This window comes from Paraburkholderia sp. J63 (genome assembly GCF_905220245.1).
Lineage (GTDB): Bacteria > Pseudomonadota > Gammaproteobacteria > Burkholderiales > Burkholderiaceae > Paraburkholderia.
Genome location: NZ_CAJMZF010000022.1, coordinates 56,115 through 112,693, shown reverse-complemented (window position 1 = coordinate 112,693; position 56,579 = coordinate 56,115). Strand labels below are relative to the sequence as shown.

Genomic DNA, 56,579 nt, shown 5'->3' with positions numbered 1-56,579 from the left:
CGATGAGGGTGGCAACGCAGACACCGCGAACGCCACGCTCACGTTCGGCGAGTTGCTCAAGCGCTGCCGCGTGCTCGAAACCCGCTTTCGCGACGCGGGCCTGAAACCCGGTGACGTGGTGTCGGTCATGATGGGCAACGGCATCCAGACGGCCACGCTGCTGCTCGGCGCGATGTATAGCGGCTTGATCGCGCATCCGCTGAACCTGCTGTGCCAGCCATCCCAGCTCGCCTATATCGTCGAGCACTCGGATTCGCGGATGATCTTCGCGAGCGCGCAGACGAGCGGCGCGCTTTCGGCGGCGATCGCCGCCCTGCGCGAGCAGGGCATGACGCGCGATATCGCGCTCGTGGGCACGGAGCCGGACGCCATCGCGCTGCCCCAGTTGCCTTCGTTGCCCGGGTCGCCGGTACTGCCCGCGCTGGAAGCGGTGGCGGCGGCTGCGGGCGTCGCGTCTGCATGGTCTGGCGCGGGCCAGGACGCCGAGGAAGCACCCGCGCGGGCCGAAGTGACCGCCGAAGTCACCGCAGCAGTCACCGACATCGCGCTGCTGATGTACACGTCCGGCACGACCGGCGCGCCCAAGGGCGTACTGCTGAGCCACGGGAACCTCTACGCGAACGCGCGCAACATCAGCGCCGAGCATCGCCTGGGCGCCGAGGACCGCGTGCTCGCTTCGTTGCCGCTCTATCACATCAACGGCCTCGTGGTGACCTTGCTCGCGCCGCTCTTTCATGCGGGCTCGGTCGTGCTGACGCCGCGCTTCTCGGCCAGCACGTTCTGGCGCGACGCAGCACGGTACGGCTGCACGTGGATCAACGTAGTGCCGACGATCGTCGCCTATCTGCTCAACGGCGACGAGCCGAACGGGCTCGATCTCTCCGCGCTCAAGTTCTGCCGCAGCGCATCGGCCGCGCTGCCCGCCGACCACCACCGCGCGTTCGAGGCGCGCTTCGGGATCGGCGTGATCGAGACCATGGGGATGACCGAGACCGCCGCGCCAGTATTCAGTAATCCCTACGATATGTCGCGGCGCAGGGTCGGCAGCATCGGCTTGCCTTCGGGCAGCGAGGCGCGCGTGATCGACCGTGACGGGCGCGAGTGCGCGCCGAACCAGTGCGGCGAGATCGTGCTGCGCGGCAGCCAGATCATGCGCGGCTACTACAAGCGCCACGACGACACCGCGAAAGCGTTCACCGCCGATGGCTGGCTGCGCACGGGCGACCTCGGCTATTGCGACGACGAGGGCTATTTCTACATCAACGGCCGCTCGAAGGAACTGATCATCAAGGGCGGCGAGAACATCGCGCCGCGCGAGATCGACGAGGCGCTGCTGCGCCATCCGGGCGTGCTCGACGCGGCGGCCGTTGGCGTACCCGACCCCGCCTACGGCCAGGAGATCGTCGCGTTCGTGGTGCCGCGCGAGGACCACTGGCCAGGTGAGCCCGATGCGGCCGAGCTGCGCGCGCATTGCCTGCGCGAGCTGGGCCGCTACAAGACGCCGAGGGAATTCCGCTTCGTGAGCGAGCTGCCGCGCGGTCCCTCGGGCAAGGTTCAGCGGCTCAAGCTCGTGGCGCCCGCGAGCGGATGAGGGGCGTCGTCGTTCCGTGGTGGCAGCTTGCCCCGGCAAAGCCGCCGGGGTTGTGAAATGGGTTGTGAAGCGAGTTGCAAAGCACACAAAAGACATTGGATGGAGACAACATGAAACAGCACGCACAGCGCGTGAAGACGCGCCATATCATTCTGGCGGTCATGTGTCTGATGTATTTCATCTCGTACATCGATCGCGTGAACATCGCCGTCGCCGGGCCGCTGATCCGCCACGAAATGGGCCTCACCACGGTGCAGCTCGGCCTCGTGTTTTCGGCGTTCGCGTATCCGTACGCGGCCATGCAGATCATCGGCGGCTGGCTCTCGGACAAGTACGGTCCCAAGCTCGTGCTCACCGTGCTCTCGCTGATCTGGGGCGCGGCGACGCTCGCGACGGGCTTTGCGGGCGGCGTCGGCATGCTGGTGCTGCTGCGCTTCGCGCTGGGCGTGGGCGAGGGCGGGGCGTTCCCCACCGCGACGCGCGCCTTCACCTACTGGATGCCCGTGGGCGAGCGCGGCTTCGCGCAGGGCATCACGCACAGCTTCGCGCGTCTGGGCGGCGCCGTTACGCCGCCGCTCGTGCTTGCCGTGGTGGTCGCGGGCGGCTGGCGCGACGCGTTCATCCTGCTCGGCATCGCGAGCCTCGCGTGGACGGTGCTCTATCTGTGCATATTCACTAATTCGCCCGAGCAGAACCGGCGCGTCACGCCCGAGGAGACCGCCGAGATCGGCTACCGGCGCGGCGACTGCGAACGCGCGAAGCGCATGCCCACGCCGTGGCGCAAGCTCGTGCGGCGCATGTGGCTCGTCACCTTCGTCGACTTCTGCTATGGCTGGCTGCTGTGGGTCTATCTGACCTGGCTGCCTTCGTATCTCAAGGAGTCGCGCGGCTTCGACCTCAAGCACCTCGCGCTGTTCACGGCGCTGCCGCTGCTCGCGGGCGTGGTGGGCGACACGCTGGGCGGCGTGGTCTCGGACCGGCTCTTCAAGTGGACGGGCCGCCTGCGCTTTGCGCGCTGCTCGGTGCTCGTGACGGGCATGGGCGGCTCGCTCGCGTTCCTGCTGCCGATGGTGTCCGCCACCAACCCGATCAACGCGGTGATCTTTCTCTCCGCCTCGTTCTTCTTCCTCGAGATCACGAATCCGGTGCTCTGGACGCTGCCGCTCGACATCGCAGGCAAGTACGCGGGCACGGCGGGCGGCATGATGAACACGGGCTTCGGCATCGCGGGCATGGTCTCGCCTGTCGTGTTCGGCTACCTGATCGAGCGCACCGGCAGCTATAACGTGCCGTTCACGATCTCGGCGGGGCTGCTCGCGCTCGGTATCGTCGCGGCGCTCTTCATCGATACGAGCCGCACGGTCGAAGCCGACGAGGAGCGCGAGCGGCGCATGGGCACGGCCGATGCCGGCGCCTTCGCGTTCCTCGATTCGATGCCCACGGTGCGGCTCGAGCGGCATACCTTGCGGCGGCCGCTGCGGTGGTGGCGCTGAGGGTTATGAACCGCCGTCGAGCTTGCGCAGGCGCCAGATCAGGCTCGACGTATCGAAGCGGCTGCCGCCGAGGCGCTGCACGTCGCCATAGAACTGGTCGATGAGCGCCGTGACCGGCAGCGCCGCGCCGTTGCGCTTCGCCTCGTCCAGACAGAAGCCGAGGTCCTTGCGCATCCAGTCCACGGCGAAACCGTAGTCGAACTTGCCGGCCATCATCGTCTGGCCGCGGTTGTCCATCTGCCAGCTCGCCGCGGCGCCCTTGCCGATCACGTCGAGCACGACCGCCATGTCGAGGCCCGCGCGCTCGCCGAAGTTGATCGCCTCGGCCAAGCCCTGAACCACGCCGGCGACGGCGATCTGGTTGACCATCTTCGCGAGCTGGCCCGCGCCCGCCGCGCCGATCAGCGTGACGGCCGCCGCGTAGTGGGCGAGCGTGGCCTCGGCGCGCGCAAAGCTCGCGGCGTCGCCGCCGCACATGATCGTGAGCTTGCCGTTCTGGGCGCCCGACTGGCCGCCCGAGACCGGCGCGTCGATGAAGTGCAGGCCGAGCGGCGCGGCGCTTGCCGAGAGCTCGCGTGCGACGTTGGCCGAGGCGGTCGTGTGGTCGACGAACACCGTGTCGCGCGCCATGCCCGCGAAGGCGCCGTCCGGGCCGAGCGCGATGCTGCGCAGGTCGTCGTCGTTGCCGACGCACGCGAGCACCAGCTCGGCGCCCTGGGCCGCTTCGCGCGGCGTCGGCGCCGAGCGTCCACCGTATTCGGCGACCCATTGCGCGGCCTTGGCGGCGGTGCGGTTGTAGACGGTCACGTCGAGCCCGGCCTTCGCGAGATGGCCGGCCATCGGATAGCCCATCACGCCGAGACCCAGAAACGCGACGCGGCGTACCGGATTGGGTGTGGACGAGGTTGCGGATTGGCTCACAGTGGCTCCTTGGGGTGGGGAGGGGTGGGCTTCATTATGTCAGCTATCGCCCGGGAAGCTGTGCAGGGGCCGAATCGCCAATCGGGAAGTGGGAATTGGACTCAACGAATGTGCGCATCTGGTACTAACCCCGTGTGCTTTTGTCCGCCGATACTCGATTCGACCAATAAGACGATCGCGGTGCGTGGCTGGCGTACGAGGCCCCGCCGCCGGCAGTCAATCGAAAACATCGGCTTTGCATGGGACAGGAGACAGCGATGCTCAAATATCTGATCGGAATCGGCCTGCCTTATCTGGGCGTCGTCGGCATGCTGCCCTGGGTGGCCGCGCAGAACAGCTATGTCTTCGGCGTGCCCTTCATCTACGCGTGGATCTTCGCGTGGTTCCTGCTGACCTCCGCTTGCCTCTTCGTCTGCTGGCACTGCTTCGACCGGCACCGCTACGCGAACGAGGCTTGACCAGCCGGCTTTAGCCCGAACCCGCGCCGAACCGCGCGGTGGCGCAGCCGCTCGCGTACCGCCGCCTGTCCTCGTCGTCTGCATTGTGGAGCGCCGCGAATGTCCACTCTCGTCTTCTCGCTGCTGATCGCGCTTTCGCTGTACCTGGCCATCCGCTCCCGGCGCGGCCACGGCAAGCAGAGCATGCACGACTTCTTCGTGGCCTCGCGCCAGTTCGGCGTCGCGCTCGTGTTCTTCCTCACGGCGGGGGAGATCTACAGCATCGGCACGATGGTCGGCTTTCCGGGCGCGATCTATGCGAAAGGGCCCACGTATGGCGTGTGGTTTCTCGGCTATATCCTGCTGGCCTATCCCATCGGCTATTTCATCGGCCCGCGCATCTGGGAAGCGGGCAAGCAGCATAACGCGATCACGCAGGCGGACCTGTTCAAGGGCCACTACCACAGCCGCGCGCTCGAGCTGATCGTTGCGGGCTCAGCCATCCTGTTCCTGATCCCTTGGGGCGAACTGCAGTTCACGGGACTCGCCGCGGCGCTCAAGGGCCTCGGCTGGCACGTCGATCCGGTCTGGCTGATCGTCGTGTGCGCGGCGCTCGCCTTCACCTATATCGCCATTTCGGGCGTGCGCGCTTCGGCCTGGATCGCCGTGCTCAAGGACATCCTGATGCTGCTCGCCATCGTCATCACCGGTGTGGCGGCCGCGTGGAAGGCGGGCGGTGCGCACGAGGTGTTTCAGGCCGCGAGCCATCACGTGAGCAACGCCATGACGTCCTCGCAACTGCGTTTCTCCATGAGCACGATCGTGTTCCAGTCGCTCGGCTTCCATATGATGCCGTTCGCCGCGCAGGGCTTCTTCACCGCGCGTGGGCCGAACACGATCCGCCGCACGCAGATCGCGATGCCGCTCTATATGCTGATGTACCCGTTTCTCGTGGTGGCCGCGTACTACGCGATCAGCGCGAACCTGAAGCTCGCCTCGCCCAACGACGCGTTCTTCGCGGCGGCCGTTCATTTGCTGCCCGACTGGCTGCTCGGTCTCGTCGCCGCGGGCGCCGCGCTCTCGGGGCTGCTCGTGCTCGCGGGCATCTGCCTCGCAATCGGGCCGATCGTCACGCGCAACCTCATGCCGAACCTGCCCGAGTCGCGCCAGAAGCGTACCGCCAAGTTCGTGATCGTCGCGTATCTGCTGGTGTCGATCCTCACCACGCTGCTCACGCCGAACTTGATGCTCTCGCTCATCAACACGACGCTCTACGGCGTCACGCAGTTCCTGCCCGGCATGCTGATCCTGCTCGCGCGGCGCCGCGTGCGCGGGGGCGTGGTGGCGGCCGGCATCGTCTGCGGACAGGGGCTCGCGATCGCGTGCTATGCCCAGCATATCGATTTCGGCGGCATCAATCTGGGGCTCGTGTGCCTCGGCGTCAACGTGCTCGTGGTATTCGCGGGGCACATCCTGATGCGGCCTTCGGGGCGGCGCTATGTCATGTCCTGACCGCTATCTGCCGTTCCAGGGCGGGGCGAGCCGGCCGCCCGCGCAAACCGGCGGTGACCGGCGCGGCGGCCCGGCCGCTTGCCATCATCGCGTCGCCCATTTCATCGTCGCCCTTGCGGAGAGCCGCGCATGTCCACTCTCGTCTTCTCGCTGCTGATCGCGTTTTCGCTGTACCTGGCCATCCGTTCGCGGCGCGGCCACGGCAAGCAGAGCGTGCACGACTTCTTCGTGGCCTCGCGCCAGTTCGGCGTCGCGCTCGTGTTCTTCCTCACGGCCGGGGAGATCTACAGCATCGGCACGATGGTCGGCTTTCCGGGCGGCATCTATGCGAAGGGGCCGACCTACGGGGTCTGGTTCCTCGGCTATATCCTGCTTGCCTATCCGCTGGGCTATTTCATCGGCCCGCGCATCTGGGAAGCGGGCAAGCTGCATAACGCCATCACGCAGGCGGATCTCTTCAAGGGCCACTACCGCAGCCGCGCGCTCGAACTGATCGTTGCGGGCTCATCGATCCTGTTCCTGATTCCCTGGGGCGAGCTGCAGTTCACGGGCCTCGCCGCCGCGCTCAAGGGCCTCGGCTGGCATGTTCAGCCCGTCTGGCTGATCCTCGTGTGCGCGGCGCTCGCCTTCACCTATATCGCCATTTCGGGCGTGCGCGCCTCGGCGTGGATCGCCGTGCTCAAGGACATCCTGATGCTGCTCGCGATCGTCATCACCGGTGTGGCGGCCGCGTGGATGGCGGGCGGCGCGAACGAGGTGTTCCAGACTGCGAGTCATCACGTGAGCAACGCCATGACGGCCCCGCAACTGCGCTTCTCCATGAGCACGATGCTGTTCCAGTCGCTAGGCTTCTACATGATGCCGTTCGCCGCGCAAGGCTTCTTCACCGCGCGCGGGCCTAACACGATCCGCCGCACGCAGATCGCGATGCCGCTTTATATGCTGATGTATCCGTTTCTCGTGGTGGCCTCGTACTATGCGATCAGCGCGAACCTGAAGCTCGCCTCGCCCAACGACGCGTTCTTCGCGGCGGCCGTTCATTTGCTGCCCGACTGGCTGCTCGGTCTCGTGGCCGCCGGCGCCGCGCTCTCGGGGCTGCTCGTGCTCGCGGGCATCTGCCTCGCGATCGGGCCGATCGTCACGCGCAACCTCTTGCCGAACCTGCCCGAGTCGCGCCAGAAGCGCACCGCCAAGTTCGTGATCGTCGCGTACCTCATGGTGTCGATCGTCACCACGCTGCTCACGCCCAATCTCATGCTCTCGCTCATCAACACGACGTACTATGGCGTCACGCAGTTCCTGCCCGGCATGCTGATCCTGCTCGCGCGGCGCCGCGTGCGTGGGGGCGTGGTGGCGGCCGGCATCGTCTGCGGCCAGGGCCTCGCGATCGTATGCTATGCGCTGCATATCGGCTTTGGCGGCATCAATCTGGGGCTCGTGTGTCTCGGCGTCAACGTGCTCGTGGTGTTCATGGGGCACATCCTGACGCGCCCGTCCGGGCGGCGCTACGGCATGCACGACCCCGTTCACCATTCGTAAGGAGTTGAGCCTCTCAATGAATCCGCACGCACCGTCCTCGTCATCTTCCGCGTCGTCATCGTCGATTCCGTCTGGCCAGCCCGGAGGCAGCGCTGGTCCAGTCACGGTTTTCGCGGCGCGCCGCATCCTCACGATGAACCCGAGCCAGCCGCACGCGACGCACGTGGCCATGCGCGACGGCCGCATTCTCGCAGTGGGCACGGACGAGGACGCCGCGCAGTGGAAGGCGCAACTCGGTGCATATGCACTGGACGAGACGCTGCGCGACAAGGTGCTGATGCCGGGGCTCGTGGAAGCGCACTGCCACCTGATGGAAGGCGCCGTCTGGGACGCGGCTTACGTGGGCTACTACGACCGGCGCGGCCCGGACGGCACGCTATGGCCCGGCCTGCGCACGCTCGGCGCGGTGCTGGCACGCCTCGCCGAAGCCGAACGCGCGATGACCGACGACGGCCCGCTGCTCGCCTGGGGCTTCGACCCGATCTACTTCGGCGCGTCGCGCCTTACGACGCGCGAGCTCGACACGGTCTCGGCGAGCCGCCCCATCGCGATCCTGCATGCGAGCGTGCACTTGATGAACGTGAACAGCGCGATGCTCGCACTGGCCGGCATCGACGAGGACACCGACATCGACGGCATCGCGCGCGACGCGCAAGGCCAGCCGACGGGCGAGCTTCAGGAGTTCGCGGCGATGTTCCCGATTTATCAGGTGATCGGCGGCAAGCTCGCGATTGCCGCGAGCGAGAAGCCGCACGCGGTCTGGAATTTCGGCCGCGTCGCGCAGCTCGCGGGCGTGACGACGGCCACCGATCTCGTGAACGACCTCTCGCCCGCAGGCAACCAGACCTTGCACAGCGTGACCGCCGACCCCGACTATCCGGTGCGCATCGTCCCCGCGTTCGCGCCGCAGCGCAATCCCGCGCAGCGCGCACAAGGCGTGCTGGAGGCGATGGCGGGCAACACCGACAAGCTGCGCTTTGGCCCGGTGAAATTCATCGTCGACGGATCGATCCAGGGCTTCACGGCGCGCGTGCGCTGGCCCGGCTACGCGGGCGGCCAACCCAACGGCCTGTGGCTGATCCCGCCGGGGCAACTGGTCGAGGTGTTCGAGCCGTACCATTGCGCGGGGCTCCAACTGCATATCCACACCAATGGCGACGAAGCGACCGAAGTCGTACTCGATGCGCTCGCAACGATCCTCGCGCGGCATCCGCGCCCCGATCACCGGCATACGCTGCAGCACTGCCAGATGGCGGACGCGGCGCAGTTGCGGCGCATTCGCGCGCTAGGCCTGTGCGTGAACTTCTTCGCGAATCACATTTACTACTGGGGCGATGCGCATTATGGCCAGACCATGGGCCCGGATCGCGCGAACCGCATGGACCCGGCCGGCTCGGCGCAGCGCCTCGGCATTCCCTACGCGCTGCATTCGGATGCGCCCATCACGGCGCTGAGCCCGCTCTTCACGGCATGGTGCGCGGTGCGGCGCGAGACGGCCTCTGGGCGCGTGCTCGGCGAAGCCGAGCGGCTCAGCGTGGACGAGGCGCTTTATGCGATCACGCTGGGCGCGGCGTATACGCTGCGACTCGATCATCTGATCGGCAGCATCGAGGTAGGCAAGTTCGCCGATTTCGCGGTGCTCGACGAAGACCCGAGCACCTGTGCGCCCGAGCGCCTGAAGGACGTGCCCGTATGGGGCACGGTGCTCGGCGGACGCGTGCTGCGCGCGCCGCGATGAAAGCCGCCGCCGCGCCATCGCCGAATCGCGCGCCTATCGACCTCGCCGTGGTCGGCGGCTATCTCGGCGCGGGCAAGACCACGGTGGTCAACCGCCTGCTGGAAGCGCCGCACGGCAAGCGCATTGCGGTGCTCGTCAACGACTTCGGCGCCGTGAACGTCGACGCGCGGCTCGTGCGCGCGCGCAGCGACGACGTGATCGAGCTCGACAACGGCTGCATCTGCTGCACCATTGGCGGCGCGCTCGTCGATGCGCTCTCGCGCGTCGCCTCGCGCGAGGAGCGGCCGGACCTGCTGCTGATCGAGGCGAGCGGCGTCTCGGACCCGGCGAAGATCGCGCAGGTGGGCTTGCTCAACGGCGCGTTCCGCCTGACCGCGGTGCTCGTGATCGCCGACGCGCTCGAACTCGTGCATACGCTCGCCGATCCGCTCGTGGGCGCGATGGCGCAGCAGCAGATCGACAGCGCGAGCGCGGTGATCGTCACCAAGCTCGACCTGATCGAAGCCGACGCGCGCGAGCGGGCCGTCGCGGACGTGCGCGCGCTCGCGCCCACCGACATCGTCGTGGCCGCCGATCACGGACGCGTGCCGCTCGCGCTGCTGTTCGACGCCAGCGTGCCGGAGCAGCGCGCGCTCGCCGATGCGGGGCGCTGGCAGCGCCGGCCCCTGGGGCTGACGATGCCGGCATTTCCCGCGTTCGCGAGCGTGGCGATTGCGGTGCCCGAAGTGCTGGACAAGGCGCGCTTGCGCGCGTGGCTGAAGGCGCTGCCGCGCACGGTTTTGCGCGCGAAGGGGTTCGTGCGGGTTGCCGACGCCGAGGGCTGGGTTAGCACGCGTGTGTGTCAGGTGGCGGCGCGGAGGTTGCGCATGACGGCGGTGACGAGCGGCGAGCACGGGGACGAGATGCACGATGGCGTGCTCGTATTCGTCGGATTTATCGATATGGAGACCGAAGTGAAATTGAGGGAGGGGCTACAGGGGTGCCTTTTGGTTGCGCAGGATTGAGCGCGCCTGTGCAACCGCGAGCTTTGAATCCGCGCTGGCGCACGGATTGATCACTCACAAGAATCGACGTTTAATCATCTGATAATATCGGCCCGGTTTGCATCTCCCGAACAACCGTATGAGGATGATGATGGCTTGTGGCGACTTTGCTAAGGCATTTACTGACAATATGAGTGCGCTCGGACTTCCTGCACCGAACAGCCTCTTCGGCAGCGTCCAAGCCGCGCTGGGTAATCTTGCAACGATGCTCAACGCATTGAAGGCAGTCGGTGCGAGAGCCACCGTTGTGGAGATGATGGGTGCTACGACCGGGCTGGAGCAGTTGGGAATCGTCGGCGCGCTGTCGGCTTCGTTTTACGTCGGAGCAGTGATCGGAAGTTTGATAGTTGCGGCTGATGCCGCAATGATCTGCACGGACGAAGATAAATCGCCCGCAAAACTGAGCTCTTCAAAAGTTCGGACTTGGGCGGCACGTCGACACATCGATATTCCCCCGCAAATGTATGTCTTCCTGGATCTTCACCCCGAAGTGGTGGTGGATCTCCCGCGCCGTCGGGGCTATGCTGCGTTGGCCGCCCAGAGGATGGCGGCATGAGCACGGTTCTCGACAAAGCCTCGTTGCTGCTCGCAGCGATCGCTTGTGCGGCAGCGGCCTGGGCCGTTCTGCATTACTCGGGCGAATGGTTTTTCCCCGCGGTGACGCTCATCGCACTGATTTCCCTCTACCTCGACAACAGGCGGCTACGTTCCATCCTGAAGGAACACGGCATTTCCCCGAGCAAGAAGTGAGAAAGCACCGCATATGCGGTGCTTTTGCGCGAGTCACGCCATATTTGCCGGCACCTCTGCCGGTACCTGTTATCGCACCCCACCCATCGCCACACGCCGCGCGCCCTGCTTGCGCCCCACCCACGCCGCCGAAAGCGCGCTGATGAGACCCGCGCACAGTGTATAGACACAGATGAGCCACGGATCGCCGCCGTTGCGCTGCAAAAGCCAGGTGGCCATGATCGGGCTGATGCCGCTCGCGAAGATCCCCGAGAACTGATACACGAACGAAATCCCCGAATAGCGCACATTGGCGTCGAACAGCTCCGCGAAGAGCGCCGCCTCGGGCCCATACACCGACGCATAGACGATACCGAGCGGAATGATCACCGCGATCCAGACGAGCAGCGGTTCGCCGCCGCTATGCTTCATGAGCCAGAAGCCGAAGAACGACGAGAAGCCCGTGAGCAGCGATCCCCAGAAGTAAATGCGCGCGCGGCCGATGCGATCCGAGAGCCGGCCAAAAAACGGAATCGCGAAGATCATCACGAAAGCGGCGGCCATGACCGCGAGCAGCGCGTCGGTACGCGGGATCTTGAGCGTCTGCGTGAGGTAGGCGATCGTGAAGACCGCGAACACGTTGAAGAACACGCCGTCGATGAAGCGCGCGCCCATGCCCGCGAGCACGTTGCCGGGATAGCGGGTGAGCACCTCGGCAATCGGCACGCGGATCTCGGCGCCGGCCTGCTTCACGCGCTCGAACTCGGGCGTCTCCATCACGCGCAGGCGAATGTACATGCCGATGGCCACGAGCGCGAACGAGAGGAAGAACGCGACGCGCCAGCCCCAGGCGAGAAACTGCGCATTGCTGAGCGTGGAGGAGAGCCCGGCGACCACGCCCGACGCGAGGCACAGCCCGATCGCGAGGCCGATCTGCGGAATGCTCGCAAAGAATCCGCGCTTGCCCTCGGGCGCGTACTCGAACGCCATGAGCACGGCGCCGCCCCATTCGCCGCCGAGGCCGAGGCCCTGCGCGATGCGCAGGACGAGCAGCAGCGTGGGCGCCCACAGGCCGATCTGCGCATAGGTGGGCACGGCGCCGATCAGCACGGTGGCGACGCCCATGATCGAGAGCGTCATCACCAGCATGCTCTTGCGGCCGAGCCGGTCGCCGAAGTGGCCGAAGATCATCCCGCCGAGCGGGCGGCTCAGAAAGCCCACGGCGAAGGTGCCGTAGGCGAGCATCGTCGAGATGAGCGGATCGCCGCTCGGGAAATAGAGCTTGTTGAATACGATGCCGGCGACCACGCCGTAGAGAAAGAAGTCATACCACTCGATGGTCGCGCCGATCAGGCTCGCAACGACCACGCGTCTCATCTGCCGGGCGTCGGCCCGTGGCAATGCGTTCATGGCTGTCTCCAGAATTCCGGAATAATAGTTAGATATCCTTCATGTGATGCAGGGCCGTGCGTGTCAAACGGATCAAACGTGTGCTTCCGCGTACTCTTTTTGCTGCGTGGCGAGGGCCGGACGGTCCTCGAGAATCATGTCGGCTGCTTTCTCGGCGATCATGATGACGGGCGCGTTGGTGTTGCCCGAAACCAGCTCCGGCATGATCGATGCATCCACCACGCGCAGGCCGCCGAGGCCGTGCACGCGCAGCCGTTCGTCGACGACGGCCAGCGCGTCGCCGCCCATCTTGCAGGTGCCCGCGGGATGGTAGATCGACTGGCTGTAGCGGCGCGCGGCCTCCAGCAGCTCGGCGTCGGTCTGGTACTGCGCGCCCGGCATGAACTCGGAGACGATGTGCGGCGCCAGCGAGGGCGCCTGGGCGATGCGGCGCGCCACCCGGATGCCGCCGATCACGACCGGATGGTCGCGCGCATCGGACAGGTAGTTCGCCTGGATGGCCGGATAGGCGAGCGGGTCGGTCGAGCGGATCTCGACGCTGCCACGGCTGTACGGCCGCAACTGGCAGACCGACGCCGTAAAGGCCGAGAACGGATGCGCGCCTTTGCCGGGCTTGTCGGCGCTCAGCGGCTGCATGTGGAACTGGATGTCCGGGCGCTCGACGTCGGGCCGTGAGCGCGTGAAGATCGCCACCTGGCTCGCGGCCAGCGTGAGCGGCCCGGTGCGCCAGAGCGCGTATTGGAGCCCGATCCACGCCTTGCGCAGCGGGTGATTGACTTCGTCGTTGAGGGTGCGCTCGCGCGTGCGGAAGACGAGCCGCACCTGCAGATGGTCCTGGAGGTTCTGGCCGACGCCGGGCAGATCGTGCAGCACGTTCACGCCGGCGTTGCGCAATACCTGCGCGGGGCCCACGCCCGAATGCTGAAGAATCTGCGGCGAGCCGATCGCGCCCGAAGCGAGTATCACCTCGATGCGTGCGCGCGCCCGCTTGCGCTCGCCGTCCTGCATGTACTCGACGCCCACGGCGCGGCGCCCTTCGAAGAGCACGCGGCAGGCCTGCGCGCGCGTTGCCACGGTCAGGTTGCTGCGATGGCGCGCGGGCTTGAGAAAGCCCTTCGCGGTGCTCCAGCGAAAGCCCTTATACGCCGTCTGCTGAAAATAGCCGACGCCTTCCTGGGTCGCGCCGTTGTAGTCGGGATTGAGCGGAATGCCGATGTCCTGCGCGGCCGCGATGAAGTGATCGGCGATAGGGCGGCGCAGCCGCAGGTCCGAGACTTTCAGCGGGCCGCCCACGCCGTGCCACTCGCTCGCGCCGCGCTCCTGGTCTTCGGACTTCCTGAAGTAGGGGAGCACGTCGGCGTAGCTCCAGCCGCGGTTGCCGAGCGCGGCCCATCTGTCGTAGTCCTCACGTTGTCCGCGTACATAGAGCAGGCCGTTGAGCGAGCTCGATCCGCCCAGCACCTTGCCGCGCGGCCAGTCGATCTGGCGGCCGGCCACGCCTTCATCGGGCTCGGTGCGATAGCACCAGTCGAGCGCGGGGTCGTGCATGGTCTTGAAGTAGCCAACCGGGACGTGGATCCACGGGTTGGAGTCTTCGCCGCCCGCTTCGAGCAGCAGTACGGTGTTGTGCGCATCGGCGCTCAGGCGGTTGGCGAGTACGCAGCCCGCCGACCCGGCGCCGACGATCAGGTAATCGACTTCGTGTTCCATGAATCCCGTCTCCTCGAAATCCTGGCGCGGCGCGGCGTGCCTTGCCGGTACGCCTTGTGCCGCGTTTTTTGAATCAATGTCGTGGATGGGGCGGGCGACGGCAAGCGCGAATCGTGCGCGCAGGCCGAAAGTGAAACGGAAACTGCGCAAACGGAATCAGAAGTCCGTGGCGCGGCGCGCGTGCTGCGCTGCCGAATGGGTTGAGGACGGGTTGAAGACGCGTGGAAAGTTGGGGAAAAACGTGGAAGAAAGCGTGGAGAAAAAGCGCCGGCGCTCGTTTCGCTCTACGAGAGTCCCTGAAGCAGCGGCGCGAGCCGGCTCGCCGTTTCCCGCATGCGGCCCACGGCCTCCAGCAGCTCGTTGAGCGTGGTGCGCGCCGTGGGCGCATGCACGGCGAGCGCGGCGAGCACGCGCTTGCTGGCGGGGTCCATCACCGGCACGGCGATCGCCACCATGCCGCGCACGAACTCCTCGTTGTCGATGCCGATGCCGCGCACCGCGAGCCGCTCCAGCTCGGTGGCGAGCACGTGAGGATCGGTGAGGGTGCGATAGGTCATCTTCGTGAGCACGAGGCGTTCGAGCAGCGCGTTGCGCTCGAGCGCCGTCATCTGCGAAAGAAACAGCTTGCCGCTCGCGGTGCAGTGCAGCGGTACGTGCATGCCCGGACGCATTTCCATGCGCAGCGGCTCCGTGGTCTCGACGCGCTCGATGTAGAGCACGCGGTCGCCGTCGAGCGCCGTGAGGTTGCAGGTTTCTCCGAGCGTTTCCACGAGCGCGCGCAGCAGCACGCGGCACGAGCGCGTGAAGGTGTTGTTGGCGAGCGTGGCCAGCGCGAGCTGTGTCGCGCGCGGGCCCAGCGCGATGCTGCGGTCGTAGCCGCGGGAATCGGGCATGTGGATCACGTAGCCGCGCGCTTCGAGCGAGTCGATGAGCCTCAGCAGCGTCGCCTTGGGAATGTGCAGCCGCGCGGACAACTGGGACAGCGTGTACGGCTGGCCTGCCGCGGCCAGGTGCTCCAGCACGACGAGCGCGCGCAGCACGCGTGCATCGTCCGTCGACGCTTCGTCGCGCGGCGCTGGGGCGGTGTCTCGCATGGGGTCTCCTCCGGAATGGGTCGGGGTTTTCCCCGGGTTTTCCTTAAGTCCGCTTTATTCGCCGCCAAAAGAGAATGTGCAGCGAGAATATGCAGCGCGCGGAAAATGGAACAAATTGTTCGAGTTTTCTAGCACATTTTGGAAATGACGCAAAGATTTTCAAGTTACGTAGCGGATTACCCTGATACGCGGCCCGCTGTACCAGGCGATAGCAGGCCACTGGTCCTACCTGCGCGGGTTGGGTCTGCCTAGAATTTTTTCAACGGAACGCAAAAGCCACGCGAGACGTGCAGGGCCGAATCGAAGAAAAAGCAGTTTTGTATCGGCGCCTTCATCGGATCAGAGACAAGCATCGGATGGGAGACAGGCATGACGAAAAAGCAGTCGGCAGCAATCGCGCTTCGAGTACGGGTATCCATAAGGCCGACGGAGCATTGATCATGGGATACAGCACCATTGAACCGAACGCCACGGGCTTTATCGGCGGCAATCCCGGCAACGGCTCCACGAAGTACGACCCCACCTACGACCCGCTCGTGTCCCCCGGTCCCGGGATCGGCAAGGACTACGCGCCCACTTACTGGGTCGCGACGGCGGGCACGCCGCCGGCTGACGACGGCCCCGTCACGAAGGACATCGATGTCGACGTCGCGATCATCGGCGGCGGCTATACGGGCCTTGCCACGGCGCTGTGCCTCGCACGCGAGCACGGCATCAAGGCCGTGGTGCTCGAAGCGAACCGCACGAGCTGGGGCTGCAGCAGCCGCAACGGCGGGCAGGGGCAGAACGCCTCGGGGCGCCTCTCGCGCTCGCAATGGATCGAGCGCTGGGGCAAGGACGTCGCGCTGAAGATGCACGACGAAATCCAGCAAGGCTTCAACCACTTCAAGGAATTCGTGGCCGAGATCGATTGCGATCCGCAGCCGGGCGGCCACTTCCTGATCGCGCATCGTCCGCGCATCATGGCCAGGCTCGCCGCCGAAGCGAAGGTCTGGAAGGACGTGTTCGGCTATCCGTCCGAGCTGATCGACGCGAAGACGTTCCGCCGCGAATTCCTCGACGATCACGAGGCCTGCGGCGCGCTGCACGAGCCCGAGGGCATCGGCGTCCATGCGCTGAAGCTCGCGTTCGGCTATCTGCGCCTCGCGCGCGAGGCCGGTGCGAAGGTGCATACGGCGAGCCCGGTGATGGGCTGGGAAACCATCAACGGCGTTCATCATTTGCGCACGCCGGGCGGGATCGTGCGCGCGCGCGCCGTGGGCATCGCGACCGGCGCGTACACGGCGCAGACGCTGCATCCGTCGCTGCGCAGCAAGATCATGCCGATCCTCTCGAACTCGATGGTCACGCGCCCGCTCACCGACGCCGAGATCGCCGCGTGCAACTTCCGCACGACCCAGGTGCTCACGGATACGCGCACGCTGCGCTTCTACTATCGCTTCCTGCCCGACCGTCGCCTGCAGATCGGCAGCCGCAGCGCGATCACGGGCCAGGACGCGCCGAACCCGCGCCACCTCGATCTGCTCAAGGAAGGCATGGCGCGCAAGTTCCCGGCGCTGCGCGGCGTGCAGATCGACTACTCGTGGTGGGGCTGGGTGGACGTGAGCCACGACATGATGCCGCGCGTGTGCCAGCCCGATCCGCGCCAGTCGGTCTATTACGCGCTCGGCTACGGCGGCAATGGCGTTTCGTATTCGCAGCAGGCCGGCCGGCGCCTGGCCGAGCGCATCGCCGGCAAGGGCGCGCAGCAGACGCTGCCGATCTTCACTTCGCCGCTGCCCGGCCATCCGTTCGCGCCGTTCCGGCGCATCGGGCAGCGCATGCTCTATCTGCAGTACTTCAGGCAGGACGAAAAGCCCTGACGATGTTTCGTGCCGCCGGCCCATGGTTTTGCGATCGGGCCGGCGGCATGGATACGCGCTGCAACACGTTCGAACAACGAATCAAATAACCACGAATAGCACCCATCCGGGCGACGCGAGTGCGCCTGTGTACTGGCTTACCCGTCGCGGATGGCGCGCGTGCGGGACGCGCTTGGCGAAGTACCGCGAACGCGTCCGCACAGAGACAACCCGGATAGGAATCTGGAGGAGATGAGATGCAACCATCGATGGACAACAGTCAGTTGAAGTGCGGGCTCAAGCAGCGCCACATGACGATGATCGCGCTAGGCGGCGTGATCGGCGCCGGTCTTTTCGTCGGCAGTGGCGTCGTGATCCAGCAGACAGGACCGGCCGCGGTGCTGTCGTTTCTCATCACCGGCGGGCTCGTGGTGCTCGTGATGCGCATGCTCGGCGAAATGGCCTGCGCGATGCCGGCAGTCGGTTCGTTTTACGAATATGCGCGGCTCGCGTTCGCGAGCTGGCGCGGACCTGGCAGGCTCGCGGGCTTCATGACGGGCTGGATGTACTGGTACTTCTGGGTGATTGTGGTGGCCGTGGAAGCGGTGGCGGGCGCCAAGCTCGTGCAGTTCTGGCTACCCGACGCGCCCGCGTGGGCAATCAGTCTCGTGCTGCTCGTGCTCCTGAGCGCCACGAACCTGATCTCGGTCGGCAGCTATGGCGAGTTCGAGTTCTGGTTCTCGTCGATCAAGGTGGCGGCCATCATGGTGTTCCTGTTCCTCGGCGGCCTCTACGTGTTGGGGCTGTGGCCTTCGTCGCTGCACACGACTTCGGTGCTGCCGACGCTGCTCGGTCACGGCGGGCTCATGCCGAAGGGGATCGGGCCTGTGCTCAGCGGTGCGGTGGCTGCTACGGGTTTCTACTTCGGCGCGGAGATCGTTACGATCGCGGCGGCCGAGGCGCGCGAACCTGCGAAGGCCGTTGCGAAGGCAACCAACTCGGTGATTACGCGCGTGCTGGTGTTCTACGTGGGTTCGGTGCTGCTCGTGGTCGCGCTCGTGCCGTGGAATTCGCCGCAGATGGCGACGCCCTATGTGAGTGCGCTCGAAGTGATGGGTCTGCCTGCCGCCGCCAACATCATGAACGCGATCGTGCTGACTGCGGTGCTCTCGGCGCTGAATTCGGGGCTTTATGCGGCCTCGCGTATGCTGTTCGCGCTGACGCGCCATGGTGATGCGCCCAAGGCGCTCGCGAAGGTGAGCCGCCGCGGTGTGCCGGTTCGTGCGATTCTGTTGGGTACCGTGTTCGGGTATGTATCGGTTGTGATGTCGTATGTTTCGCCTGATACCGTGTTTGCGTTTCTCGTTAATTCTTATGGCACGGTCGCGATCTTTGTTTATCTGCTGATTGCCCTTTCGCAATTGCGTTTGCGTAAGCGGCTCGATGCTACCGCCGTTAGCGAGTTGCGGGTGAAGATGTGGGGCTTTCCTTATCTTACCTGGCTCTCGATTGGTGGGATGGTCAGTATTCTTGTGGCGATGGCGTTTATTCCTGAGCAGCGTAAACCGCTTTGGCTTGGTGTTGTGAGTCTCGCTGTGTTGCTGGTTGCTTATGCCTGGGTGCATCGTCGTAGCCGGGCGCGTGGGGAAGAGCAGACGTTTGTTAGCTGGCCTAATGGGTCTATGGATCAGTATGCCGCCGATACCGGGGCGGGGCAGTTTCATGGGCATCTTGGGGAGTGATGTTTTAGGTGGTTGGTGATGGGTGGTATCGAGGGGCTCCTGGTGTTTTTGCGCGTTTTCTTGTGGTCGCGGTGGTTTGCCAGGGTTGCCCCTGTGCGGGGCGGCACCTACTTTTCTTTGCAGCGGCAAAGAAAAGTAGGCAAAAGAAAGCCGCTCACACCGCTAGTGTGACGAAGTCCGCAAACTGCCGTTTAGGGGGAAAGGTATAGGAGCATCCGTCACTTCGCACCACAAAACAAAGTGACAAGGCGCTCGCACATCCGGCGGCGCTACGCGCGCCGTGGGGCATAACCCCAAACCAGTGGGGTGCATGCGCCTTCGCTGGTTTGTGCAGCACGTCTGGTTTCCCATGCAGACCCGACCGCTGCGCGCGTAGCGAGCAGCGGGATGAATGAGCCCTTTGTCACTGAGTGGTATGGTGCGAGATGGCAGACGCGCCTATACCATTCCCCTTAAACGGCTGTTTGTGGACTTCGTCACACTAGCGGTTTGAGCCGCTTTCTTTTGCCTACTTTTCTTTGCGGCTGCAAAGAAAAGTAGGTGCCGCCCCGCACAGGGGCAACGCTAGCAAACCGACACGAAAACAAGGAAACGCGAAAAAAACCCCAAAAAAAAGAACCACAATCCCGATTCAACCCGCACGGGAAAATACCGGAAAAATGAAAGACCCAACGATGGACCAGCTAGCGCCCACCAGCAACGACCACGAGGAGCCCGCCGTGACCTCTGATACCACGATGGAAAAACCCGATCTCATGGTCCCGGTGCGCGAGCATTTCGGCATCGACTCGAACCTGATGGTGCCGGCATTCAGCGCACGCGAAGCGCACGTCCCCGACATAGACGAGGCCTACCGCTTCAACCCGGAAGTCACGCTCGCGATCCTCGCAGGCTTCACGCGCAACCGGCGCGTGATGGTCCAGGGGCTGCACGGCACGGGCAAATCCACCCATATCGAGCAGGTGGCCGCGCGCCTGAACTGGCCCTGCGTACGTGTGAATCTCGACGGTCATATCAGCCGGCTCGATCTCGTCGGCAAGGACGCCATCGTGGTGCGCGATGGCCGCCAGGTCACCGAGTTCCAGGAGGGCATCGTGCCGTGGGCGCTCCAGCGTCCGGTGGCGCTGATCTTCGACGAATACGATGCGGGCCGCCCCGACGTGATGTTCGTGATCCAGCGCATTCTCGAACGCGACGGCAGCTTCACGCTGCTCGACCAGAACCGCGTGATCCGTCCGCACGCGTATTTCCGCCTGTTCGCGACCACCAACACGATCGGGCTCGGCAATCTCAACGGCCTCTATCACGGCACGCAGATGCTCAACCACGCGCAGATGGATCGCTGGAACGTGGTCGCGACGCTCAACTATCTGCCGCGCGAGGAGGAGGCCGGGATCGTGCTCGCGCGCGTGCCCGAGATGGGCGATGCCGCGGGCCGTGCGCTCGTCGACTCGATGGTCAGCATGGCCGCGCTTACGCGCAAGGGGTTTGCGAGCGGCGATCTGTCGACGCTGATGTCGCCGCGCACCGTCATCAACTGGGCCGAGAACTGCGAGATCTTCCGCGATCCCGCGCTGGCCTTCCGGCTCACGTTCCTGAACAAATGCGACGAGGCCGAGCGGCCCATCGTCGCCGAGTATTATCAGCGCTGCTTCGGTGTCGATCTCGATGCCGCGTCGGCCGGTGGCGATGGTGACGCACCGTCTGGGGCTGAGCCGGAGCCGCGCGCATGACGTCTGCATCGCCCACGTTATCCACGTCGGCCACGCCGCCCACGCGCGAAGCCGTGCGCGCCGCGCTGCGCCGCGAGGCGCTGTGCGCGGCGGCCGTGCGCGCGCTCACGGGCGATCCTGCGCTGCACTATCGCGGCGGACGCCTGTGCCGGCAATTGCGGCCGTTGCCGCTGTACGCACCGCATCTGCGCAGCAACGCTTATGAAGACGATTTCGCTTCGCTGCGCGGCGCCGCCGACGGGGCCGCGCAGCGCCTCCTGCATTCCGATGCGGCGCTGCATCGGCGGCTATGCCCCGAGGCGCCCGTCGAGCGTCTGCTGTTCGAGCTCTTCGAGCAGGTGCGCTGCGAGGCGCTGACGCCGTCCGGCATGCCGGGACTCGCGCGCAACTTGCGCCATCGCTTCGATGCCTGGTCGCGCGCGTATTGCCGCGCGGGCTTGAGCGAAGGCCATCTCGGCATCCTGCTCTATACGGTGGCGCAGATCGTGTGGTCGCGCGTGACGGGCTGGCCCGTGCTCGACGAGACCGAAGACCTGATCGAGGCGACGCGCGCCGGCATCGTGCCCGCGATCGGCATGCAACTCGCCGGCCTGCGCCGGCATCGCTTCGATCAGCGCGCCTACGCGCAGCACGCGCTCGAACTCGCGCGCAGCGTTGCGGCAATGCTCGACGACGCGCGCGCCGCGAGCCGTGCCCAGGACGACGCCGACGACGCGCGCGAGCCCGACGACGCGCTCACCTCGTTCTCGCTCTGGGTGGACTTCGACGAGTCGGACGCCGACCTGCCCGCGCTCGCGCTGACCGGCGAGAGCCGCGTGCTGGGCGCGGCGCCCGAGGGCTATCGCGCGTACACGACGCAGTACGACCGCGAGATCCGCCCGGCCACGCTCGTGCGCGAAGCGCTGCTGCGCGAGTATCGCGAGCGCCTCGACGAGCGCATTGCCGCGCGCGGCATCAACGTGGCGCGGCTCGCGCGTGTGCTGCAGGCGGCGCTCGCGGTGCCGCAGCGCGACGGCTGGCTGTTCGGCGAGGAGGAGGGCTGCATCGACGGCCGGCGGCTCGCCCAGGTCGTGAGCTCGCCCGCCGAGCGCCGCGTATTCACGCGCGAACGGCAGCAGCCGCGCGGCGATTGCGTGGTGGGTTTCCTGATCGATTGCTCGGGCTCGATGAAGGCGCATATCGAGCCGGTGGCGATGATGGTCGATCTGCTCGCGCGCGCGTGCGAGCAGGCGGGACTCGCGAGCGAGGTGCTCGGCTTCACGACGCTCGCCTGGAACGGCGGCCGCGCGCGCGCCGAATGGCTCGCACGCGGACGGCCCGCGCATCCGGGGCGGCTGAACGAGACCTGCCACATGGTGTTCAAATCGGCCGACGATAGCTGGCGGCGCGCGCGGCCGGCCATCGCCGCGCTGCTCAAGCCCGACCTGTTTCGCGAGGGCGTGGACGGCGAGGCCGTCGAATGGGCGTGCGCGCGGCTTTCGGCGCGTGCCGAGGCGCGCCGCATTCTCGTCGTGATCTCGGACGGCAGCCCGATGGACGCCGCGACTGCGCAGGCGAACGACGCGTTCTATCTCGACAACCACTTGAAGGACGTGGTGGCGCGCCATGAAGCGATGCGCGACGTCGACGTGATCGGGCTGGGCGTGGGGCTCGATCTGAGCCCGTATTACCGGCACTGCGTCGCGGTCGATCTGGACGAGCCGCTCGATATGACGCGGCTCGCGGGGCTCGCGCGGTGGATTGGGGGGAGGCGGTAGCAGAGGGGCGAAGCGGCGGCGGCTGAGTCGTTGATCGTTGCGGTCGTGCTTCGCCCGACCCAAGTCTCCTCAACGCAACCCGCTCCTCACATACCTGAATGTCCTGCACCCGCGCTCAACGCCCTGATCGCGCACAGCACGAGCGAAGCCCCAATCGCCATCAGCACCCCGAACGCAAGCCGCCGCGTCGCGATGGAAGACAGCGGCGGCGGATAGTTGCGCGCCGCGATCGTCATGAGCATGACCACGGGCGCGGCCAGCACCGCCTCGATGCAGATCGAAGAACCGAGCTGCCCTTCGTACGCGCTGAACAGCACGCGCGTGAGCGCCGTGATCGCGAAGATGAGAATGAGCGCGCAGCGAATCTCGATCAGTTTGAGCGGCTGCCGGTAGAACTGAAAGATGAGCGGCGGCCCGGACACGCCGAACATGCCGCTCAGCAAGCCGCCGCACAAGCCGCTCACGAAAAAGCTGCGGTCGCCCGAGCGCTGCGGGAGCGGCTCGGGCCGCAATGCGGCGCTCAGGCCGCCGTATAGCACCACGGCGCCGAGCAGCAATTGCAGCACGCCGGACGCCGAAGCGCTCAGGTAATCGAGCAGCAGCACGCCCACGACCACCGAGGGCAGCGCGCCGAGCGTCGCGGCGCGTACCGCGCGCCAGTCGATATGGTGAAGCTTGCCGTGCAGCGCGGTCGCGCTGTTCGTGAGCGTGACAAGACTCAATAGCGTCGCGATGCTCGCGACGGGCGCGAGCTCGAAGCCGCTCGTCGCGCCCATGACGATCATGCCGAGGCCAAACCCGGTGATCGTCTGAAAATAGCTGGCGGCGCCGATCAGGGCGATCAGCACCAGGACCTTCTCGTGCATCATGCTGCGTGGGGTTCCTTCGAGTGAGTGACGGCGCGCTGGCGGGCCGTCTGCGCCTGGACCGCCGTCACGGCGATCACGTAAAAGATGTCTTCCGCGCAGCAGCCGCGCGAGAGGTCGTTGGCGGGCTTGTTCAGGCCCTGCAGCAGCGGACCGATGGCCTTCGCGCCGCCCAGGCGCTCGGCGAGCTTGTAGCCGATATTGCCTGCGTCGAGATTCGGAAACACCAGCACGTTGGCGTGGCCGCCGCACTGCGAATGCTCGATCTTGCGCTCGGCGATTTCCGCCACGAGCGCCGCGTCGAGCTGCACGTCGCCGTCGACGCAAAGCGCGGGGCGCTGCGCGTGCACGCGCCGGGTGGCTTCGATCACCTTGTCCACGGACGCGTGATGCGCGCTGCCGCTCGTCGAGAACGACAGCATCGCCACGCGCGGCTCCTCCATCAAGAGGCTTTGCGCGCTATCGGCGGCGGCCAGTGCGATCTCGGCGAGCTGTCCCGCATCGGGGTCCACCACGAGCGCGCAATCCGAAAAGATCAGTCCTCCTTTGTACCGGTGGAAGGGCTCGCACAGCATCATCAGGAAGAAGCTCGAGACGAGCTTGAACGACGGCTCCACGCCGATGAGCTGGATCGCTGTGCGCACGACGTCGGCGGTCGTATGGAGCGCGCCCGCCACCGAGCCGTCCGCGTGGCCGAGACGCACCATCAGGTTGGCGAAGGTGAGCGGTTTTGCGGCTTCGTCCCAGGCGAGCGCGGGCGTCATGCCCTTGGCGCCGCGCAACGCGACGAGCTCGTCGGCGAATGCGGTGCGCCAGGCGCTCGCTTGCGGGTCGATCAGCGTCATTTCGCCGAGGTCGATCGATTCGCGCGCGGCGGCCGCGCGAATGGCGGCGGGTTCGCCCACGAGCAGGATGCGCGCGACGCCTTGCGTTTGCGCGCGCGCCGCGGCGGCGAGCACGCGCGCGTCTTCGGCCTCGCACAGCACGATGCGCATCGGCGACGTGCGTGCGCCTTCGACGATTCGGTTCAGGGCTTTCATGGTGTCATGGGCTCGGGGAGGGCGGGCAAACGGAACAAGCGAATGGAACGAGAGGAACGAGCGAAACAAACGAAAGCGGCCGCAGGCGGGGTTGCCGCCTGCGGCCGGCGAGCTGCGCGTGCGTTTTCACGCACGCGCGGGCCGCAACGAATGCCTCAGACGTAGTCCTTGTACTTGTCGAGCAGGCGCACCGGCTTCGAGAGCGCGTCGCGGCGGAACGGGTCGCCGAGTTCGCGCGTGCACATGATCTCGACGATAGTCGTCTTGCCTTCGTTCATCTGCATGTCGATCGCGCGCTTGAGCGCCGGGCCCACGTCTTCGAGCTTGTCGACCACGATGCCTTCCGCGCCCATCGCCTTCGCGATGCCGGCGAAGCTCGGGCTGTCGAGTTCGCCCGCCACGAAGCGGCGGTTGTAGAAGTCCACCTGGTTCTTCTTCTCCGCACCCCACTGGCGGTTATGGAACACCACGGCCGTCACCGGAATGTTGTGGCGCACGCAGGTCAGCGTCTCCATGAGGCTCATGCCCCATGCGCCGTCGCCGGCATACGAAACGGCCGGGCGGTGCGGCGCCGCCACCTTCGCGCCGATGATGGTCGGGAACGCGTAGCCGCAATTGCCCCAGCTCATCGCCGCGAAGAAGCTGCGCGGCTTGTTAAAGCGCAGGTAGCTGTTCGCGACCGAATTGATGTTGCCGATGTCGGTGGACACCATCACGTCTTCGGGCATGGCCTTTTCGAGTTCACGCAGCACCTGGCGCGGATGCAGATATTCGCCGCCCGTGGGCGGGCGTTCATGCTTCTGCTCTTCGATCATGTCGAGGCTATAGGCGTCGCGCTCGTGCGTCCAGCCGTCGAGCTCCTTCTCCCACATGGCCTTTTCGGTCGAGATCTGGTCGGCGCGTTCGGACTTCGTGGCATCGCACGCGAGCGTGCGGTTCGCGAGGCGCTCGGTCAGCGCAATCGCGGCGGCCTTGGCGTCGCCGCAGATGCCCACCGAGATCTTCTTCACGAGGCCGAGCATCTTGTGGTCGGCGTCGATCTGGATGATCTTCGCGTTCTTTGGCCAGTAGTCCATACCATGTTGCGGCAGCGTGCCGAACGGTCCGAGGCGCGAGCCCAGTGCGATCACGACGTCGGCGCGCGAGATCAGCTTCATCGCCGCCTTGGAGCCCTGGTAGCCGAGCGGGCCGCACCAGAGCGGATGGTTCGCCGGGAACGAGTCGTTGTGCAGGTAGCTGTTGACGACCGGCGCGCCGAGGCGTTCGGCGAGCGCCTTGCATTCCTCGATGGCGTCGCCCATCACCACGCCGCCGCCCGAGATGATGACCGGGAACTTCGCATTCGCAATCAATTCCGCTGCTTCGTTCAGGCTCTCGTCGCCGCCGGGGCCGCGGTCGAGGCGGCGCGGCTGCGGGATCTCGGCCTTGATCTGGCCGTAGAAGTAGTCGCGCGGAATGTTCAGCTGCGTCGGGCCCATTTCGGACATCGCGCGGTCGAAGCAGCGCGCCGTGAATTCGGCCATGCGCGCGGGGTTCGTCACGTGCCCCTGGTACTTGGTGAACTCCTGGAACATCGGCAGCTGGTTGGCCTCCTGGAAGCCGCCGAGGCCGATGCCCATGGTGCCCGCTTCGGGCGTGATCATCACGACCGGACTATGCGCCCAGTAAGCGGCCGCGATGGCCGTCACGCAGTTGCTGATGCCGGGGCCGTTCTGGCCGATCACGACGCCGTGACGGCCCGAGACGCGCGAGTAGCCGTCCGCCATGTGCGCGGCGCCCTGCTCGTGAACCACGGGAATCAGGCGGATGCCGGCGGGTGCGAAGATGTCCATCGCATCCATGAACGCCGAGCCCATGATGCCGAACATGTCGGTCACGCCATTGGCGGCCATGGTCTCGACGAAGGCTTCGGACGGGGTCATGTCCTGCGGGCCGCTGGCCGTTGCCGTCTGGTTGGGTTGCTTGTCGCTCATCAGCTGTCTCCGGGTTGTCGTGTGACGGAATTGCCTGTTTCGAATGCTATTCGCCGCGCCTGGCGGATCAAGCAATTCCGTCCTTGATGGGTGAATCTGAAATGGAATGGAACGATTCGTTTCAAAAAGCGTGGCGGAGCGCCGCGCGGGATCAGGCCGGCTGCTTCGGCCGCTCCTTGCGGAACGCGCGCTTCACGGCGATCAGGCCGTCGCGGAACTCGAACAGGTCGCAGCCTTCGGCCTCGATGCGCCAGCCCTCGGCATGCGTGCCCGTGAAGACCCATTCGGACACGCCGCGCTCGCCGGCGACGTAGTGGCGGCCCTTGCCCCAGTGCGCGTCGGGGAAGGTGCGGAACACCGCTTCGAATGCGGCGCGCACCGCCTCGCGCCCGACGAAGCGGGCGCCGTAGACCTCGGGGCCGCCGGCCGCGTCGAATACACAGTCCTCGGTCATGAACCCCATCAGCGCGTTGGCGTCGTGGCGGTTGAAGGCGTCGGAAAAGGCGGCGAGCGTCTCGGCGGTAACGGCCGTGGCGGTGGGTTGAGCGGTGAGCGTATCTGCCATGCGTGTCTCCTCGGAACTATGGGAAAGCCGGTGCCTGGCGTCGCGCAAGCGAGGCGCGCGGCACGGTATGGCGACACGTTAAAGTTCGGCCGTCGAGGCCGGTAGCACCAGTGCGGAGGATTCGCTGGAGCCAGCGCGCAGGCAGGCTGCGCGGGGCTCGGCGGGGAGTGTGAGGACGGGCTCGATGGCGGGCCCGCGAAGGGCCGCTGGAGGTGCTGCGGAAGGTGCTGGAAGCGTCGCCGGCAGGACGCCGGCGCGAAGTCAGCGCGAAATCAGCGTAAAGTCAGCGCGGCCTCAGGAGGGCTGCTGCTGGCGCACGACCTGCGCGAGCGCGCGCACGCCAGGCTCGATTTTTTCGAGCTTGATCGCCGAGAAGCCCATGCGGAACCAGGGGCTGCGCTCGGCCTCATCGGCGAAGAATACGCCGCCAGGCTCGATCAGGATGCCGGCCTCGCGCGCGTCGTCGGCGAGGCGCGCGGAGTCGAGCCACGGCGGCCCTTCGACCCAGCACGACGCGCCGCCCGCCACGGGCACGTAGCGCGCTTCGGGCAGATGGGTGTCGAGCGCCGCCATCAGCGCCTGCGCGCGCTCCTTGTAGGCATGCGCGAGCCGGCGCAGCAGCGCGTCGTGGTGGCCGAGCGCGAGGAAGGTCGCGAACGCGCGCTGGATATAGGCCACCGGGTGGCGCACCATCAGCCGGCGCAGCGCGCGCAGCTCGCGGATCAGCTCCTGCGGCCCGACCACGTAGCCGAGGCGCAGGCCCGGCGCGAAGGTCTTCGAGAGGCTGCCCACGTAGATCACGCGGTCGGCCGTGTCGAGGCTCTTCAAGGCCGGATGCGGCGTACCGGAGAAGGTGTTCTCGCTCTCGTAGTCGTCCTCGATGATGACGAAGTCGTTGCGCTGCGCGAGTTCGAGCAGCGCGCGGCGGCGCCCGATCGGCATGGTGGCCGTGGTCGGGCACTGGTGGCTCGGCGTGACGTAGACGTAGTCGCAGCGCGCGAGCGAACCGGAGAGGCGCTGCGGGTCGATGCCCTCGCCGTCAACGGGCAGTTCGAGCAGATGCGCGTTGCGGTTCTCGAAGATGTTGCGCGCGTCGGGATAGCCGGGGTTTTCGAAACCCACCGTCGTGCGCTTGCCGCAGAGCAGGTCGGCCACGAGATAGAGCGCCTGCTGGCAGCCGTTGGTGATGACGATCTCCTCGGGCATCGCGAACACGCCGCGCCGCGGCAGCACGCGCGTGCGGATCTGCTGGATCAGCGATTCGTCGTCGCGCTCGATCAGGTCGGGCGCCCAGTTGCGGATCTCCATGATCGAAAGCGCCTTCATGCAGCACTCGCGCCAGTCGTTGATGGGAAAGAGCGATTGGTCGAACTGCCCGTAAATGAACGGAAATGCGTAGTTCTGCCAATTGGTCGGCTTGACGATGTTGCGCTGGGCCGAGGGCGGCCGCACGATGCGCTTTTGCCATTCGGGCCGCACGTGGATCTCGCCGGCTGGCGCGCCCGGGCCCGGTTCGGGCTGGCGGGCCGTGAGCCCGTGCAGGCCCTGCAGCATCTCCGGATTGACGAAGTGCCCGCTGCGCTCGCGCGAGAGCAAATAGCCTTCCTCCACCAGCATCTGGTAGGCGAGCACGACGGTGTTGCGGGCGACGCCGAGCTGGTCGGCCAGCTCGCGGCTCGACGGCAGGGCCGAGTCGGGGGGAAGCTGGCCGTCGAGGATTGCCGCGACCAGCATCTGGCGAATCTGGTGCTGCAGCGTTGCCTTCGACTCCGGTGACCGCCTGAACTGATGAGCCCAAAGGGCGGACGGGGTGCGGGTCGGCATGCGGTCTCCTGGGTTGTCTATCGGGTGGGCGAGCGGCGGCGCGCGGGACCGGCTCGTTGGGGGCCGGGGACCGCGCGGACGCTCGCTTGGGCGCGATGCGGACCCGGCGAATGGATTTCGGATGGATCGGGACGGGCGCGGGCATCGGCCGGAAAGGCAAGACAATACCCAAATTGACCGGCTCGCGTCGATAAGTAAAATTTCCGAGCGCGCGCAAGGGGCCGATTCCGGCCTGTGGATTCGGGGCGGCGGGTCGGCTTATCGGCTGGTCGTCGGCTTCTGGCTGGCGCTTCGGGCGCCTCGACGGGGTGGTTGCCGCGTGCGGCTCAGTCGGGAGAGGGGGGGCGAGAGATTCCGCGTGGAGATGCAAACGGCATCCGGCATGCCGCTTGCGTTCGGCGCCGTCGCGCGGCGAGCGGGGCATCACGACGACCGTGGGTCCTTCGCGGCGCCTTCGGGCACACGAGCGCCCGGCAGCGCGCCGAACATGTGCTGGCTGCATTTTGCGTCGCGCCACGCCGTTGTCAGTTTAAGTCCCGCGAGCATCCGGCGCACGACTGGAAGAATCTGCTCGCCGGCCAGAATGCCGAGCAGGCCGGCCAATGCGACGGTGGGCGGCGCCGGCGACTGCACGCCGATCGTGTGATAGACGACGCCGGCAAGCACACCGGCCAGCAGTGAAAGAACATACGATTTCATGAGGCGAATCTCATTGACGATCGACTGTAAAAACGCATTGCGCCGCAATTGGACAGGGAGTGGTGTGAAAGCGTATCGGGTTTACCGGATCAGGAAAAGGGTAAATGGGAAGATTTAATACGCGGTTTTTGGAATCGCTTTAATTCCATTTATTCGATGTTCTTTTACTGGATTTACGTGTTTAATGAATGGGGCTGGATGACGAATCTCCCAGTGCCGTCACTCATTCGACACCTTCCGGTCATACCGGCGAGGCGGTCTTCTTTTATCTCCGGATCCAAGGACAACTACGTCATGAGCAATCCGAAGCTTGAAGTGCTTACTCCGCAAAACAGCCAGCTCATCATCATCGACCAGCAGCCGCAGATGGCCTTCGGTGTGCAATCGATCGACAGGCAGGTATTGAAGAACAACGTCGTCGCGCTGGCCAAGGCGGCTAAGGTGTTCGATATTCCGACCACGATCACGACCGTCGAGACCGAGAGCTTTTCGGGCTTCACGTATCCCGAAGTGCTGGACGTGTTTCCGGGCCAGAAACTGCTCGAGCGCACCTCGATGAACTCGTGGGACGACCAGAAAGTGCGTGACGCGCTGGCCGCGAACGGCCGCAAGAAGGTGGTGGTCTCGGGCCTGTGGACCGAGGTCTGCAACAACACGTTCGCGCTGTGCGCGATGCTCGAAGGCGGCTACGAAATCTACATGGTGGCCGATGCCTCGGGCGGCACGTCGAAGGAAGCGCACGACTACGCGATGCAGCGCATGATCCAGGCGGGCGTCGTGCCCGTCACCTGGCAGCAGGTCATGCTCGAATGGCAACGCGACTGGGCCCGCCGCGAAACCTACGACGCCGTGATGGCGATCGCGAAGGACCACTCGGGCGCCTACGGCATGGGCATCGACTACGCCTATACGATGGTCCACAAGGCGTCGCAGCGCACCGCTACGCCGCACGAGGCGCTTGCCGCCGTGCCGGCGCGCTGATCGCGTCCGCCGCGATTCGCAATCGCGGCAATTTTCATGTTGGCAATGGATCCGGCAGGTGTCTGGAGCTTCTGCCTCGTCTATTCGGATGCCTAATTATCTGGATTCGCCTTTAAAACCCCTTTAAACCATCAGAGAGACTGATCGTATGGAACCGTATCTGGTGTCACTGGGTTCAGGCGTGCTGATCGGCGTGATCTATAGCGCGATCAAGGTCCGCTCGCCCGCGCCGCCGCTGATCGCGCTCGTCGGCTTGCTCGGCATGCTGATTGGCGCGCAGGCCATCCCGACACTGAAGCCATTGCTCGGCCTTTAAACGAAATCAGCGATATGAGCGCAGCGAGGAGGACACGCACATGAGCGCAACCGGTATCCAGCCCGATCTCATTCTGCATAACGGACGCTTCACGACCCTGGACCGTTCGAACCCGACCGCCACGGCGGTGGCGATTGCCGATGGCCGCTTCGTCGCGGTCGGCAGCCACGCCGAGGTGATGCCGCTCGCGGGCGGCGCGACCAAGGTCGTCGATCTCGGCGGCCGGCCCGTGCTGCCGGGCTTGATCGACAATCACCTGCATTTGATCCGCGGCGGTCTCAACTACAACATGGAGCTGCGCTGGGACGGCGTGCGCTCGCTCGCCGTGGCCATGGAGATGCTCAGGCAGCAGGTGGCCATCACGCCCGCGCCGCAATGGGTGCGCGTGGTGGGCGGCTTCACCGAGTATCAGTTCGCGGAAAAGCGCCTGCCGACCATCGAAGAACTCAACGCCGCAGCGCCGGATACGCCGGTGTTCATCCTGCATCTGTACGATCGCGCGCTGCTCAATGCCGCGGCGTTGCGCGTGGTCGGCTACACGAAGGACACACCCGAGCCGCCTGGAGGCAAGATCGTGCGCGACGGCGCGGGCAATCCGACCGGCCTGCTGCTCGCGAATCCCAACGCCGCCATTCTCTACGCGACGCTCGCGAAAGGCCCGAAGCTGCCGCTCGAGTATCAGTACAACTCGACGCGCCATTTCATGCGCGAACTCAATCGCCTCGGCGTGACCGGCGCGATCGACGCGGGCGGGGGCTCGCAGAATTATCCTGAGGATTACGAAGTCATCCGCAAGCTGCACGACGCGGGCGAGATGACGATACGCATCGCGTATAACCTGTTTACGCAAAAGCCGAAGGCCGAGAAAGAAGACTTCGTGAACTGGACCCGCACGGTCAAGTATCACGACGGTACCGATTACTTCCGCCACAACGGTGCGGGCGAGATGCTGGTGTTTTCGGCGGCCGACTTCGAGGACTTCCGCGTCGCGCGTCCCGAGCTGCCGGCCGGTATGGAGGGCGAACTCGAAGGCGTGGTGCGCGTGCTCGCGCAGAATCGCTGGCCATGGCGGTTGCACGCCACCTACGACGAAACCATCAGCCGCGCGCTCGACGTGTTTGAAAAGGTCAACAAGGACATTCCGCTTGCCGGCCTCAACTGGTTCTTCGATCATGCTGAAACCGTTTCCGAACGCTCGATGGACCGCATCGCGGCGCTGGGTGGGGGCATCGCGGTCCAGCACCGGATGGCGTATCAGGGCGAATACTTCGTTGAGCAATACGGCGCGAGCGCGGCCGAAGCGACGCCACCGGTCGCGAAGATGCTGGAGAAGGGACTGAAGGTCTCGGCCGGCACCGATGCAACGCGCGTGGCCTCCTATAACCCGTGGGTGTCGCTCGCGTGGCTCGTGAGCGGCAAGACGGTGGCAGGGCTGCGCATGTACCCACAACGCAACCTGCTCGACCGCGAGACGGCGCTGCGCATGTGGACCGAATACGTGACATGGTTCTCGAACGAGGAGGGCAAGAAAGGGCGCATCGCGGTTGGGCAGCTCGCCGACCTGATGGTGCCCGACCGCGACTTCTTCGCGTGCGCGGAAGACGACATCGCCGACACCACGGCGTTGCTCACGGTAGTCGGAGGCCGGATCGTCTGGGGCGCGGGCCCGTTCTCGCAACACGATGCGCCGATTCCACCGGCGATGCCCGACTGGTCGCCCGTGCGCCAGTATGGCGGCTATGGTGGCTGGGGCGCGACGCAGCGCGAGGGCGCACCGCTCGCGCGCGCGGCAGCGGCTGCAGCAATGTGCGGCTGCGCGAGCGCATGCAATGTGCACGGCCATGGGCACGCGGGCGCCTGGAACGCCTCGTTGCCGACCTCGGATGCGAAGGGCTTCTGGGGCGCGCTGGGCTGCTCGTGCTGGGCGGTCTGACGTGTCGGCAATGACCGGCCGCGTCAGCCCTGCATGGGTTCGCGCGCTGCTTGCGCAGCCGTGGGTCGGGCCGCTCGTGCGCCTCGCGCTCGTGTCGGCCTACCTGATCGGCGGCATCGACAAGGCGCTGCACTTTCACGCCGCCGTCGCCGAGCAGGCGCATTTCGGCCTGCACCCGGCGGCGCTCTGGGCGGCGCTGGCGGTCGCGGTCGAGATCGCCGGCTCGCTGTGCGTGGTGCTGCGCCGCTTTACGTGGCTTGGCGCGGGCGGTCTCGGTATGCTCACCGTGGTCGCGATGCGGGTCGCCAACGACTTCTGGCATCAGAGCGGCGTCGCGCGCTTCATGGCGCTCAACAGTTTTTTCGAGCACCTGGGTCTGATCGCGGCACTCGTGCTTGTGACCCTGCTCGGCGATGCGCAAGCGATTGCCGCCGAAAATCGCCATTGATCGATTGAACAGTACGACGAAACAATAAAGGAACCGAGTCATGAAAACCTTTCGCGCGGCATTGCTGGCCGCGATGATCGCAAGCGGCCTGGCCGCCGCACCGGTATCGTTCGCGAAGCCGCCGGTGATGACACCGGAAACGCCCGCCGTCGCCGTCGGGACGCAGTACGACACGACCCACGTGTACGTCGCGCCCGAGGATTTCGACCGCTTCACGGACAGCTTCGTGGCCACGTTCGGCGGCAGCAAGTCGAAGCAGGGCGTCTTCCAGGTGACGCCCACGCCGAGCCAGACCATGTCGCAGCTCGTGTTCACGCCTGCGGGCACGATCTCGGTGTTCGGCTTCAAGACGCCGATACCGGCCCCCTTCGGCGCGGAGCGCACGGGCTACCTCGTGACCGACATGGACGCGGCCGTGAAGGCGGCGCGCGCGCACGGCGCCGATGTGATCGTCGACACGTTCCCCGACCCGATTGGCCGCGACGCGGTCATCCAGTGGCCGGGCGGCGTGAACATGCAGCTCTACTGGCATACTCAGGCGCCGCACTACGACGCGCTGCAGACCGTTCCCGAGAACCGGGTTTACGTCTCGCCGCAAAGCGTGCACAAGCTGGTGCACGACTTCGTGATGTTCTCGCACGGCAAGGTGGTCTCCGACGACCTCAAGGCGCCGGGCGTCGAAATCGGCCGGCCGAACGATACCTATCGGCGCATTCGTATCGAATCGGGCTTCGGCAAGATGATCGTGCTCGTGACGGACGGCCATCTGCCTTACCCGTTCGGAAGGGAGATGACGGGCTACGAAGTATCGAATCTCGACGAGACGCTGCAGAAGGCCAAGGCCGCGGGCGTGAGCGTGCTCGTGCCGCCGTTCGCCTCCGATGGCCGCGAGGCCGCGATCGTGCAGTTCCCGGGCGGCTATATCGCCGAGATTCACGCCAGCGCGGCGAAATGAAATCCGGGGACACGATCCTTGCCGCAATCGCCGGGTTTGTCGATACGCTCAGTTTCGTCGCGCTGTTCGGCTTGTTCACCGCGCACGTGACGGGCAACTTCGTGCTGATCGGCGCCGGCGTGGCGGGATTTGGCCGCGGCGTTCTGCTCAAGCTCATCGTGTTTCCCGCGTTCGTCGCCGGGGTCGTGCTCAGCAGCCTGCTCGTGCGCTCGCTGTCCGGGCGGTATGCGCGCCACGGCGCGCGCCTGCTCCATGCGATGCAGGCCGTGCTCATGTTCGGCTTTTGCCTCGCCGGTGTCTGGGCGACGCCGGTCACCACGCCGGACAGCTTGCCGGCGATGGTGGCCGGCATCGTCGGCGCGCTGGCGATGGGCGTGCAGAACGCGCATCCGAAACTCATCAACCGCCCCGGCGTGCCGAATACGGTGATGACGGGCAACGTCACGCAGGCGATTCTCGATGTCGTCGACATGCTCTCGACGGGCTCGGACGAGAGCGTGCGTGCTGTGGCGCGCGCGCGATTCGCCAAGATGATGCCGGCCATCGTCGCATTTGCGGCAGGCGCCGTGGCCGGGGCGATGGGCATGCGCTACGTGGGCTTCTGGGCGCTGCTCGTGCCCGCTTGCGCGCTCGTGGGGCTGGCCTTGACCACGGGAGAACACGAGCGCGCGGCCACACCGGGGCGCGCATGATCTTGCGGGGCCGGGACGAGCGGTCCCGCTAGCGCACGCCGCGCAAACGCGCGAGCCACGATAACCACAGGCCGACGAGGGCAAGGGAGACCATGAAGTCGACCACGATGCGCAGGCATCGATTCGAAAAGGCCGCGAGCGTGACGGCCATCGCAGGGCTGTTGCTCGTGGGGACGGACGCGGCGCTCGCGGCCGATACCGCAGCAGAAGCACGGGGAAAACCGCGTCGGTCGCCGATGCGCCGCCATCCGTTTGCAGTGCCAAGCGTCCTGTCGTGCTGTTCAACCGCTGGCAGGAAGACTGGTCGGCGCTCGCAAACCCTTGCGTGCCGCGCGAGCCGCTCGACGGCCTCAAGTACATGCCGCTCGGCGGCGACCCCGAGTCGTATCTGTCGCTCGGCGCGAATCTGCGCGAGCGCCTCGAAACCAATAACGCCGCACTGTTCGGCGTCGGTTCGGCGCAATCGGATACTTACCTGATCCAGCGCGTCGAGGTTCATGCCGATGCGCATCTCGGCGAGCACTGGCAGTTTTTCGTGCAGCTCGAAGACGCGCGGGCCTGGGGCAAGAACGTGGTCACGCCCGTGGACAAGAACCCGCTCGATCTCGAGCAGGCCTTCGTGACCTATACGAATACGCTGGGCGGCGGCACGTTCAAGTTTCGCGTCGGCCGCCAGGAGATGGCGTTCGACTTGCAGCGCTTCATTTCCGTGCGCGACGGCCCCAATGTGCGTCAGGCGTTCGACGCGGTCTGGGCCGACTACGAGTACCAGAAGTGGCGCTTTATCGGCTATGCGACGCAACCGGTGCAGAACCGCGACGTAACGGTATTCGACGACGTTTCGAATCGCAATCTCACCTTCAGCGGCCTGCGTTTCGAGCGCCAGTCGGTGGGGCCGGGCGATCTGTCCGGCTACTGGTCGCGCTATAACCGCAGCAACGCCCACTTTCTCGACGCGAGCGGCGCCGAGCGACGCGATGTCTGGGATCTACGCTATTCGGGCACGCAGGGGCGATTCGATTGGGACATCGAAGGAATGTTGCAGACGGGCACCGTGGGCAACGACACGGTCCTGGCGTGGGCGATGGGCTCGATTGCGGGCTACAAGCTCGACCTGCCTGGGTCGCCGCGCGTCGCGCTGCAGATCGATGCGGCTTCGGGCGACCGGCATCCGAACGACGGCCGGGTCGAGACGTTCAATTCCCTGTTTCCGAACGGCTATTACTTCACGCTCGCCGGTTATACGGGCTATGCGAACCTCATTCACATCAAGCCGTCGATCACGCTCAAGCCGACGAGCAATCTCGCCTTGCTCGGCGCGCTGGGTTTCCAGTGGCGCGAGACCACGGGCGACGCCGTCTATCAGCAGGCCAATCAGGCCGTGCCAGGCACGGCGGGCAAGGGCAGTCTATGGACGGGGATGTACGTGCAGTTGCGCGCGGACTGGACGATTGCGCCCAACCTGATTGGCTCGGTCGAAGCCGTGCATTTCCAGGTGGGCCATTCGATTCGCCAGGCGGGCGGGCACAATGCCGACTATGCCGGCGTCGAGCTCAAGTATGGCTGGTAGGCCGTGCAGTCCACGAACCCTGCTGCATTCAGGACGCGGCCGCAGCCCACGGAGCCGCCGCGAGGCATTCGGAAAGATAGTTGAGCAATGCCGTCACGCGCGCGGGACGCAGGATATTGGGCGGCGTCACGAGATTCACGTTGATTTGGCTGATCCGCCAGTCCGGCAGCACGTCGACGAGCACGCCCGCCTTGATCGCTTCCCAGACGATGAACTCGGGCTGCAACGCGAGACCTTGCGCCGCGAGCAGCGCGGGGCCGATCACGTCGGCGTTGTTGCTGCGAATGCGGCCCTTCACGGGCACGGCATATTCGTCCCCGGAGCGATGGCGGAATTGCCATAGATCGGGCGTGGGAAGATTCGTATAGATGAGGCAGGCGTGCTGCGCAAGGTCGCGCGGATGCGTGGGATGACCATGCCGCTCGAGATACGCGGGCGTGGCCACCAGCGGACGATTCACTACGCAAAGCCGGCGCGAGCGCAGGGACGAATCGGCGAGCTCCGCAATGCGGATCGCCACGTCGAAGCCGCCGGCCACCACGTCGACGATCTGGTCGGTGAGCGAGAGGTCGATCTCCACTTCCGGGTAGCGTTCGAGAAAGGCGGGGATCAGCGGCGCGAGGTAGCGGATGCCGAACGACATCGGCGCGGTCACGCGCACCAGGCCGCGCGGCTGGACGGCTTGCGCCGAGGCCTCGGCCTCCACGGCCTCGCCTTCGGTGAGGATGCGAATGGCGCGCGCTTTGGCGATCTCGCCCGTGGGCGTCAGCGAAAGCTGGCGCGTGTTGCGATAGAGCAGCGTCGTGCCGAGCTTGCGCTCGAGCCGCGAAATGGCCTTCGACACGGTGGGCTGGGTAATGCCCAGCGACTCCGCGGCCTTGGCGAACGAGCCGGTTTCGAGCACGCGTGCAAAGATGGCCCACGCCTCGAGGTCAGGGAGTGTTTGCATGGAAAAGAGAATGGACGCGATGCCGTGCGTTCGAAGTCAGAAGAAAAGAGTCGACATGGTAGCGCGAAAGCGCCGGGCGTGACGCCGGGCGAGGAACGAAGCCCGGCATATCGATGAGATTTCACGCGCCCGAATGCGTGAGTAGCGGTTGAAATTCGGCGATTGATTTAAATGCCGCGTTTTTGAATTTCGTCTTTGGATAGTGCCGCGAAACCCTAAATATGGAATGTCTTCTATTCCATTTGTTCTATTTGTGGTTGACCGCCGCTCCGATAACATTAGCTCAAGAGGCTTGGCTCAAGGAGCGTGCCTCGTTCAGGAAGCGTGTTTCCCGTCCCGCTTCAATCCATGGAGCTGTCGAATAGCCACTGTCAACTCCGGCCAGTAGAACCCGTGGAAATCACCCAGTCAGAACAATTGCATGCAGAATCTTCCCGATCTCGAGGCTTGGGCGATTTTCGCGCGCGTGGCCACAACCGGCTCTTTCGCGAAAGCGGCCGAAACACTCGGCATGTCGCAGCCCACGGTGTCCAAGGCGATCATCCGGCTCGAGAGGCGGCTGGGCACGACGCTGCTCTATCGGACCTCGCGTCGTATTTCTCTCACGCCAACCGGTCAGCTCGTGATGGAGCGAGCCCAGCACATCGTCAGAGAGGGCGAACTGATCGAGGCGGAGACTTCGGCGCACGCGCTCGCGCCTAAAGGCTTGCTGCGCATTTCGGCGCCTATGTCCTTTGGCCTCAAATACGTGGCGCCCCTCATGCCCGGTTTTCTCGCTCGCTATCCCGATGTCAATCTCGACGTGTCGTTCGATGACGCGGTGGTGGACGTCGTGGGCGGCGGCTTCGACGTCGCTATCCGGATTGCGGCGCCCGAAGATTCGTCGATGCGCGCGCGCAATCTATGCGTGATACGCCGCGTGCTCGTCGCAAGTCCGGCGTATCTCGTACAGCACGGGTCCATCGTTCACCCTCGCGAAATCGAAGGCCATACCTGTCTTTGCTATGCGAGTCATTCGACGGCGCTGTCATGGCGTTTCCAGCATACATCCGGTGAGGAATGCAGCGTAACGATCGACGGCCGGATGCGTAGCAACAATGCCGAGTCGTTGATACCGGCCTTGCTGGCCGGCATGGGGATGGCGCTACAGCCGGAATTCGTCGTAGCCGATGCGCTGGCGCGTGGCGAACTGGTCGAGGTGCTGCACGAATGGAAAGTCGCGCAGATTTACCTGAGCCTCGTTACGCCCTCGCGAGTCTTTCGTCCCGCGCGCGTGGCGGCCTTGCTCGATTATCTTTCGGAAAGCTTGCCGTCGGCGCCTTAGGCGATGTGGATGGCTAAAGCATGGGTTGCGTGCCGCCGCATTGTCCACCGCATTGTGACTGAGAGTATCGGGCGGCTCAGTTGATTCCTCGAGGCGATCGCCTGGACTGATTCGTGCTGCCCAAACTTGGAGAAACCAGATGGCCAAAATTCTTGTGCTTTACTACTCGTCGTATGGACATATCGAAACGATGGCGAAGGCCGTTGCCGAGGGAGCGGGCTCGGTGGCGGGCGCAACCGTGACCGTCAAGCGCGTGCCCGAAACGATTCCTGCCGGGCAGGCCAAAGCCGCGCATATCAAGCTCGACCAGGACGCGCCCATTGCAACCGTCGATGAACTCGCGGACTACGACGCGATCATTTTCGGCACGCCTACGCGCTTCGGCAATATGGCCGCGCAAATGCGCAATTTCCTCGATCAAACCGGCGGCCTGTGGATGAAGGGCGCGCTCGTGGGCAAGATCGGCAGCGTGTTCGCCTCGACGGGTACGCAGCACGGTGGCCAGGAAACGACGATCACGTCGTTCCATTCGACGCTGCTCCATCATGGGATGGTGATCGTTGGCGTGCCTTACGCTTGCCAGGGGCTGGTGAAGATGGACGAGATCACGGGCGGCACGCCTTATGGCGCGACAACGCTGGCCGGCGCCGATGGCAGCCGCTCGCCGAGCGCAAACGAGCTCGATATCGCGCGCTATCAGGGCAAGCACGTTGCCGAGCTGGCCGCGAAGCTCGCGTCGTAAATCGCATTCGTAAATGCGAGGGCGGCCCGCTGAATGCTTTTCAGCGGCCCGCTTTTCACAATGGCGAGCCGGCAACCTTGAGCGTGGGCGAGGGCGTGCGCGCCGTGACGCCTTGCTCTTTGCGTTGATCCGAAACCTGCTCGATGCCGCTATTCACGACATCTTCATAGAACGCAATTCGGGTGCGGTAATAGCTCGCCTGGAATTGGGCGTCCAGCACGCGCTGTTCAGCCTGAAACAAGGACATACGCAATTCGCTGAGCGCCCGCTCGGCTTGCTTCTGTGGTGTAGGCGCATGGCGCGAGCACCAGGTCAGGATCCATTGCAGCATTGATAAGCCCTCCAGCGTCGTCTGACTTATATGTCGCTTGTGTGTCGATTTTGCGTTACTTATGCGTTGCTTATACAACCATGAGGAAATCGTCGTGCTTGCACGCATTACGTGAACGGGATTCACGGCACACAGTCTGGCAGATTTTTTGTCGATTAGCCTTAAGAAAATGTAAAGGATCGTTATTTGGCGGAATGGTTATGTAGAGGCGATTTCCAAATACATAGTTATCCTGATGGATTGGGTAGGGGAAGTCGAATACATCGGCAGACGAAACGGCGACGGCCCGCTGGTCGTGCACGGCCATCTGGAGACGCGCGGCCCGATCAATGCCGGCGGGCCAGCGGGCGCCGTGGGGCGCGTGGACGCCGAGGGTCCGGTCACCGGGCGCCGTTGAATGCGGACGCTAACGGCTCACGCGCGCTCGCATTGAATTACGCACTTTCCCGCACCACCAGTTCGAACCCCAGATCGACCGCCGGCTCCGCAATCGGCTCGTGCTCGATCATCGAAAGCAGCAGATTGGCCGCCATGCGCCCCATTTCCGCTCGCGGCGTTCGCACCGTGGTGAGGCGCGGCACGCAGTGGGCGGCGCCGGCCAGATCGTTGAAACCGACGATGGCCACCCGGGCCGGAATGTCGATGCCCTGGCGGCGCGCCTCGAACAGGGCGCCCTGCGCGAGATCGTCGTTGCCGAAGAAGATGCCGTCCACGTCGGGCCGGCGCTGCAGCAGTTGCCGGAACAATTCGCAGCCGAGCCCGATCGACGAGGGCGACGGCGTGAGCACATCGAGATCGGGGTCATAGAGGCCCTGGCTCCTGAGCGCCTCGCGAAAGCCCTCGCCGCGCTGCATCGTCCGCGAATCGAGTTGCGCGCCGACGAACGCGTTGCGCCGGCAGCCGCGGGCCACCAGATGCCCGGCGACGGCGGCGCCTGCCCGCGTCTGCGAGAAGCCGACGCAGTGCACGCCCTCGGCCTGATCGAGCTCCATGATGTGCACGCAGGGCACACCGCTCGCGGCGATCAGGCGGCGCGCGCTTTCCGTGCGGTCGAAGCCGCTCACGATCAGGCCGCCGGGCGGCGACGCCAGATAGTGGCGGATCAGGTCCTCCTCGGCATTGCGCGAATAGTGCGAATTGCCGATCAGGACTTCGTAGCCGCGCGGGCGCAGCTCGGCGTGAATCGACTCCAGCACGTCCACGAACACCGTGTTCGAGATCGACGGAATCACCACGGCGACGGCATTGCTGCGCGACGACGCGAGCGCGCGCGCCGCGGGGTTCGTGACGTAGTTGAGCTGCGCGGCGGCGGCCTTGACGCGCTCCACGTAGTCGGGCCCCACGGAGCCCACGCCGCGCAGGGCGCGCGACGCCGTGATCGTGCTCACGCCGGCGCGCCGCGCGACCTCTTCGAGCGTGGGGCGGCCGGTGCTGCGGGTTTTCCTGAGTGTCGATGTCGCCATGATCGATTTAGGATAGCGCTGTCTCACACCACGCGCAATGGTAGTGCCCCTAATAAGCGGCCAAAACCAACGTCACACGCAGGTGCATTTTTTTCACAAGCTTGAGATAGCGCTATCTCGGCGCTCAAGGAGATTCGAATGGCCCGGCATATTTCATCTCTCGTCGTCATGGGCGTCGCGGGCTGCGGCAAGAGCAGCGTGGCGCGCGCCGTTGCCGAGCATGTTGGCGGCGTGCTGATCGAGGGCGACGCGTTCCATCCGCAAGCGAACGTCGACAAGATGGCGCGCGGCATCCCGCTCACCGACGAGGACCGCGCGGGCTGGCTCGACCGGCTTTCGGCCGAGCTCGAGCGCGCCGCCAGCCGGGGAGAGCGTGCGGTGCTGGCCTGCTCGGCGCTCAAGGAGCGTTACCGGGACCGGCTGCGCGCCGCGACGGCGTCGCTGGGCTTCGTGTTTCTCGATCTGCCGCAGGCGGAGGCGTTGCGGCGCGTGGCCCAGCGCGAGGACCATTTCATGCCGGCTTCGCTGGTCGAAAGCCAGTTCGCCGCGCTGGAGCCGCCGGTTGCCGAGCCGCTGACCTTGACCGTCGACGGCACGCGCTCGCTCGCCAGCATCGTCACCGATGCGGTGACGTGGTGCGTGAGCTCGCAAAAACAGCCGGATTTGATGCAGGCCGCGTGAGATAGCGCTGTCTTTGCTCTGCCAAATGAAGGAGCAAGGCAGCGCGATGCTGACCGCAACAGAGGCTGGGCGATCTCGTGGACTAACAGGATGCTGGGCGGCGGGTTTCGCCACAGCGCGGCTCCCAAGGGCGGGCAGCCGCCTTCGCTGACTACGCCGAGGTTAGCGTGGGGGCGGTGGCAAGCAAGACATCGCGCCGCCGACGCAGCCAATTTAAGGCGGCGTGTGGGCGACGCGTAAGCGGACCACTACCGATCCAGCACCGCCGCGGCACAAGGGCGCATGGCGCTGCAGACCGGGGATCGTCGCTACTTGAGCGACGTAAGCGACGCGAGCGATTTAGTAGCGGCGTTGCGCTTCTGCGAGCAGTTCGCAGTATTCGAGGTGGCGGTTGAGTGCCTTCATGCCAAGGCGGCCGGCTGCCTCGAGAGCGTGAGTGACGGTAGACGAAATTGCGGCGATGAGCGGGGCCATGCTGTTTCTCGCTTCAGGGTAGTTACCTAAGGGTAAACCCTATTATAGTGATGTCGCGCCAGAATGCAAGGAGATCGGCGGCGAGGAACGTCCAAAATCACGGCCCGGGGATTGGGGGCTGGTTCATTGTTGTATCGGCGCAACGATTGGCCCCCAGGCGGCTCGTTGCGCTGCGGCCCGTCGCGTACCGAACCCGCCGGAGCGCAAGCAGTCTCGCCCCCGCGCGCCCGCGCCCGGCACCGCTCCACATCACTGCGGCATTTTTTAATTTCACGGTCTCGCGCTACGATTCCCGGTCCCGGCTGGTTAGGCCGGTCAACCAATGGACTCAAGGAACATGAAATACGAGAGCGCCTTGCAAAAGGCGATCAAAGGACGGCTCGAGCGCGCGATGGAACTCGCGGAGCTGTTCGGCCTGGGGATTATCGGCATCGGCACGGTTGCGGCGATGGTGAGCCTGATCTGGCGGATGGTGAATTCCGATGGCGTCACGCTGACCGATCTGCTGCTGATGTTCCTGTATCTGGAAGTCTTCGCGATGGTCGGGCAGTACCTGAAGGCCGGGCAATTGCCGGTGCGCTTCCCGCTCTATATCGCGATGGTGTCGATCGCCCGGGACCTGATCCTGCGCTCGGGCTCGAACACGGAGCTGCATCTGCTGGCGTCGGCGGGCGCGATCGTGCTCATCGCGCTCGGTGTGCTGCTGATTCGCTATGGGCAGGCGAAATTCCCGAGCAACGCGGGCGAGACTAAAAGCGAGGAAGCGGGCTAGGGCCTGTCGTCAAACGGTCCGCTCGAACCCTCTGCTCGAACCGTCAGCCTGGACAGGCCCTTCGAGGAAGTCAGTCGAGCGCCTTGTTCCCCGTCTCCTCGAACATCGAAACGGCAATCAGCGAAATCAGCACGCAGCCGATCATGTACCACGCGGGCGCCATTTTGCTGCCCGTCTCGCGGATCAGCCAGCCGGCGACGAGCTGCGAGGTGCCGCCGAACACCGAGACCGCGATCGCATACGCGCTCGACATATAGCCCGCGCGCAGATGCTTGGGGAAGTTCTCGGGCATCAGCGCGTAGGCCGGTGCGGAACCCATCGTGTAGCAGAGCATCAGCACGATCAGCGTGACGAGCACCACCGGTAGCGACGGAAAGTGCGTCATGATCCAGAACGCCGGATACAGCAGCAGAATCAGGGCGATGCGGCCGATGATCGTGAGCGGCTTGCGCCGGCCCATGCGGTCGGACCACGCGCCGTAGATCGGGCACATCACGAGCGAGATGGTGCTCGACGCCACGCCCGCGAGCATCGACATCTTCGGGGGCAGGCCCAGGTACTGGATGCAGTAGGTGGGCATGTAATACATCATCACGTAGGTCGAAACCGACATGCCCATGATCGCGAAGATCGTGAGGAACCAGTTGCGCACGTAGAGCGCGCGCTTCGGGTCGTCGCGGGTGGCCACGGCTTTGGCCGCGGGCGGTTCTTCGCGGATGTGACGGCGCAAATAGATGCCCACCGGCGCGATCAGTGTGCCGACCAGAAACGGGATGCGCCAGCCCCAGCTATGCATGGTCTCGCTCGAAAGCAGGAAGCTCAGGCTCGCCGCGAGCCCCGAGCCGAGCAGGGCCGCCGCGCCCTGACTCGCGAGCTGCCAGCTCGCGCGAAAACCGCGGCTCGCCGTGCCGCCCATCTCCAGCAGCGTCGCCGTGGCCGCGCCGAACTCGCCGCCTTGCGCGAAGCCCTGCACGAGCCGCGCGACCACGATCAGCACCGGCGCGGCCAGCCCGATCTGCGCGTAGCCGGGCGCGAGGCCGATGGCCGCCGAGCCGACCGCCATCAACAGGATCGTGAGCGTGAGCGCGGGCTTGCGCCCGGCACGGTCCGCATAGCGGCCGAGCACGATGCCGCCGAGCGGGCGCATCACGAAACCCACGGCGAACACCGCGAAGGCGAGCAGCGACGACGTGACGGGGTCGTCGGCGGGAAAGAACTGCTGGCCAATGGTGAGCGCGAAATAGCTGTAGACCGTGAAGTCGAAGAATTCGAGCAGGTTGCCGATCACCGCCGCCACGACGATCTTGCGTTGCTGCGCGGGCGTCATATCGGGCGCCCCGGCGCCCGCGCCGGAGACGGGCTTGGTCGCGACGTTCATGCGCGTGCCTCGCTCAAGAAGCGCTCGACGAGACGCGTCCAGAACGCCGCGCCTATGGTGAGATTTTCGTCGTTGAAGTCGTAGCGGGCGTTGTGCAGCATCGGCCGGCCTTCGCCGTTGCCGAGGCGCACGAAGCAGCCGGGGCGTTGCTGCAGGTAGTAGGCGAAGTCCTCGCTGCCCGCGATCGGCGGGAACGGCGCGATGATGCGCTCTGGCCCGACCAGCTCCTCGGCCACCTGGCGCGCGAACTCGGTCTCGGCCTCGCTGTTCACGAGCACCGGATAGCCGCGGATATAGTCGATCTCGGCGCTCGCGCCATACGATTGCGCCTGCGCTTCGACCAGCGCGCGAATGCGCGCCTCCAGCGTCTCGCGCACGGCCGGCGAGAACGAGCGCACGCTCATTTCCAGCACGGCGTCCTCGGGAATCACGTTGGGCGCGAAGCCGGAGCGGAACGCGCCGACGGTCACCACCGCGGCCTCGTTCGGATCGACGTTGCGCGAGACCACCGATTGCAGCGCCATCACGATGCTGCTGCCCACCAGCACAGGATCGACCGCCAGATGCGGACGCGCGGCGTGGCCGCCGCGGCCCGTGATGCGCACCTTGACGGTGTCGCAGGCGGCCATCAGCGCGCCGCTGCGAAAGCCGAACGTGCCGGCGGCCACGCCCGGGTGATTGTGCAGCCCGAAGATCGCTTCGCACGGGAAGCGCTCGAACAGGCCGTCGGCGATCATGCGCACGGCGCCGCTGTCCGAGCCCGCTTCTTCGGCGGGCTGGAAGATCAGGTGCACGGTGCCGTCGAAGTTGCGCGTCTTCGCGAGCTGCTGCGCTGCGCCGAGCAGCACCGTCGTGTGGCCATCGTGGCCACAGGCGTGCATCTTGCCGTCGTGGATGCTCGCGTAGTCGAGGCCGGTCTGCTCCTGGATCGGCAGCGCGTCCATGTCGGCGCGCACGCCCACCGTGCGCGTGCTCGTGCCGACTTTCAGTGAGCCGACGACGCCGTGGCCGCCGACATTGCGCGTCACGTCGTAGCCCCACGCCTCGAGCTTGCGCGCCACGAAATCCGCGGTATTGGCCTCCTCGTAGGAGAGCTCGGGATGCTGATGGATGTGATGGCGGATCTCGTCGAGTTGCTCGCGGGCATCGGCCAGGTCGGCAACTTCGCAATAACGGCTTTCGCTCATGGGTGAGGGCTCCTGATATTGGTGTGGACGCCGGGGGGGGCGTCGAATCTTGTGCGGTCGGGCGCCGGGCTTGGGGGCTGGCGCGCCTTTCATCCGTGCAGCGCCGAGTATTGCATCGTCGAAAAACTCGACCCATGACGCAAACGCGCCGAAAATGTTGCCTTCAGGTCAACGATTGGGCGGCGCGCGCAGGCGGCCGCCGTGGGCGAGGGTGGGGCAATGGACGAGACGGACGGCAGTGCCGGCGTGGCGATGGGCCGATGGATCGACGAAATCGGCGAACGCTCGCTGCGCTACCTCGCCGAGATCGCGGCCAGCGGCGGCGTGCGCATGGCGGCCGACGCGCTGGGCGTGAACGCGTCGGTGATCAGCCGCCAGGCGGCGGCGCTGGAGCGCCGGCTGCGTTTCCCGCTGATCGAGCGGCGCGGGCGTCAGGTCGTGGTGACCGAGATCGGCCAGGTGCTCATCGACCACTACCGCGACGGCCAGCGGCGCGAGCGCGACCTGATCGCGCGCCTCGAGGAATACCGGCACCTCAAACGCGGGCGCGTCGCGCTCGGCGTCGGCGAGGGCTTCATCGGCAATCTGATCGCGCGGGCGCTGCAGCGTTTTTCGATGACCTACCCCGACATCCTCGTCGAGATCCGCTCGGGGCCGACGCCCGTGGTGCTCTCGCTGGTGCGCGACGACGTCGTCGATATCGGCCTGTGCGCGCGCTCGGGCGACGACCCGGCCATGCGCATTCATCCGTTCGCGGCGCGGCCGCTGTGCGCCGTGGTCGCGCCCTCGCACCGCTTCGCGCGCATGGCCCGCGTGCCGCCCGCCGAGCTCGCGCACGAGCGCCTCATCTTCATGACCGAGGCGTTCGGTGTGCAGCACTTCGTGCAATCGCTGTTCGACGATGTGCGCCTTACCGTGATTCCCGCGTACCGCGTGGATCTGTTCAACACGGCGCAGACGCTCGCGGCCGCGGGCCTTGGCGTGGCCTTCATGTCGTCGATCACGGCGCGCCGTGGTATCGATCTTGGCGAACTGGTTGCGGTGCCTGTCGATCATCCGATTGCAGCGGGTTTCGCGAGCCAGATGATGACGCGCGTCGGGCGGCGTTTGTCGCCGGCGGCCGATCATTTGTGGAAGCAGCTTGCGCAGAGTTTTGTGCAGGGTGGGGGGCAGTAGCGGCTAAACAGGGCTGCCGCCGAGGGGCACCTTCCTTCGATATCGTGTCAGTCCGTATTGCAACTAACTGTCCGTCGCCTTAACCCCCACCCCCGGCGCCTCCCGGCGCCAAACCCCAGCCACCATCGCAATCACGAGGCACCGATACGATTGTAACGATAGTTGTCACGATTATTTCATCGGTATAGGATGAATGCGACCAAACCATCACGGTTTGATGTGCATTGCACAAATTCGCCAGCCTATGTCAGAAGCCTCAACGAACTCGCTTGTGGTCTTGCGCGGGGCGCACGCCGCGCCGTCCGCGACACCGCTCACCCCGCCGCTCACCCACGTGGCGCGCAATCCCGGCGCGCCATTCGACACGGCATGGATCGACGCCCTGCGCGTCAATTCCTCCGCCGTCGAGCGCCGCACGGCCACGCTCGGCACGCGTCGCGCCGTCAAGAAGGACGCGCAGGCCGCGTGGCTGCTCAAGGCCATCACCTGCATCGACCTCACCACGCTCAACGGCGACGACACCGAAGGCCGCGTGCGGCGCCTGTGCATGAAGGCGCGCCATCCCGTGCGCGCCGACCTGCTCGCCGCGCTCGGCATGGCGCCCGACGCCATCACGACGGGCGCGGTGTGCGTCTATCACCGCTTCGTCGCCGCCGCCGTGGATGCGCTCGCGGGCAGCGGCATTCCCGTCGCCGCGGTGTCCACGGGCTTTCCGGCGGGGCTGAATCCGCATGCGCTGAAGCTCAAGGAGATCGAGGCGTCGGTGGCGGACGGCGCAGCGGAAATCGATATCGTCGTCACGCGCGAGCACGTGCTCACCGGCAACTGGCGCGCGCTCTACGACGAAGTCCGCGAATTCCGCGCGGCCTGCGGCGACGCGCATCTGAAGGCGATTCTCGCCACCGGCGACATCCGCGTGCTCTCGAACGTTGCGAAGGCATCGATGGTTTGCATGATGGCGGGCGCCGACTTCATCAAGACGTCCACGGGCAAGGAGGGCGTCAACGCCACGCTCGACGTGTCGCTCGTGATGGTGCGCATGATCCGCGAATATCGCGAGCGCACCGGCGCGCTGGTGGGCTTCAAGCCCGCGGGCGGCGTGTCGAACGCGAAAACCGCGCTCGCGTATCAGATTCTCATGAAGGAGGAGCTCGGGCGGCCCTGGCTCGAACCGGAATTGTTCCGCTTCGGCGCGTCGAGCCTGCTGGCCGATATCGAGCGTCAGCTCGAGCATCACGTGAGCGGCCGCTACTCCGCCTTCCATCGCCATCCCGTTGCCTGAGCACGCCACCAAACAGGCTATTGAGCAGACCACCGAGCAGATCACATTCATGAGCGTAGCCGAGTATTTTCGAACGATGGATTACGGTCCCGCCCCCGAGGACGATCAGCCCGTGCGCGCCTGGCTCGCGCAGCATGAGGGCACGTTTGGGCACTTCATCGACGGCGCCTCGAGCGCGAGCGGCCAGCGTTTCGAGGTCCGCGCGCCCGCCACGGGCGAATTGCTCGCCGAGGTCGCGCAGGGCGAGGCGGGCGACGTGGCCGCAGCCGTGGCAGCGGCGCGCGCGGCACAGCCGGCCTGGCTCGCGATCGGCGGCGCGGCGCGCGCGCGGCATCTCTATGCGCTCTCGCGCATGGTGCAGCGGCACAGCCGATTGTTCGCAGTCCTTGAGGCGCTGGACAACGGCAAGCCGATCCGCGAAACGCGCGACATCGACGTGCCGCTGGTCGCGCGCCACTTCCTCCATCACGCGGGGTGGGCGCAGTTGCAGGAAAGCGAGTTCGCGCAGTGGGCGCCGCTCGGGGTGATCGGCCAGATCGTGCCGTGGAATTTCCCGCTGCTGATGCTCGCGTGGAAGGTCGCGCCCGCCATCGCGCTCGGCAACTGCGTGGTGCTCAAGCCGGCCGAATACACGCCGCTCACGGCGCTGCTGTTCGCGGAGCTCGCCCATTGCGCGGGGCTCCCCAAGGGCGTGCTCAACGTCGTGACCGGCGACGGCCGCACGGGCGCGGCGCTCGTCGAGCATCCCGGCGTCGACAAGATCGCCTTCACCGGCTCGACCGAGGTCGGCCGCCAGATCCGCACGGTGACGGCGGGCTCGGGCAAGTCGCTCACGCTCGAACTGGGCGGCAAGTCGCCGTTCATCGTGTTCGACGATGCGGATCTCGATAGCGCGGTCGAGGGCGTCGTGGACGCCATCTGGTTCAACCAGGGCCAGGTGTGCTGCGCGGGCTCGCGGCTGCTCGTGCAGGAGGGCGTCGAGGCGCGCTTCCTCGCGAAGCTCAAGCGCCGCATGGCGACGCTGCGCGTGGGCAATTCGCTCGACAAGGGCATCGATCTCGGCGCGATCGTCGATCCGGTGCAACTCGAGCGCATCGAGACGCTCGTGGAAGCGGGCCGGCGCGAAGGCTGCACGATCTGGCAGCCCGAGGAAGTCGCGCTGCCCGCGGGCGGCTGCTTTTATCCGCCCACGCTCGTGACGGGCGTCGGGCCCGCGTCCACGCTCGCGCAGGAAGAAATTTTCGGGCCCGTGCTTGCGGCGATGAGCTTTCGCACGCCCGAGGAAGCCGTGGCGCTCGCGAACAACTCGCGCTACGGCCTCGCGGCCAGCGTCTGGAGTGAAACGATCGGGCGCGCGCTCGATATCGCGCCGCGCCTGCAATGCGGCGTCGTCTGGATCAACGCGACGAACCTGTTCGATGCGAGCGTGGGCTTTGGCGGCTACCGCGAATCGGGCTTCGGGCGCGAAGGCGGGCGCGAGGGCGTTTTCGAATATCTGAAGCCCGCGCGCTGGAGCGAGCGGCCGCTGCGCGAGGCACGTCCTGCGTTGCCCGAGGCAAGCCGTGGCACGGTGAGCGGGCACGATCACATCGATCGGACTGCCAAGCTTTTTATCGGCGGCAAGCAGGTTCGTCCCGATAGCGGCTATTCGCTGCCCGTCCATGCGCCGAACGGCGAATGGGTCGGCGAGGTGGGCGCGGGCAGCCGCAAGGATGTGCGCGATGCGGTGGCCGCCGCGCGCGGCGCGCACAAGTGGACGCAAATGAGCGCGCATGGCCGCGCCCAGGTGCTCTACTACCTCGCCGAGAATCTGGGCGCGCGCGCCGGGGAATTCACCCAGCAGCTCACGCGCCGTGCGGGGCACGACGCACGCAGCGCCGCGCGCGAAGTGGAGGCGGCCATCGACCGTCTCTTCACCTACGCAGCGTGGGCCGACAAGTTCGACGGCGCCGTGCACACGCCGCCGCTACGCGGCGTGGCGCTCGCGATGCACGAGCCGCTCGGCGTGATCGGCATTGCCTGCCCCGACGAGGCGCCGCTGCTCGCGCTGGTCTCGCTGATCGCGCCGGCGCTCGCGCTGGGCAATCGCGTGGTGGTGCTCGCGAGCGAGACAAGCCCGCTCGCGGCCACGGACTTCTATCAGGTGGCCGAAACGTCGGACGTGCCCGCCGGCGCGCTGAACATCCTCACGGGCGAACGCGCGGCGCTGCTTCCGGCGCTCGCGAAGCACGACGACGTGGACGCGCTCTGGTGCTTCGGGCCCGCGAGCGACTCGGCGCTGGTGGAGCGCGAGTCGGTGGGCAACCTGAAGCGCACGTTCGTCGATTATGGGCGAGAGGTTGACTGGTTCGACCCGGCGGGCGCAGGATTGCCGTTCCTGCGCCATGCCGCGCAGGTGAAGAACATCTGGATACCGTATGGAGACTGAGAGGACATAGAGCGCAGAAATAACAGCGCCGTGCCGTCAGTTCAAGAGCTTTGCATGGGCCAGGAGCCAGGCGTGAAGGCGCGTGTTCCGGCCGACAGAGGAGACAACCATGCTGAAAAATCTGGACCCGCTGTTGAACGCCGACGTTTTGCAGGCGTTACGCGCCATGGGCCACGGCGACGAGCTAGTGGTCTGCGACGCGAATTTCCCCGCCGACTCCGTTGCGCGCGCAACGGTATCGGGCAAGCTGCTGCGCATGGACGGTGCCGATGCGCCGCGCGCCGTGCGCGCCATCCTGTCCGTGCTGCCGCTCGACACCTTCGTGGAGTCGCCCGCGATGCGCATGGAGGTGGTGGGCGAGCCCGACACACTCCCGGCCGTGCAGCGCGAGGCGCAGGCCGAAGTCGACGCCGCCGAGGGCCGCGCGGTACCGTTCGCGCCCATCGAGCGCCATGCCTTCTATGCCCGCGCGCGCAAGGCGTACTGCGTGATCGCCACGGGCGAGGCGCGCGGCTATGGCTGCTTCGTGTTCACCAAAGGCGTGCTGCTCGCGCCCGATGCGCCGCGCGCGAGCGGGGCCGGGGAGTCGGGCCGATGAGCGGGCGCGTGGTCATCCTCGGCATTTACGTGACCGATCTTGCGTTTCGCGCGAACCGCATGCCGCTGATCGGCGAGACCATCGCTGGCTCGGCGTTTGCCATGGGGCCCGGCGGCAAGGGCTCGAATCAGGCCGTGGCCGCCGCGCGCGCGGGCGCCGACGTGGTGTTCTGCACGCGCCTCGGCAACGACGCGTTCGGCGAGATCGCGCGCGCGACCTGGGCCGCCGAGGGCATCACGGCGCGGGCGCGCGCCGTGGAGGGCGTAGCCACGGGCGCGGCGCACATCTTCGTCGACGATTCCACGGGCATGAACGCGATCATCGTTGCGGCAGGCGCGGCCGGCACGATGGAGCCCGGCGACGCCGACGCCATCGAAGCCGATATTGCGGTATCCCAGGTATTCGTCACGCAGCTCGAGCAACCGCTCGCGGCGGCGCGGCGCGGCCTTGAAATCGCGCGCCGGCACGGCGTGAAAACCGTGTTCAATCCGGCGCCCGCCATGCCGCTGCCCGACGACATCTACGCGCTGTGCGATTACGTGACGCCCAACGAAACCGAGGCGGCCGCCCTGACCGGCATCGAAGTGCGCAACGCCGACGATGCGCGCCGCGCCGCCGACGTCCTGCTCGCGAAGGGCGCGGGCGCCGTGATCGTCACGCTGGGCGAGGCGGGCGCGCTGCTGCATACGCGCGAAGACTCCGTGCTGCTGCCCGCCTACCAGTGCGGCCCCGTGGTGGAGACGGCCGGCGCCGGCGACGGCTTCACGGGCGGCTTCGCGGCGGCGCTGGCGCGCGGCGACGACGCCGTGACGGCCACGCGCTTCGGCTGCGCGCTCGCGGGCATTTCGGTCACGCGAGCCGGCACCGCGCCTTCCATGCCCACACGCGAAGAAGTGGACGCGATGCTCGCGCACGCGTCGGCGGCCGCGCACTGAGGCCGCGCCTCATATTGCAAAGGATGACGTTCATGAAGGCATCCACCCCCCTCGGCACATCGCTGCGAACGAAGTGGTTCGGCGACCGGCAACTGAACTTCCTGCTCGTCGTGAACCTGCTGGTCGTGCTCGTGGCGATCTGGATCTCGCACGGCCTGTTCGTCGGCATCGACAACCTCCAGTCGATGGGCTCGCAACTGCCCGAAGTCGCGCTGCTCGCGCTCGGCATCATGCTCTCCATGCTCTCGGGCAATGGCGGCATCGACCTCTCGGGCGTGGGGCTCGCGAATCTCTCCGGCATGATCGCCGCGCTCATCGTGCCGCGCTTCGTGAGCGGCGACGATTCCCCCGTGCTCTATACCGCGCTCTTTTGCGTGATCGTCGTGGCGATGGGGCTGATCGGCGGCCTGCTCAACGGCATCGTCATCGCGCGGCTCAATCTCACGCCGATTCTCTGCACGCTCGGCACGCAGCTGCTTTTTACGGGCTTTGCGGTGGCGTTGAGCAATGGCGCCTCGGTGCATGTCGATTACGTCGAACCGCTCGCCGACATCAGCAACGGCACGTTCTTCCAGGTGCCCATTTCGTTTGGCCTGTTCGTGGCGGTGGTCGTGCTGCTCGGCTGGCTGCTCAGGCGCACGCCATTCGGCCTGCGTCTCTACCTGATGGGCACCAATCAGCGCGCGGCGTTCTATGCGGGCATCCCGCGTGCGCGCATGCTGATCACCACCTATGCGATGTGCGGCGTGCTGGCGTCGCTGGCGGGCCTCGTGAGCGTCTCGCATACGCTGAGCGCGAAATGGGACTACGGCAATTCGTATCTGCTGATCGCGATTCTTATCGCGGTGATGGGCGGCGTGAATCCCGCGGGCGGATATGGCCGCATCATCTGCGTGTTCTTCGCGGCCACGGTGCTGCAATTCCTTTCGAGCCTTTTTAACCTCATGGGCGTTTCGCAATTCTTCGGCGATTGCGCATGGGGCTTCCTGCTGCTGCTCTCGCTCGCGTTCGCGGGCGGCGAGCGCGTGCGCGCGATTTTCGGGCTCGGCGGTGCGCAGCCCGGCGGCAAACGGCCCGCGTCGTAAGGATGACTAACAGCGGCTAGAGGGAATAGCCGGCGGACATCGAGCCTCGGGCGTCCGCCACCATCGATACAGGGGCGACGGCAAACAATAAAGGAGACATCGGCATGAAGACAGGCATGAAGTTCAGGCGACTCGGCATGGCGCTCACGGCTTGCGCGCTCGCGGCAGGCGTGGCCGCCGCTGCGTATGCGGCGGACAATCCGACCATCGTGACCGTCGTGAAGGTGACCGGCATCAGCTGGTTCAACCGCATGGACGAGGGCGTCAAGGAGTTCGGCAAGGACAACCCGAACCTCACCGTCTACCAGACGGGCCCGGGCCGCGCGGACGCGGCGCAGCAACTGAAGATCATCGACGACCTGATCGCGAAGAAGGTGAGCGCGATTGCCGTCGTGCCCTATGATCCGCCCACGCTCGAACCCGCGCTGAAGAAGGCGATGGATCGCGGCATCAAGGTGGTCACGCACGAAGCCGACAACGAGAAGAACACGATGGTCGACGTCGAGGCCTTCGACAATACCGCCTATGGCGCGGCGCTCAACGACCGGCTCGCGGCCTGCATGCACGACGAAGGCAAATGGGCGACGCTGGTGGGCTCGCTCGGCAGCCGCTCGCAGGTGCAATGGGCCAACGGCGGCATCGACAATGCCAAGAAGAAGTTCCCGAAGATGCAGTTGGTCGAGACCAACCTCGAAACCAACAACGACGGCGAGCGCGCCTACGAGGTCGCCAAGGAAGTGCTGCGCAAGCACCCGGACCTCAAGGGCTTCCAGGGCTCTTCGTCGCTCGACGTGATCGGCATTGGCCGCGCCGTTGAAGAAGCGGGCCTGCAGGGCAAGATCTGCGTATACGGCACGGGCCTGCCGACCGAAGCGGGCAAGTACCTCGAAAGCGGTGCGATCAACGGCATCGCGTTCTGGGATCCGAAGCTCGCGGGCATTGCGATGAACAAGATTGCGAAGATGCTGATCGACGGCAAGACCGTGGAGAACGGCGCGAATCTCGGCCTGCCCGGCTACGAGAAGGTGACGGTGACGAAGGGCCCGGGCAAGGGCATCATCGTGCGCGGCCAGGGCTGGGTGAGCGTCGACAAATCGAACTACAAGCAATACAACTTCTGATCGATTGCCGGTCGGAAGAAGGTGGCGCGCGCAACCATTCTGGCAAGCTGCGCGCGCCACGCGCGAACGTAATGGACGTACTGAACGTTGGGTCGGATCACGATGGATCGGGATATGGCTTCATCAGAACCGCTATTGCAGGTGCTCGGCGTGCACAAGCGCTTTACCGGCGTGCACGCGCTGCGCGGCGTCACGCTCACGTTCGAGCGCGGGCAGATTTATCACCTGCTCGGTGAGAATGGCTGCGGCAAGAGCACGCTCATCAAGATTATTTCGGGCGCGCAGCCGCCCGACGAAGGCGAGCTCGTGATCGACGGCGCGCGTCACGCGCGGCTCTCGCCGCTGGAATCGCTCGCGGCTGGCATCGAGACCGTCTATCAGGATCTTTCGCTGCTGCCCAACATGAACGTAGCCGAGAACGTCGGGCTCACGGCCGAGCTGGCGGAGCACGGCGGCCGCCTCGCGCGCACGTTCGACCGCCGCGAGCTGGCCAGCACGGCTGCGCGCGCGCTCACGGCGGTGGGGCTGCCCGGCGACGCGGAGTTCCAGACGACGCTCATCGAACAGTTGCCGCTCGCGACGCGCCAGCTCGTCGCGATCGCGCGCGCGATTGCGAGCGAGGCGAAGTTCGTGATCATGGACGAGCCCACGACCTCGCTCACGCAAAAGGAAGTGACGAACCTGATTGCCGTGCTCGACCAGTTGCGCGCGCGCGGCGTGACCGTGCTGTTCGTGAGCCACAAGCTCGACGAGTGCTACGCGATCGGCGGTGAAGTCATCGTGCTGCGCGACGGCCAGAAAGTCACGCAAGGGCCGATCACGAATTACACCAAGGCGCAGTTGAGCGCGCTGATGACGGGGCGCGAGCTCTCGACCGAGCGCTATCGCGCCGCCGCGCCCGCGGCCGATGTGCTGCTCGAAGTGCGCGGGCTGGGCCGGGCGGGCGCGTTCAGCGACGTCTCGTTCACGCTGCATCGCGGCGAGATACTCGGCATCACGGGCCTGCTCGACTCGGGGCGCAACGAGGTGGCGCGCGCGCTGGCCGGCGTCGCGCCCGCGCACACCGGTACGGTCACGCTCGAAGGCCGCCCGATCCGGCTCGCGACGCCCGGCGACGCCAGGCGCGAGCGCATCGGCTACGTGCCCGAAGACCGCCTGAACGAAGGGCTCTTTCTCGACAAGCCGATTCGCGACAACGTTATCACCGCGATGATCGCGAGCCTGCGCGACCGCTTCGGCCAGATCGACCGCGTGCGTGCCCGCGCACTGGCCGAAGACACCGTGAAGGAGTTGCAGATCGCCACGCCGAATGTGGAGAAGGCCGTGCAATCGCTTTCGGGCGGCAACCAGCAGCGCGTACTGATCGGCCGCTGGCTCGCCATCGACCCGCACGTGCTGATCCTGCATGGACCGACCGTGGGCGTGGACGTGGGATCGAAGGACATCATCTACCGCATCATGCAGCGGCTCTCGGAGCGCGGCATCGGCATTCTGCTCGTGAGCGACGATCTGCCCGAATTGCTGCAGAACTGCGACCGCGTGCTGATGATGCGTAAAGGACGCGTGGCCGACGCGTATCCCGCCGATGGCCTCACCGAGGCCGAGCTGTATCGGGCGTTGCTTGCCGAGGCGGCATGAAGCGCGGCCCTCATCGAAATGGCGTCATTGCAGCAGGATCCAGCATGAGCATGAATCAGACAATGAGCTCTTCCAATACCGTCGAAGCCGCGCGCTCCTCGCCGCCGCTGAACTGGCGCGCGAAGCTCGCACGCAATCCCGAGTGGTTCACGGCCACGCTGATCGTCATTACCTGCGTGATCGTGGCGGCCATCAATCCGCGCTTCCTGCAATGGGCGACGCTGTTCGATCTGCTCCATTCCGCCACGACCACTTCGCTGTTCGCGCTCGGCACGCTCGTGGTGCTCGCTTCGGGCGGCATCGACGTATCGTTCACGGCCATCGGCGCGCTCACGATGTACGCGATCACCAAGGCCGTGTTCGCGTGGTGGCCCGACGCGCCGTTCGCGCTGATCCTGCTCGCGGGCGCGCTGGGCGGCATCGTGCTCGGCATGCTCAACGGCCTGCTCGTGCACCGGCTGCAGGCGCCTTCGCTGATCGTGACGATCGGCACGCAATATCTCTACCGCGGCGTGCTGCTGACCTTCATCGGCACGACGTTCTTCATGAATATCCCGCACAGCATGGATCATTTCGGCCGCATTCCGCTCATCGCCTACAAGACGGCCGACGGGCTGAACGCGGTGCTGCCGGTTTCCGCGCTCGCGCTCGTGGCGGGCGCCGCGCTCACCTGGTGGCTGCTCAACCGCACGATGATGGGGCGCGGCGTCTACGCAATGGGCGGCAGCACCGCGATCGCGGACCGGCTCGGCTTCAACCTGCGGGCGATCCGTCTTTTCGTGTTCGGCTATACGGGGTTTCTGGCGGGCATCGCGGGCATCCTGCACGTCGCGAACAACCGGCTCGCCAATCCGTTCGACCTC

General features: G+C 66.0%; 50 protein-coding genes and 1 pseudogene (2 of these 51 cut by a window edge). 34 read left to right on the top strand and 17 right to left on the bottom strand.

What is annotated here, in order from left to right; translation table 11 throughout:
* Positions 1–1,591 carry the 3' portion of an AMP-binding protein gene (locus tag U5775_RS23065; RefSeq protein ID WP_322060405.1) on the top strand. 92 nt of this gene lie to the left of the window's left edge, so only the last 1,591 of its 1,683 coding nucleotides appear in the window; its start codon lies beyond the left edge, outside the window; it ends in the stop codon at positions 1,589–1,591.
* 110 nt (positions 1,592–1,701) lie between these two features.
* The gene (locus U5775_RS23060; RefSeq protein ID WP_322060404.1) at positions 1,702–3,084 is read left to right on the top strand and encodes an MFS transporter; all 1,383 of its coding nucleotides are present in this window, start codon (positions 1,702–1,704) and stop codon (positions 3,082–3,084) included.
* 3 nt (positions 3,085–3,087) lie between these two features.
* Here the strand turns inward: U5775_RS23060 and U5775_RS23055 are convergent, their stop codons facing one another.
* Positions 3,088–4,005, bottom strand: a complete 918-nt coding sequence (locus tag U5775_RS23055) for an NAD(P)-dependent oxidoreductase (protein ID WP_322060403.1) — start codon at positions 4,003–4,005, stop codon at positions 3,088–3,090.
* Positions 4,006–4,262: 257 nt separating this feature from the next.
* Between U5775_RS23055 and U5775_RS23050 the strand changes: the two genes are divergently transcribed.
* From U5775_RS23050 to U5775_RS23020, 7 genes are all read left to right on the top strand, one after another.
* Positions 4,263–4,463 (top strand): DUF3311 domain-containing protein, encoded by a 201-nt coding sequence (locus tag U5775_RS23050; protein WP_322060402.1) that lies wholly within the window; start codon positions 4,263–4,265, stop codon positions 4,461–4,463.
* A 99-nt stretch (positions 4,464–4,562) separates the two neighbouring features.
* Positions 4,563–5,954 carry a sodium:solute symporter family protein gene (locus U5775_RS23045; RefSeq protein ID WP_322060401.1) on the top strand — a complete coding sequence of 464 codons (1,392 nt, stop codon included), beginning with the start codon at positions 4,563–4,565 and terminating at the stop codon, positions 5,952–5,954.
* A gap of 129 nt (positions 5,955–6,083) precedes the next feature.
* A complete protein-coding gene (locus U5775_RS23040; protein ID WP_322060400.1) occupies positions 6,084–7,493 on the top strand; it encodes a sodium:solute symporter family protein in 1,410 nt (469 codons plus the stop codon).
* 133 nt (positions 7,494–7,626) lie between these two features.
* Positions 7,627–9,231 (top strand): amidohydrolase, encoded by a 1,605-nt coding sequence (locus U5775_RS23035; protein WP_322060422.1) that lies wholly within the window; start codon positions 7,627–7,629, stop codon positions 9,229–9,231.
* Complete coding sequence (locus U5775_RS23030; RefSeq protein ID WP_322060399.1) at positions 9,228–10,235, top strand: CobW family GTP-binding protein; 1,008 nt, start codon at positions 9,228–9,230, stop codon at positions 10,233–10,235. Before U5775_RS23035 ends, U5775_RS23030 begins: the two co-directional genes overlap by 4 nt.
* Before the next feature lie 118 nt (positions 10,236–10,353).
* Positions 10,354–10,830, top strand: a complete 477-nt coding sequence (locus U5775_RS23025) for a hypothetical protein (protein WP_322060398.1) — start codon at positions 10,354–10,356, stop codon at positions 10,828–10,830.
* Complete coding sequence (locus tag U5775_RS23020) at positions 10,827–11,024, top strand: hypothetical protein (protein ID WP_322060397.1); 198 nt, start codon at positions 10,827–10,829, stop codon at positions 11,022–11,024. Before U5775_RS23025 ends, U5775_RS23020 begins: the two co-directional genes overlap by 4 nt.
* A 69-nt stretch (positions 11,025–11,093) precedes the next feature.
* Here U5775_RS23020 and U5775_RS23015 read toward each other — a convergent pair whose 3' ends face one another.
* The 3 genes from U5775_RS23015 to U5775_RS23005 all read right to left on the bottom strand — a co-directional run bounded on the left by U5775_RS23015 (position 11,094) and on the right by U5775_RS23005 (position 15,217).
* Positions 11,094–12,413 carry an MFS transporter gene (locus tag U5775_RS23015; RefSeq protein ID WP_322060396.1) on the bottom strand — a complete coding sequence of 440 codons (1,320 nt, stop codon included), beginning with the start codon at positions 12,411–12,413 and terminating at the stop codon, positions 11,094–11,096.
* 72 nt (positions 12,414–12,485) lie between these two features.
* Positions 12,486–14,123: a choline dehydrogenase gene (locus U5775_RS23010; RefSeq protein WP_322060395.1), complete on the bottom strand. Its 1,638-nt coding sequence runs from the start codon at positions 14,121–14,123 to the stop codon at positions 12,486–12,488.
* A gap of 284 nt (positions 14,124–14,407) precedes the next feature.
* Entirely contained in the window at positions 14,408–15,217 is an 810-nt protein-coding gene (locus U5775_RS23005) for an IclR family transcriptional regulator (protein WP_322060394.1), read from the bottom strand.
* Between the two features lie 440 nt (positions 15,218–15,657).
* Here U5775_RS23005 and U5775_RS23000 point away from each other — a divergent pair, with 440 nt between their 5' ends.
* From U5775_RS23000 to U5775_RS22985, 4 genes are all read left to right on the top strand, one after another.
* The gene (locus U5775_RS23000) at positions 15,658–17,079 is read left to right on the top strand and encodes an FAD-binding oxidoreductase (protein WP_322060393.1); all 1,422 of its coding nucleotides are present in this window, start codon (positions 15,658–15,660) and stop codon (positions 17,077–17,079) included.
* A gap of 236 nt (positions 17,080–17,315) precedes the next feature.
* Positions 17,316–18,800 carry an amino acid permease gene (locus tag U5775_RS22995; protein WP_322060392.1) on the top strand — a complete coding sequence of 495 codons (1,485 nt, stop codon included), beginning with the start codon at positions 17,316–17,318 and terminating at the stop codon, positions 18,798–18,800.
* 737 nt (positions 18,801–19,537) lie between these two features.
* The gene (locus U5775_RS22990; RefSeq protein WP_322060421.1) at positions 19,538–20,533 is read left to right on the top strand and encodes an AAA family ATPase; all 996 of its coding nucleotides are present in this window, start codon (positions 19,538–19,540) and stop codon (positions 20,531–20,533) included.
* Complete coding sequence (locus U5775_RS22985; RefSeq protein WP_322060391.1) at positions 20,530–22,290, top strand: cobaltochelatase CobT-related protein; 1,761 nt, start codon at positions 20,530–20,532, stop codon at positions 22,288–22,290. Before U5775_RS22990 ends, U5775_RS22985 begins: the two co-directional genes overlap by 4 nt.
* Before the next feature lie 86 nt (positions 22,291–22,376).
* Here the strand turns inward: U5775_RS22985 and U5775_RS22980 are convergent, their stop codons facing one another.
* From U5775_RS22980 to U5775_RS22955, 6 genes are all read right to left on the bottom strand, one after another.
* The gene (locus tag U5775_RS22980) at positions 22,377–23,159 is read right to left on the bottom strand and encodes a sulfite exporter TauE/SafE family protein (protein ID WP_322060390.1); all 783 of its coding nucleotides are present in this window, start codon (positions 23,157–23,159) and stop codon (positions 22,377–22,379) included.
* The gene (pta, locus tag U5775_RS22975; RefSeq protein WP_322060389.1) at positions 23,156–24,196 is read right to left on the bottom strand and encodes a phosphate acetyltransferase; all 1,041 of its coding nucleotides are present in this window, start codon (positions 24,194–24,196) and stop codon (positions 23,156–23,158) included. The genes U5775_RS22980 and pta overlap by 4 nt, the downstream gene beginning before the upstream one ends.
* Positions 24,197–24,351: 155 nt before the next feature.
* Complete coding sequence (gene xsc / locus U5775_RS22970) at positions 24,352–26,169, bottom strand: sulfoacetaldehyde acetyltransferase (RefSeq protein WP_322060388.1); 1,818 nt, start codon at positions 26,167–26,169, stop codon at positions 24,352–24,354.
* A 151-nt stretch (positions 26,170–26,320) separates the two neighbouring features.
* A complete protein-coding gene (locus tag U5775_RS22965; RefSeq protein ID WP_322060387.1) occupies positions 26,321–26,734 on the bottom strand; it encodes a nuclear transport factor 2 family protein in 414 nt (137 codons plus the stop codon).
* A gap of 294 nt (positions 26,735–27,028) precedes the next feature.
* Positions 27,029–28,558, bottom strand: coding sequence for a PLP-dependent aminotransferase family protein (locus U5775_RS22960; RefSeq protein WP_322060386.1), 1,530 nt, complete (start codon positions 28,556–28,558; stop codon positions 27,029–27,031).
* Between the two features lie 423 nt (positions 28,559–28,981).
* The gene (locus tag U5775_RS22955; RefSeq protein ID WP_322060385.1) at positions 28,982–29,257 is read right to left on the bottom strand and encodes a XapX domain-containing protein; all 276 of its coding nucleotides are present in this window, start codon (positions 29,255–29,257) and stop codon (positions 28,982–28,984) included.
* Between the two features lie 294 nt (positions 29,258–29,551).
* On the opposite strand from U5775_RS22955, the gene U5775_RS22950 reads away from it, so the two are divergent.
* From U5775_RS22950 to U5775_RS22925, 6 genes are all read left to right on the top strand, one after another.
* A complete protein-coding gene (locus U5775_RS22950; protein ID WP_322060384.1) occupies positions 29,552–30,238 on the top strand; it encodes a hydrolase in 687 nt (228 codons plus the stop codon).
* 148 nt (positions 30,239–30,386) lie between these two features.
* Entirely contained in the window at positions 30,387–30,554 is a 168-nt protein-coding gene (locus U5775_RS22945; protein WP_322060383.1) for a DUF1427 family protein, read from the top strand.
* Positions 30,555–30,594: 40 nt separating this feature from the next.
* The gene (locus tag U5775_RS22940; protein WP_322060382.1) at positions 30,595–32,487 is read left to right on the top strand and encodes an amidohydrolase; all 1,893 of its coding nucleotides are present in this window, start codon (positions 30,595–30,597) and stop codon (positions 32,485–32,487) included.
* 10 nt (positions 32,488–32,497) lie between these two features.
* Entirely contained in the window at positions 32,498–32,935 is a 438-nt protein-coding gene (locus U5775_RS22935; RefSeq protein ID WP_322060381.1) for a DoxX family protein, read from the top strand.
* A gap of 40 nt (positions 32,936–32,975) precedes the next feature.
* Positions 32,976–33,890 carry a glyoxalase gene (locus U5775_RS22930; RefSeq protein WP_322060380.1) on the top strand — a complete coding sequence of 305 codons (915 nt, stop codon included), beginning with the start codon at positions 32,976–32,978 and terminating at the stop codon, positions 33,888–33,890.
* Complete coding sequence (locus U5775_RS22925) at positions 33,887–34,582, top strand: YoaK family protein (RefSeq protein ID WP_322060379.1); 696 nt, start codon at positions 33,887–33,889, stop codon at positions 34,580–34,582. The genes U5775_RS22930 and U5775_RS22925 overlap by 4 nt, the downstream gene beginning before the upstream one ends.
* A gap of 28 nt (positions 34,583–34,610) precedes the next feature.
* Here U5775_RS22925 and U5775_RS22920 read toward each other — a convergent pair whose 3' ends face one another.
* Positions 34,611–34,733: a hypothetical protein gene (locus U5775_RS22920; protein ID WP_322060423.1), complete on the bottom strand. Its 123-nt coding sequence runs from the start codon at positions 34,731–34,733 to the stop codon at positions 34,611–34,613.
* Here U5775_RS22920 and U5775_RS22915 point away from each other — a divergent pair.
* Positions 34,675–36,152 (top strand): annotated as a pseudogene (locus tag U5775_RS22915) (alginate export family protein). The gene U5775_RS22920 and the pseudogene U5775_RS22915 overlap by 59 nt on opposite strands.
* A 28-nt stretch (positions 36,153–36,180) precedes the next feature.
* Here the strand turns inward: U5775_RS22915 and U5775_RS22910 are convergent.
* Positions 36,181–37,101 (bottom strand): LysR family transcriptional regulator, encoded by a 921-nt coding sequence (locus tag U5775_RS22910; RefSeq protein WP_322060378.1) that lies wholly within the window; start codon positions 37,099–37,101, stop codon positions 36,181–36,183.
* A 421-nt stretch (positions 37,102–37,522) separates the two neighbouring features.
* On the opposite strand from U5775_RS22910, the gene U5775_RS22905 reads away from it, so the two are divergent.
* Together U5775_RS22905 and wrbA are read left to right on the top strand one after the other, a co-directional pair.
* Positions 37,523–38,425 carry a LysR family transcriptional regulator gene (locus tag U5775_RS22905; protein WP_322060377.1) on the top strand — a complete coding sequence of 301 codons (903 nt, stop codon included), beginning with the start codon at positions 37,523–37,525 and terminating at the stop codon, positions 38,423–38,425.
* 139 nt (positions 38,426–38,564) lie between these two features.
* Entirely contained in the window at positions 38,565–39,167 is a 603-nt protein-coding gene (wrbA, locus tag U5775_RS22900) for an NAD(P)H:quinone oxidoreductase (protein WP_322060376.1), read from the top strand.
* Positions 39,168–39,222: 55 nt separating this feature from the next.
* Here the strand turns inward: wrbA and U5775_RS22895 are convergent, their stop codons facing one another.
* Complete coding sequence (locus U5775_RS22895) at positions 39,223–39,498, bottom strand: hypothetical protein (protein ID WP_322060375.1); 276 nt, start codon at positions 39,496–39,498, stop codon at positions 39,223–39,225.
* A gap of 235 nt (positions 39,499–39,733) precedes the next feature.
* Here U5775_RS22895 and U5775_RS22890 point away from each other — a divergent pair, with 235 nt between their 5' ends.
* Positions 39,734–39,895: a hypothetical protein gene (locus U5775_RS22890; protein ID WP_322060374.1), complete on the top strand. Its 162-nt coding sequence runs from the start codon at positions 39,734–39,736 to the stop codon at positions 39,893–39,895.
* Between the two features lie 37 nt (positions 39,896–39,932).
* On the opposite strand, the gene U5775_RS22885 is transcribed toward U5775_RS22890, so the two are convergent.
* Complete coding sequence (locus U5775_RS22885) at positions 39,933–40,961, bottom strand: LacI family DNA-binding transcriptional regulator (protein ID WP_322060373.1); 1,029 nt, start codon at positions 40,959–40,961, stop codon at positions 39,933–39,935.
* 138 nt (positions 40,962–41,099) lie between these two features.
* Here U5775_RS22885 and U5775_RS22880 point away from each other — a divergent pair, with 138 nt between their 5' ends.
* On the top strand, positions 41,100–41,642 hold the full coding sequence (locus U5775_RS22880; protein WP_322060372.1) for a gluconokinase: 543 nt from the start codon (positions 41,100–41,102) through the stop codon (positions 41,640–41,642).
* Between the two features lie 339 nt (positions 41,643–41,981).
* Here the strand turns inward: U5775_RS22880 and U5775_RS22875 are convergent, their stop codons facing one another.
* The gene (locus tag U5775_RS22875) at positions 41,982–42,116 is read right to left on the bottom strand and encodes a hypothetical protein (RefSeq protein ID WP_322060371.1); all 135 of its coding nucleotides are present in this window, start codon (positions 42,114–42,116) and stop codon (positions 41,982–41,984) included.
* Positions 42,117–42,453: 337 nt separating this feature from the next.
* On the opposite strand from U5775_RS22875, the gene U5775_RS22870 reads away from it, so the two are divergent.
* Entirely contained in the window at positions 42,454–42,888 is a 435-nt protein-coding gene (locus U5775_RS22870; RefSeq protein ID WP_322060370.1) for a phosphate-starvation-inducible PsiE family protein, read from the top strand.
* Between the two features lie 70 nt (positions 42,889–42,958).
* Here the strand turns inward: U5775_RS22870 and U5775_RS22865 are convergent, their stop codons facing one another.
* Together U5775_RS22865 and U5775_RS22860 are read right to left on the bottom strand one after the other, a co-directional pair.
* Positions 42,959–44,266 (bottom strand): MFS transporter, encoded by a 1,308-nt coding sequence (locus U5775_RS22865; RefSeq protein ID WP_322060369.1) that lies wholly within the window; start codon positions 44,264–44,266, stop codon positions 42,959–42,961.
* Positions 44,263–45,453: a M20 aminoacylase family protein gene (locus U5775_RS22860; RefSeq protein WP_322060368.1), complete on the bottom strand. Its 1,191-nt coding sequence runs from the start codon at positions 45,451–45,453 to the stop codon at positions 44,263–44,265. Before U5775_RS22860 ends, U5775_RS22865 begins: the two co-directional genes overlap by 4 nt.
* A gap of 219 nt (positions 45,454–45,672) precedes the next feature.
* Between U5775_RS22860 and U5775_RS22855 the strand changes: the two genes are divergently transcribed.
* The 9 genes from U5775_RS22855 to U5775_RS22815 form a co-directional block, all read left to right on the top strand.
* Positions 45,673–46,629 carry a LysR family transcriptional regulator gene (locus U5775_RS22855; protein WP_322060367.1) on the top strand — a complete coding sequence of 319 codons (957 nt, stop codon included), beginning with the start codon at positions 45,673–45,675 and terminating at the stop codon, positions 46,627–46,629.
* Between the two features lie 244 nt (positions 46,630–46,873).
* Positions 46,874–47,911 carry a deoxyribose-phosphate aldolase gene (deoC, locus tag U5775_RS22850; RefSeq protein ID WP_322060366.1) on the top strand — a complete coding sequence of 346 codons (1,038 nt, stop codon included), beginning with the start codon at positions 46,874–46,876 and terminating at the stop codon, positions 47,909–47,911.
* 49 nt (positions 47,912–47,960) lie between these two features.
* Positions 47,961–50,339: an aldehyde dehydrogenase family protein gene (locus tag U5775_RS22845; RefSeq protein ID WP_322060365.1), complete on the top strand. Its 2,379-nt coding sequence runs from the start codon at positions 47,961–47,963 to the stop codon at positions 50,337–50,339.
* Positions 50,340–50,448: 109 nt separating this feature from the next.
* On the top strand, positions 50,449–50,937 hold the full coding sequence (locus U5775_RS22840; RefSeq protein ID WP_322060364.1) for an RbsD/FucU family protein: 489 nt from the start codon (positions 50,449–50,451) through the stop codon (positions 50,935–50,937).
* Positions 50,934–51,872, top strand: a complete 939-nt coding sequence (gene rbsK / locus U5775_RS22835; RefSeq protein WP_322060363.1) for a ribokinase — start codon at positions 50,934–50,936, stop codon at positions 51,870–51,872. The genes U5775_RS22840 and rbsK overlap by 4 nt, the downstream gene beginning before the upstream one ends.
* 23 nt (positions 51,873–51,895) lie before the next feature.
* Positions 51,896–52,957, top strand: coding sequence for an ABC transporter permease (locus U5775_RS22830; protein ID WP_322060362.1), 1,062 nt, complete (start codon positions 51,896–51,898; stop codon positions 52,955–52,957).
* Between the two features lie 116 nt (positions 52,958–53,073).
* Positions 53,074–54,078 carry an autoinducer 2 ABC transporter substrate-binding protein gene (locus U5775_RS22825; RefSeq protein ID WP_322060420.1) on the top strand — a complete coding sequence of 335 codons (1,005 nt, stop codon included), beginning with the start codon at positions 53,074–53,076 and terminating at the stop codon, positions 54,076–54,078.
* A gap of 114 nt (positions 54,079–54,192) precedes the next feature.
* The gene (locus U5775_RS22820) at positions 54,193–55,716 is read left to right on the top strand and encodes a sugar ABC transporter ATP-binding protein (protein ID WP_415913634.1); all 1,524 of its coding nucleotides are present in this window, start codon (positions 54,193–54,195) and stop codon (positions 55,714–55,716) included.
* Positions 55,717–55,778: 62 nt separating this feature from the next.
* A protein-coding gene (locus U5775_RS22815; RefSeq protein WP_415913633.1) for an ABC transporter permease crosses the window boundary here: on the top strand, positions 55,779–56,579 show its 5' portion. It continues 222 nt past the right edge of the window; only the first 801 of its 1,023 coding nucleotides appear in the window; the start codon lies at positions 55,779–55,781; the stop codon falls past the right edge of the window.

What these genes read in the sequence shown, in the direction of transcription:
- U5775_RS23060 (WP_322060404.1), top strand. Translation starts at nt 1,702, where the DNA reads ATGAAACAGCACGCACAGCGCGTGAAGACGCGCCATATCATTCTGGCG.
- U5775_RS23050 (WP_322060402.1), top strand. Translation starts at nt 4,263, where the DNA reads ATGCTCAAATATCTGATCGGAATCGGCCTGCCTTATCTGGGCGTCGTC.
- U5775_RS23045 (WP_322060401.1), top strand. Translation starts at nt 4,563, where the DNA reads ATGTCCACTCTCGTCTTCTCGCTGCTGATCGCGCTTTCGCTGTACCTG.
- U5775_RS23040 (WP_322060400.1), top strand. Translation starts at nt 6,084, where the DNA reads ATGTCCACTCTCGTCTTCTCGCTGCTGATCGCGTTTTCGCTGTACCTG.
- U5775_RS23035 (WP_322060422.1), top strand. Translation starts at nt 7,627, where the DNA reads ATGAACCCGAGCCAGCCGCACGCGACGCACGTGGCCATGCGCGACGGC.
- U5775_RS23030 (WP_322060399.1), top strand. Translation starts at nt 9,228, where the DNA reads ATGAAAGCCGCCGCCGCGCCATCGCCGAATCGCGCGCCTATCGACCTC.
- U5775_RS23025 (WP_322060398.1), top strand. Translation starts at nt 10,354, where the DNA reads ATGAGGATGATGATGGCTTGTGGCGACTTTGCTAAGGCATTTACTGAC.
- U5775_RS23020 (WP_322060397.1), top strand. Translation starts at nt 10,827, where the DNA reads ATGAGCACGGTTCTCGACAAAGCCTCGTTGCTGCTCGCAGCGATCGCT.
- U5775_RS23015 (WP_322060396.1), bottom strand. Translation starts at nt 12,413, where the DNA reads ATGAACGCATTGCCACGGGCCGACGCCCGGCAGATGAGACGCGTGGTC.
- U5775_RS23010 (WP_322060395.1), bottom strand. Translation starts at nt 14,123, where the DNA reads ATGGAACACGAAGTCGATTACCTGATCGTCGGCGCCGGGTCGGCGGGC.
- U5775_RS23005 (WP_322060394.1), bottom strand. Translation starts at nt 15,217, where the DNA reads ATGCGAGACACCGCCCCAGCGCCGCGCGACGAAGCGTCGACGGACGAT.
- U5775_RS23000 (WP_322060393.1), top strand. Translation starts at nt 15,658, where the DNA reads ATGGGATACAGCACCATTGAACCGAACGCCACGGGCTTTATCGGCGGC.
- U5775_RS22995 (WP_322060392.1), top strand. Translation starts at nt 17,316, where the DNA reads ATGCAACCATCGATGGACAACAGTCAGTTGAAGTGCGGGCTCAAGCAG.
- U5775_RS22990 (WP_322060421.1), top strand. Translation starts at nt 19,538, where the DNA reads ATGGAAAAACCCGATCTCATGGTCCCGGTGCGCGAGCATTTCGGCATC.
- U5775_RS22985 (WP_322060391.1), top strand. Translation starts at nt 20,530, where the DNA reads ATGACGTCTGCATCGCCCACGTTATCCACGTCGGCCACGCCGCCCACG.
- U5775_RS22980 (WP_322060390.1), bottom strand. Translation starts at nt 23,159, where the DNA reads ATGATGCACGAGAAGGTCCTGGTGCTGATCGCCCTGATCGGCGCCGCC.
- pta (WP_322060389.1), bottom strand. Translation starts at nt 24,196, where the DNA reads ATGAAAGCCCTGAACCGAATCGTCGAAGGCGCACGCACGTCGCCGATG.
- xsc (WP_322060388.1), bottom strand. Translation starts at nt 26,169, where the DNA reads ATGAGCGACAAGCAACCCAACCAGACGGCAACGGCCAGCGGCCCGCAG.
- U5775_RS22965 (WP_322060387.1), bottom strand. Translation starts at nt 26,734, where the DNA reads ATGGCAGATACGCTCACCGCTCAACCCACCGCCACGGCCGTTACCGCC.
- U5775_RS22960 (WP_322060386.1), bottom strand. Translation starts at nt 28,558, where the DNA reads ATGCCGACCCGCACCCCGTCCGCCCTTTGGGCTCATCAGTTCAGGCGG.
- U5775_RS22955 (WP_322060385.1), bottom strand. Translation starts at nt 29,257, where the DNA reads ATGAAATCGTATGTTCTTTCACTGCTGGCCGGTGTGCTTGCCGGCGTC.
- U5775_RS22950 (WP_322060384.1), top strand. Translation starts at nt 29,552, where the DNA reads ATGAGCAATCCGAAGCTTGAAGTGCTTACTCCGCAAAACAGCCAGCTC.
- U5775_RS22945 (WP_322060383.1), top strand. Translation starts at nt 30,387, where the DNA reads ATGGAACCGTATCTGGTGTCACTGGGTTCAGGCGTGCTGATCGGCGTG.
- U5775_RS22940 (WP_322060382.1), top strand. Translation starts at nt 30,595, where the DNA reads ATGAGCGCAACCGGTATCCAGCCCGATCTCATTCTGCATAACGGACGC.
- U5775_RS22935 (WP_322060381.1), top strand. Translation starts at nt 32,498, where the DNA reads ATGACCGGCCGCGTCAGCCCTGCATGGGTTCGCGCGCTGCTTGCGCAG.
- U5775_RS22930 (WP_322060380.1), top strand. Translation starts at nt 32,976, where the DNA reads ATGAAAACCTTTCGCGCGGCATTGCTGGCCGCGATGATCGCAAGCGGC.
- U5775_RS22925 (WP_322060379.1), top strand. Translation starts at nt 33,887, where the DNA reads ATGAAATCCGGGGACACGATCCTTGCCGCAATCGCCGGGTTTGTCGAT.
- U5775_RS22920 (WP_322060423.1), bottom strand. Translation starts at nt 34,733, where the DNA reads ATGGCCGTCACGCTCGCGGCCTTTTCGAATCGATGCCTGCGCATCGTG.
- U5775_RS22910 (WP_322060378.1), bottom strand. Translation starts at nt 37,101, where the DNA reads ATGCAAACACTCCCTGACCTCGAGGCGTGGGCCATCTTTGCACGCGTG.
- U5775_RS22905 (WP_322060377.1), top strand. Translation starts at nt 37,523, where the DNA reads ATGCAGAATCTTCCCGATCTCGAGGCTTGGGCGATTTTCGCGCGCGTG.
- wrbA (WP_322060376.1), top strand. Translation starts at nt 38,565, where the DNA reads ATGGCCAAAATTCTTGTGCTTTACTACTCGTCGTATGGACATATCGAA.
- U5775_RS22895 (WP_322060375.1), bottom strand. Translation starts at nt 39,498, where the DNA reads ATGCTGCAATGGATCCTGACCTGGTGCTCGCGCCATGCGCCTACACCA.
- U5775_RS22890 (WP_322060374.1), top strand. Translation starts at nt 39,734, where the DNA reads ATGGATTGGGTAGGGGAAGTCGAATACATCGGCAGACGAAACGGCGAC.
- U5775_RS22885 (WP_322060373.1), bottom strand. Translation starts at nt 40,961, where the DNA reads ATGGCGACATCGACACTCAGGAAAACCCGCAGCACCGGCCGCCCCACG.
- U5775_RS22880 (WP_322060372.1), top strand. Translation starts at nt 41,100, where the DNA reads ATGGCCCGGCATATTTCATCTCTCGTCGTCATGGGCGTCGCGGGCTGC.
- U5775_RS22875 (WP_322060371.1), bottom strand. Translation starts at nt 42,116, where the DNA reads ATGGCCCCGCTCATCGCCGCAATTTCGTCTACCGTCACTCACGCTCTC.
- U5775_RS22870 (WP_322060370.1), top strand. Translation starts at nt 42,454, where the DNA reads ATGAAATACGAGAGCGCCTTGCAAAAGGCGATCAAAGGACGGCTCGAG.
- U5775_RS22865 (WP_322060369.1), bottom strand. Translation starts at nt 44,266, where the DNA reads ATGAACGTCGCGACCAAGCCCGTCTCCGGCGCGGGCGCCGGGGCGCCC.
- U5775_RS22860 (WP_322060368.1), bottom strand. Translation starts at nt 45,453, where the DNA reads ATGAGCGAAAGCCGTTATTGCGAAGTTGCCGACCTGGCCGATGCCCGC.
- U5775_RS22855 (WP_322060367.1), top strand. Translation starts at nt 45,673, where the DNA reads ATGGACGAGACGGACGGCAGTGCCGGCGTGGCGATGGGCCGATGGATC.
- deoC (WP_322060366.1), top strand. Translation starts at nt 46,874, where the DNA reads ATGTCAGAAGCCTCAACGAACTCGCTTGTGGTCTTGCGCGGGGCGCAC.
- U5775_RS22845 (WP_322060365.1), top strand. Translation starts at nt 47,961, where the DNA reads ATGAGCGTAGCCGAGTATTTTCGAACGATGGATTACGGTCCCGCCCCC.
- U5775_RS22840 (WP_322060364.1), top strand. Translation starts at nt 50,449, where the DNA reads ATGCTGAAAAATCTGGACCCGCTGTTGAACGCCGACGTTTTGCAGGCG.
- rbsK (WP_322060363.1), top strand. Translation starts at nt 50,934, where the DNA reads ATGAGCGGGCGCGTGGTCATCCTCGGCATTTACGTGACCGATCTTGCG.
- U5775_RS22830 (WP_322060362.1), top strand. Translation starts at nt 51,896, where the DNA reads ATGACGTTCATGAAGGCATCCACCCCCCTCGGCACATCGCTGCGAACG.
- U5775_RS22825 (WP_322060420.1), top strand. Translation starts at nt 53,074, where the DNA reads ATGAAGTTCAGGCGACTCGGCATGGCGCTCACGGCTTGCGCGCTCGCG.
- U5775_RS22820 (WP_415913634.1), top strand. Translation starts at nt 54,193, where the DNA reads ATGGCTTCATCAGAACCGCTATTGCAGGTGCTCGGCGTGCACAAGCGC.